Origin of the sequence: Cyanobacterium sp. uoEpiScrs1 (genome assembly GCF_947331815.1) — a bacterium.
In the GTDB taxonomy this organism is placed as follows: Bacteria; Cyanobacteriota; Cyanobacteriia; order Cyanobacteriales; family Microcystaceae; genus Rippkaea.
Map to the genome: position 1 here is coordinate 173,014 of NZ_OX373462.1, position 57,671 is coordinate 230,684.

The window sequence follows — 57,671 nt, forward strand, 5'->3', positions numbered from 1 at the left end:
ATGTAATTACGCCTAATTTTTTCAATAGCATTAGTTAATTTTATTTCAGACAAAGGTTCTTGGGCATTAAACTGAATTAAAGTCTGCACCAATTGTTTTTTACCCTTATATTCTATATAGACATCTCCTAATGAATTAACATTAAATTGTTTAGTTAACCCAAGGTTTGTATCAGGATCAATAAATTTAAACTCAAACTTTTTATTATAACGACGATAATTTTCTAATAATTCTTTATCTTTATGATTGGGAGTTTTTACGAATAACCATACTTTTAGAGAGTCGTCAATGTTTTTGACAACTTCTTGAGTTTGAGAAGAAATAGTAAATATTTTATTTTCTGTTAAATCAATAGAGTCCAAATAACGATCCGCTAATAAATTAATTATTCCTAAAATAATTATCAGCGAAAAGGTAGAGACTAAAGCATTAGTTCTTGTCTGAGTCGATCTTATTTGCCAAAAATTTCGTTTATTAATCAATAAATATAAGATCCAAATAATAAGTAAAATGCTTCCAGTAATGATTAAACTAATATATAGAATTGAGCTACCATCTATCATCAATTCCGCTATTAAACCTGCTATGGTCATAATTAATCCTGGAATAAATGAATATCTCAAAAATTTGCGATAGTTAAACATATTTTTCCACTTTTATTTCATAAAATAGACATTTACTAAAGTAAATTCTAAGTTCGTTGAAATCTGAAAATCTCTATAGACTGAGCCGTCAGAAAGATACCGATAAAAATATAACTTGCAAATAGAACTAAACTGCTTGGTTCTAAAATTCCTCTAACAAGATTATTGTAACTATCAAAAAGAGAAAGATGGGACAGAATACTACTAAAAGGTTCAACTACACTATTGGCTACTAAATCTATAACCCAAAGAAAAAGAATTAAAATGAATGTCAAAATGTAGGCCAATATCGAACTATCTGTTAAAGAAGAAATAAACATTCCCAGTGACAAAATAGCTGTAGAAATAAGGAATAAAGACAAGTGAGTCAGTAAAATAATTTGTAGACTAACTGGAGGATTAGCAGCACTGAATACAATAATCTCCCAGATCCAGATAGGAACCATAAATACAACAAGAAGGCTAATAACTCCGAAAAGTTTACCAAGAGCAATCACCCAATTATTCACTGGGGAAGTTGCCAAAAGTTCTAAAGTTCCTCGCTTACGCTCTTCAGAATATAATCCCATAGATAATGCAGGAAGAAGCACTAAGAACAGAGAAATAATAACTCCTGAAAAAGCCTCCAAAAATTGACTAGCAACATCAATAGACTGAGAAATTTGTCCACTTTGTTCTAGAAAGCTAACATTTTTGGTCAATTGATCAAGAATTGCATTGAAAAAAAATCCTGAAATCAACCAAAAAAATGCTGCAATAATATATGCAAATGGAGTATAAAAATAACTTTGAAATTCCTTACGAACAATGGCAATTAAGTTAGCTAAAATCATAGATTTATTGGTCATTTACTACTTCTGATTCTTCGGTAAGTAAGTTTAAGAACACATCTTCTAATGTAGGACGAGTACGACGCATTTCATACAAGTTTAGTCCCTGATTAACAATTAAAGCAGCAATATCCCGTCCTAATTCTATGTTTAAATTAGCTGTCAAATGAACTAGATAGCGATTTAATTGATCATCTTTCAGGCTTTCTTTATCCTGGATAGTAATTTTAGAAACGCCTTGGATTTTCTCTAACAAAGATTTTATTCTATAAATGTCTCCTGATACTTCTAGTTCATATCCGCTACTTTCCGTCAATTGAGACATTAGATTATCAGGAGTATCAATTGCAACTATTTTGCCCTTATTAATAATGGCTACGCGATCACAAGTCATACTAACTTCAGGTAAAATATGAGTGGACAAAATAATAGTATGCTCTCCAGCTAAACTTTTGATTAGATTGCGAACCTCAATAATCTGTTTCGGATCAAGTCCTACAGTAGGCTCATCTAAAATGATGGCTGGGGGATCATGAACGATTGCTTGAGCAATTCCTACTCGTTGTCTATACCCTTTAGAGAGCTTACGAATTAATACTTTACGCTTATCTTCAAGTTGACAGCGTTCTGTTGCCCATTTAACTCGTGAAAGACGTTCTCCCGAAGGTATTCCTTTAATGCTTGCCACAAACATTAAAAATTCCTCTACTGTTATATCAGAATATAAAGGCGGATTTTCAGGAAGATAGCCAATGCGTCGCCTAACTTCCATTGACTGCTCATGGACATCATAGCCACTGATTTTAGCAGTTCCACTAGTAGCGGGAATATATCCTGATATAATTCTCATGGTTGTGGTTTTCCCCGCGCCATTCGGTCCTAGAAAACCGAGTATTTCTCCCGTCTTCACGGCAAAGTTAACATCTTGAATGGCGGTGGTGGGACCGTAAGTTTTACTTAGGCGTTCAACTTCAATCATAGGGAATGGATGAGAACATTACATCGAATGTCAATTATGCTGTAAATATTATAAAATGGATGATCTTTCCAGATACATCAATGCTTAATAAAGGGAAACTAGATTGCTTTTTCACATCGAGTTGTCCCTGTTTAAGGGTATCATTAATCCGTTAAGTTTCCAGTTAAACAAAGAAAACTATAGAATATAATAATTGTCAAAGTTATAAACAAATTAAATATTTTGATTAAAATGACTACTTTTAGTTGAAGTACACTGATCGTAGAATATATTTTTATTGATAGCAATCTATACTGTCTAAACAGCAATTTAAAATAAAAATATAGATTTAGGTAAATATAAAATAATACAACAATTAATCAATAAAATTCATAAAAAATTACAATCCAATACAAACCTAATTTGACCAAATTAAAAAAGCAAAGACATTAAGATTGGGGTATTGACTGACAACTTTCTTCGTCATTACCTACCTAATAACTAACAATACTACCTTCTAGTATAAAATAAAAGATAATTGAATCTAGTAAATTCAGGAATAACAGTTGGTATTAAAACACTTCTAAGCAATACAAAAAATAAATAAATTGGCAAATAAACCTGGAATATTTAAATATAAATATAATCAAATTAGGATTATAGTCTGTAATCCTAATTTAATAGAAGAATAATTTTATTTAATAAAAGTCACCTGAAAACTATCAGTCACAGCGATAAGAAGTAACTTATGACTACTCATACCTAGAGAATATAGGGGTGCAAAATGAGCCATGTATTTAATTTTATTGAGAGCTATCTACTTAATTTATCGTCCTGGTGAGTTAATTCGTTGTCTTTGATTAATAATCATGATCGACGGTCATTTCCGCTGTGTCATCGAGTTAAGTCTGACGAAAATCAAGTTATATATATAGAAGTAATCTATTTCAAATAAAAAAAATATCTTATTATATACATTAAGAAAAAAGAGGCCCGGATTTCACGCCTATTACAAGCATCCCTTATTGCTGCTACCTTCCGGTCCTGACAAGATTTAGGTGTTGTAATCGCATAGGTCCGAGCCGTTGACTAGTATAGCATATAAATTACAAACTCAGAGCTCCATAAGAATTATTCTTCATTACTGTTTAAAATTTGAGGAACTCGGAAGAATTCTCCTTCCTGTTCCGGGGCTTCTTTTAAAAGTGATTCACAGTTACCGTAAACAGTTGAATTATCCTCGCGAGTAATATTACTCAATTCAATTGCTCTAGTAGTTGGGGGAATATTTTCGGTATCAAGTTCATTCAACTGATCAAAATATTCCAGAATATTGTTTAATTGGGGAGCAAATTCTTTTTCTTCAGTAGGAGTTATATTTAATCTTGCCAAATGAGCAATTTTTTGAACTTGTTGGTTATCAATCATTTATTTTTTCCAAAATGAGTAATACTCACAATGTAAACACTAGAAAAAATGAGGTTATCGCCTCGCTAGGTTCTAAGCGTCATTTTCAGTCCCAGAGAACTAACAATTAAGTATCGTAGTTTAGTTTTACTAAATAGTATTAGTAATTACACTATAGTATACAATAGATTATTGTAAGCTAACATAATAAATAATTTAAACAATATTATCTACGTTAAGTTTAAGTAAATTTGACTTAATTAATAAATTAAATTGAAAGGCGGGAAGTGTTCGTCTTCAACGCTGCCCAATCAACTCAATCTTGAAAGCCAGAAGTCCAGCAAGTTTAAAAAATCAAATTATCTATTTTGCAAGTTGACAGACTATCTTTTTATAAAAAATTACTAAAATAAAAGGGTATATTGTTTTTTATATAATTGCTTAACAACTAATATTTAGCTCAGGTGCTATTTCTTTAATTCAATTTTTATTGAATTAAAGAGTATTAGTGATAAAAAGTAATTGGATCTAATTCACTAAACATTTGTAAATCAAGTTCTTTAATTATTCTCTCTTTTATAAATTATTTATTTTCGTTATTTACTTATGTAAATGTAACTAAGTTTAGTATAAGATTAATGACTAGTAAACATTTTTTATTAGTTATCTTAGTACTCAATAAATAAGCTTTACTTAAATTACTTTTTAAGTAAAGCTTATTTTGGTCTCTGTCTTGTTTAAATGTGAAGTATCTCCATTTAATTTTAACTGCCAGCGTTCATTTTCATAAACAACCTTAACTAAACAGCATAAAGCAGCTCTAACTTTAGGTTCTCCTTCTACTAATCCCCAAGTAGTCCCTAATACCGATATCCCATGACCGACTAATAAAATATCTTCGGAAAATTCAGCAATTAATTGCTTGACAATTTCTCCTGTTCGTTGCATTACTTTAGTTTCAGTTTCAGGATATTGAGGAATAAATTTTGAGGAGTAATGCAAATTTATCCGAGGATATTTTTGCTTTAAATAGTCAGAAGGATGTGTAGTCGGATGTTTACTCATCCATTCAGGGTTATGCCATTCAGCGAGTCCCGCTTCCAGTTTAACCTCAAGATTAAGAATTTCCGCTATCTGATGGGCAGTCTGTATAGTTCTCAAAAAAGGTGAGGAAAAAATATGAATAATATTTTCAGATTTTAGTCGTTTTCCCAGTTGTTGAGCTTGTATAATTCCGTCCTCAGCGAGAGGGGGATCATAAGGATATTGAGCTGTATTAAACCACTCAGGATTAACAAAATCCATACGATTTCCATGTCTAGCAATCCAAACAGTTTGATTAGAATTCATCAATTTTAAGTACCTCTTAATCCTTTTTATCCTTCTGTTCAATTCCTGATTTATTAATTCAAAAATTGTTTACAAGTTTTTATGTGAGAAGTTGCTATCATTAACTTTTATCTTTGGAGGAAGTCAATTGTAAGGTTTTCTTCGTAGATTTTTGGAGTTTTCTTGCAATCAATTCATAGCCAGTTTTTTATTAGCAGTGTATGTTCCTAGAAAGAAAGCAATAATAGACAATAACAGTCCCGTCTAGGTATCCAAAATAGCACGCACAGGCAGTCGGCTCAAGCCTTACTTAAAATAAAAACATAACTAAGTAATAGGGAAATCAAGAATAGTATAGGGCTATCTTAGGATAAGTCATATAATTTTTTCACTATCTTTACTTCTATTGATGAGGGAAAAATTATCAAAAAATTTTAATTTTAATCATAAACCTTAGTATTTGATGATTTAACTTAATTTGTATAATAATTTACTCAAAAAAATCTCTTCTTCCTCTCGGCAGATTCAAGTTAAATATCCTATGTTAGAAAAATTACTTTCAGGCTGGATAAATTTTCAATTATAGAGATAAATTGTAAAGTCAAAGATTGGGAAAACAATTCGATCAAGATACTTCCTGTTTATTTTTTGAGAGTTTATCCCATCATCACTGCTTTAGCTTAAATAATAGCTACTTCTAAAGCAGCAGGTACCTCGAACATTAAATACTATGGGCTGAGCGCAACTACTAATACCTTAGAGTTTTCTAAACTAGAATAACATATTTACTAAACCTATTCTAGGTTAGAATCTCTAGTTAACCTGTTATATTTTCTGTCTTTACTTTTCCGAGAGAAAATCATTTATGATAGAACAAGGATCAAATAAATACCAATTTGCTTCCAGCTTGATTTCGTGCTCACGCATTCATTGAATAATTTCAATTTAGTAAACATTTTTTAATGCTAGACCAGATTGTTAATTCTCCCCTTTTATTTAGTCTTAAAACTGTCCTAATATTTTTAGTTCTTATTATCTTAGAGGCTGTCTTGTCCGCCGATAATGCTATTGCTTTAGCTACTATTGCCCAAGGATTACCGAATAAAAAATCACAAAAACATGCTCTAAATTTAGGATTAATTTTTGCTTATATTCTACGAATTGCCCTGATTTTAACAGCGACTTGGGTGATAAAGTTTTGGCAATTTGAACTATTAGGAGCCCTATATTTACTATGGTTAGTGTTTAATTATTTTGCTTTTCAAAAAGAAGAAGAATATCACCAAAGTTTACAATCTAAATCATTATGGCAAGCTATTCCTGCAATTGCTGTTACAGATTTAGCATTTTCTCTTGATAGTGTGACCACAGCAATCGCTATTGCTGACAATATTTGGTTAATCCTATTAGGAGGAACAGTTGGGGTGATTACCTTAAGGTTTTTAGCAGAATTATTTATTCATTGGTTAAAAGAATATATTCATCTTGAAGATGCAGGTTTTATTACTGTGGGTATAGTTGGAGTTAGACTCCTAATACGAGTGATTAATACTGATCTTGTCCCCCCTGAATGGTTAATGATTAGTAGTATAGCATTGTTGTTTTTATGGGGATTTTCTAAACGATCTTCTGAAGAAATAGACACCCAAGAAGTGCTAATAGAAGACTTAGAACTTAAGGAACACGAGGAGCCTCAAAAGATATCTTCATAATAAATGATATAAACGATTTGTAATGACTAACTATAAGAATATAGAGTACATAATAACGTTTGATTACGAAGAAAAACTTACACTTATAACTAATTATTCACTATTTCAATCATGACTGTTTATCCTAGATCTAAAGTTGGCACTAAAAAATATCCTCATACTGATTATCGTTATCTTAACTTCCAAAAATTAACTCCTATGTATCAACATTATGTTGATGTTAAAGATAAATATCCTAATGCTTTATTAATGTATAGAGTAGGAGATTTTTTTGAATGTTTTTTTCAGGATGCTGTAATAATTTCCCAGGAATTAGAATTAGCGTTAACCAGTAAAGATGGGGGCAAAGAAATTGGTCGAGTAGCAATGACAGGAGTACCTCACCACGCCTTAGAAAGGTATAGCCGTTTATTAGTAGAAAAAGGTTATGCTTTGGCTATTTGTGATCAAGTAGAAGACTCCTCTCAAGCAGTAGCTCAAGGGCGTATGGTGGAAAGAAAAGTTACCAAGTTACTTACGCCTGGAACCCTGACAGATGACGGCATGCTACAAGCAAAGCAGAACAATTTTTTGGCTGCTGTTGTAGTAGAGAAAGAACATTGGGGTCTCTCTTATTCCGATATTTCAACCGGGGAGTTTTTCACTACTCAAGGGCAAGCATTAGCTAATCTAAACTTAGAATTATTCCGTCTACAACCGTCAGAAGTTTTGGTTCCTAGCAATAATCCTACTATTAGTAGTTTATTACGTCCCGGAGAAAAATCAGAATATTTAATTAGTGGATTGCCAGAGTGTTTTTGTTATTCCTTACGATCACAAACTCCTTTTACCTTAAATCAAGCTAAAAAGCGGCTTTTAATAACCTTTAGACTCCGTTCCCTTGAAGGAATGGGATGTGAACATTTACCTTTAGCAATTCGTGCTGCGGGGGGGCTGTTAGAGTATATTGAGGATACTCAGAAAGTCCATCAGCTCTCCCTACAACCCATACGAACTTACAATCAAGCTGATTTTCTCATTTTAGATCATCACACTCGTCGTAACCTTGAAATCACCCAAACTGTAAGGGATGGAACCTTTCATGGCTCTTTATTGTGGGCTTTGGATCGAACTTGTACTGCTATGGGAGGTCGAGCATTACGTCGTTGGTTAATCGAGCCTTTGTTAATTATTAAAAAAATTAATGCTCGACAAAATACAGTTAAAGAGTTAGTAGAAAATACTTCATTGCGCCAAGATTTACGTCATTTATTACGCAGTATTTATGATTTAGAAAGGATTACAGGTAGAGTTGCTTCAGGAACAGCAAATGCGAGAAACTTACTATCATTAGCTGAGTCTTTGGTTAGGTTGACTAAGTTGGTAGAATTAGCTTCTCAAGGAAGTTCTCCTTATTTAAAAAAGTTGCAAGAAATTTCTCCTGAATTAGACAAATTGGGGCAGTATGTCATTAACCATTTAGTTGAATTTCCCCCTCTTAATTTAAAAGATGGAGGCATAATAAAAGACGGTATTAACAGTGACTTAGATCTCATTCGCCATCGTCTTGAAGATGATCATCAATGGTTAGCTAATTTAGAGTTAACAGAAAAGCATAAAATTAAAGTATCTAATCTAAAAGTTGGTTACAATAAAACTTTTGGTTACTATATCAGTCTTCCTCGTAGTAAGGCCGAACTAGCGCCAAATAACTATATTCGTAAACAAACATTAACTAATGAAGAAAGATACATAACTTCTGAATTAAAAGAGCGAGAAACCCGTATTTTAACAGCACAAGATGAGCTTAATAAATTAGAATATAAAATATTTGCAAATTTACGTTTAAAAGTAGCCGAAAAAGCCCAGGAGATTCGCGATGCTTCTAAATTAGTAGCGGCTATTGATGTCTTATTAAGTTTAGCAGAAGTAGCTGTTTTTCAAGGATATTGTTGTCCTGAATTTATCGAAGGAAGAGTAATAGAAATAATTGGCGGAAGACATCCGGTTGTTGAACAATCTTTGGCAGCAGGTGAATTTGTTCCTAATTCAACCTTAATAGGCAATAATCAAGATGACAATACTCCTGATTTAATTATTTTAACTGGTCCTAATGCCAGCGGAAAAAGCTGTTATTTAAGACAAGTAGGACTAATTCAATTAATGGCACAAACCGGAAGTTTTGTACCGGCTACAACTGCAAAATTAGGAGTTAGTGATCGCATTTTTACCCGTGTAGGAGCGGTGGATGATTTGGCTACAGGACAATCAACTTTTATGGTAGAGATGAATGAAACCGCTAATATCTTAAATCATGGAACTGCTAAATCGTTGATTTTATTAGATGAAATAGGACGAGGAACTGCCACTTTTGATGGATTATCCATTGCTTGGGCAGTTGCAGAATATTTAGCAACAAAAATTCAAGGAAGAACAATTTTTGCAACTCACTACCATGAATTAAATGAATTAGCATTTATTCTCTCTAATGTTGCTAATTATCAGGTGACAGTACAAGAATTACCTCATGAAATTATTTTTCTACATCAAGTACGTCCAGGGGGCGCAGACAAGTCTTATGGGATAGAAGTGGGAAGATTAGCTGGATTACCAAATTCAGTCATTGAACGAGCTAAACAAGTAATGAATCGGATTGAAAATCATAGTAAAATCACATTAGGAATTCGCCAAGGGACAAAGGACTTAACGATACAAGATAGTGAAAGAATTTAAACAACTTTGCCAAATAATTATTTCTTAGTAAGAATTAAACGTTAATTTTTAATAGTTATTACTTTGACTTATATTTTTGATATCTATTAGATAGAGATCTACTCTAAGTTTTTTAGACAAAAAATCTAGTTAATACAAGCTCAATAATTAGAATTTAAAATTGATAATACTTTCTGACCTATAAATTTAACTTTTAATTGAACTAAATTTGCTATTGGTATTTTTTACTAAAAATAAGCAACTATCTTACTGGATTTTTCTCTAAAAAGATATAAAATTTAGCAACGCAGCAATGTTTTTTACCTAATTAAAGTTGTTGATGTCTTATGTAATTAATTTTATTTGGTTGCGTATGTTACTAAAATATATATACACAGGTTATATATATTTTAATTTTGTTAGCCTAAATATATTTTCTCATTGATTATTATCATAAAGTTATTTATACTATTGTGTCAAAAATTTTTATTTCAATTGAAAATACTAGAAAATCAGAACATAAATCTATATATTAACTTTTTGAAGTTTACACTAAAAATAGTTAGCTTGTAACAATGGGAACAAGAAATATTTAACAGGGTAGATGTAGATCACGCTCCTTAATTAACATTAAGTCAGCAAGAAAAACTAAGTTGTTGTAGGATGAATCCTGGACCTGTTATTAATGAATGTACTGAAGGAAGAAGGAGTTTGTATGGCTAAAATCTATGTTCTACTGTACAATGCTCGCACCGAAAGTGAAGGAATTCACACCATTCAAATGGGCGATCGTACCAAAGTTTTAATGTTTGAGTCTGAAGACGATGCTACCCGCTATGCTTTACTTCTCGAAGCTCAGGATTTCCCCCATCCGTCCATTGAACCTTTGGAGATAGGAGAAGTTCAAGAGTTTTGTCAAAAAGCCGATTATGATTATGAATTAATTAAAGAAGGAATGTTAGCCATTCCTCCAGAAACAAATATAGAAACTGATTGGAAAAATGAAGAAATTCCTAAAAAAAAGGATTTACCAGAAACGACTCATGATATGTCTTCTGACGAATTAGATCGCATTCGTCGCCAATTAGAAGAGTTGATATAACAAATCTATGGATTATTTAGAAAAACGAGACCATCTACTGACAGAACAGATCAATCCCAATAGTCACAATTTAGACCAGTTAAGTCCCATAGAGTTAGTCGATCTATTCAATCGCGAGGATGCTCAAACTCTTAAAGCCATTGCTCAGGCCAGACTAAAATTGGCTCAGGCTATCGAAATAAGTGCAAAATCTTTGGGACGAGGAGGGCGATTATTCTATGTTGGAGCAGGAACTAGTGGAAGGCTAGGGGTTTTAGACGCGACAGAATGTCCCCCTACATTCTGTACCCATCCTGACCTAGTACAGGGTATTATTGCCGGAGGAGCTTCTGCTTTAATGAGAAGTTCAGAGAATCTCGAGGATTGTAAAGAAGATGGAGCCTCTGCGATTATCCAAAATCAGATTGTGGATAAAGATGTGGTTGTGGGAATTAGTGCAGGGGGAACAACTCCTTTTGTTCATGGTGCATTAGAAGCTGCAAAAGAGCGCGGTGCAACCACTATCGCCATGACTTGTGTTCCTGCTGAACAGGTTTCTATAATTGTCGATGTTGATATTCGCCTGATAACTGGTCCGGAGATTTTGGCTGGTTCCACTCGTTTGAAAGCTGGAACCGTAACCAAGATGGCCTTAAATATCCTATCTACTGGAATTATGGTACGTCTTGGGAAAGTTTATGGTAATCGCATGGTAGATGTTTCAGTAACTAATCGTAAACTCCATGATCGAGCTCTCAAAATATTAGAAGATCTTACAGAGTTAGATCGCGAAGACGCCGAAACTTTACTAGAAAGTAGTGGAAAGCGAGTAAAGTTGGCATTATTGATGCACTGGAAAGCACTGGATGCTCAACAGGGACAACAATTATTAGATAAGTATCAAGGAAACCTCAGAAATGCAATTCAAGTGTACAGTCAAAGCTAGTCAAGATTTTCAAGCTTTTTGAGAAAGAAATAGTAATTTTGAGCCAATTCATGAAATGAAAGGTTAAGTTTTCAAGGAAGTGCAAAATCTCAGTATAATAAAACTGAACAAAGGTCAGAAACCTCTGACTCAAAGACTTGAACACTTCATTTAACCTCTGTGGTACAAGATAACCATTCTCAAGTTCGTCAGGTCTTACTCATCACCCTATTTCTCAATCTATTTGTGGTGGGGTTAAAGGCTACAGTAGGCATTATGACTGGTTCGTTAAGTTTACAGGCGGATGCTATTCATAGCATTACAGATAGTGCCAATAATATTTTAGGGTTAATTGCTAATAGTTTGTCTTCTCCTCAACCTAATCGTCATCACCCTTATGGACGTCAGAAATATGAAGGAGTGGCTACCTTAGGTATTGTGGCCTTTTTAGGCATTGCCTGTTTTGAAATTATTCAAGGGACAATCAAAAGAATTTATTACGGTGGTCAAGAAGTTAGGGTCTCTGGAGCGCAAATATGGATTTTGCTAATTGTTTTAGGTGTTAATATTTTCGTCGCTTTTTATGAACGTCGTGTTGGAAAACGGTTAAAAAGTCCGATTTTAGTAGCAGACGCCTATCATACTATGAGCGATATTTGGGTAACAATTATAGTGCTGGGAGGATTAATCGGAATTTGGCAAGCAAGACAGTTAGATCTACCGCAACTTCAGTGGTTAGATGCTATATTAGCTTTTCCTGTTGCGTTTTTAGTATTTATCAGTGGTTGGCAGGTACTACGGAGTAATGTCCCTTGGTTAGTGGATGTTATGGTAATCGCTCCTGAAGCAATCCATGAGATTGTTATGGGAGTTCCTGGAGTACTCAATTGTCATGACATCGCTTCGCGGGGACTCTTAGGAAGACAAGTATTTATTGAGATGCATTTGGTCGTAAATTCTCCAGATGTGGAGGGGTCTCATTGTATTACGGAAATAGTAGAAGAGAGATTAGAAGAGCGTTTTAGTCCTGTACGGGTGGTGATTCACATAGAACCTCCTAGCTATCAGTCCTCTGAAATTAGTTTCGGGACTAAAATATCTTAGAGGGAATGCGATAAAATAAATGCAATCCCCTGCTGAAAAAGGATATTACTATGGATACTCTCAGCTTTATCTCAGTCCTTTTTTAAATTTTTTGGAGTAACTAACACTTTAGAAAAGATACTTATTATCAAATTCTTTATGATAAGTATGAAATAGACTAGAGGGGATCCTTTAAAGATTTAGATTGCTTTCAGTTATATATTAGTTATATTTTCTTTGAAAATAAACATTTACTTATAATATTTGGATAGAATTTATGAACAATTAAAGATTAATATTATTTAGACAAAGTATCATAGTCTCGGTTGTTTAACTAAAATTACTAGATTATTATTATTGTTGCTTAGTTAATTTCAGTTAAATTTGTTTATAATTGATCAATAAATTTCATATATCAGTTAACTCAATTGCTATCGATATATAGTTAAAATAATTTCATTGATTTGTATATCATTTTGGCGATTTGGCAATTAGTTTCGATAACAAATATTTTATTTGTAAGTTTTTATGATACACAAATCACGAGAATTACAATACATTAAGTTAATATATAAACATTTTAGTAAAGATAGAAAAGACACTTTATTGAGTATTAGATAACTAATAATGCATAACATGTTATACATTATTAGCAAGCTTTAACAATTGAACAATTTTAATTTAAATGTCAAATCAACAAAATAACAAACATATTACTATAGTAATTCTTGAAAATTAATAGTCAATACTCACTTTTTTTTCTAATAAATTTTGATACTGTACAAAGTAATTTCTAAAATGAAAGATAGTAGTTGCTTATGATACAATTCAAATATCATGGCATGGTAGGTAAATAGCTAAAATTAAGCTCAATTAACATCAAACATTTTTACAGTACCGTATTTGTGTCATCGGAATTAAGAGACAGCCTGTCGTCGAACTGTGGGACTAATTGTATCCTTTGACATAACTGGTCGACTTATAGGTTGAAGAGCAACGGAAGAATCACAAAATTTAATGTTCGGTGATTCACTACCATATACTTAATTTACTCGAACTTGTTGTGGTCTTGTGAGAACACAACAAGTTCTAATTGTGGGACTGATGTTGGATATTGGCTGATAACAACCAACATTTGAGTGATCTTTTCAGTAAAAAAGCTTATCCGTAGTTCACAGATTTAAGCTCCACTTTTTGGGGCGTTTCGATCACATGGAAAAGAGGCCAAGTTAACAATTGGCGTTTTGCATTTAGGGGGAACTATGTCCACTCAGCTAGACCGTGTAGTTCTTATTGGGGTCGCAGGGGATTCCGGTTGTGGTAAGTCAACTTTTTTACGTCGCTTAACAGATATATTTGGTGCAGAGTTCATGACGGTCATCTGTCTAGATGACTACCATAGTCTTGACCGCCAAGGAAGAAAACAAGCTGGAATAACGGCCTTAAATCCTAAAGCTAACGACTTTGATTTAATGTATGAGCAGATTAAAGCTCTTAAGTCAGGAAAAGGTATTAATAAACCAATTTACAATCATGAGACTGGAATGATCGAGGCATCAGAACACATAGAGCCAAATAGCGTGGTTGTCATTGAAGGGTTACATCCGCTCTATGATTATAGAGTTCGTGAATTAATTGACTTTAGTGTTTATCTTGACATTGGAAATGAAGTTAAAATCAATTGGAAAATTCAGCGTGATATGGCTGAACGTGGTCATACTTACGAGGATGTACTGGACTCGATTAATGCCAGAACCCCTGATTTTAATGCTTATATTGAATCGCAGAAACAATATGCAGATGTCGTTATCCAAGTCTTACCTACTCAACTAATCAAAGATCATAAAAGTAGGCTCTTAAGAGTACGTTTAATCGAAAAAGAAGGGATTGCTTATTTTGAACCTGCTTATTTATTTGATGAAGGATCTACTATTGTTTGGTGGCCCTGTGGGCGTAAACTTACTTGTGCTTATCCAGGAATTAAGATGTATTATGGTCCAGATAATTTTATGGGAAATGAAGTCTCTATCTTAGAATTAGATGGTCAATTCGATAATATTAAAGAAATGATCTATGTAGAAAGCCATCTTAGTAAGACTGGAACAAAATACTATGGTGAAATGACAGAATTGCTACTTAACCATAAAGATTATCCTGGTGCTAATAATGGAACGGGTTTGTTCCAAATATTGGTGGGACTCAAAATGAGAGAAACTTATGAAAAAATAACCGCTTCTGCAAAGACTCCGTCCAAGTATTTATTTGGTCTCAAAGATGGACTAAGGGGTCCTTTTCAATAGGCTAACATACAGATAGCAATATGAAGATGGCATCTAGTCTTAGAGTTTAAATGGTTTTTAAATACAATTACTATTTTTTTTATAGCTTTTAGGGTTGATTACCAAAAATTTATTTTCTCTGATTTTTAGCTTAAAGTCGTTTGGGTCAGCGTTCATGAAGTGGTTTAATATTACTGAGAAGACTTGGATACGGTACGCATTTGTTCAAGTAATGAGCCAAGTCCCTTTTCATAATTAGAGGTGATGGCTAAAAAAGCGCCAGCTAGAAGATAAAGAGGAAAGGGGAGCATAAACCCTTGAAACCATTCAAATAATCGAACAAGAACAAAAAGAATACAGACCGTTATCATCCAGACTCCCATATAGGGTACCTCAAATCAATCACTACAATACTCTGAATATTACCATGAGTAAACAACATAAGGGTACTCTAGCTAACCGATAATTTCTTTTAGATTTCCCTGGACAAGTATCCACCCATTGAAAGTCGACTAACGAATACTTGATAGTGAACTGAGTCAAAAGTGTTTTTAAAGTATTTAATAGCTCGAATTTACTCGAATTTAGTTGTTGAGTTAGTCTAAATAAGACTTGTCTATAAAATAAAACATATCATAGAAAACGCGGTAGCTATTCTTGATCACAGAATCCTAAAGAATTTTAGGATAGCAACACAGAAAACACCTTGCAAATGTTACCGTCGTAGATATTACACAGTGTCTTGTTCCTAAACTACTACATAGGGGAGACTAAAATATAGTCTCTTGGGCTACGGGGTTTAGTTTGTGACATCCCACAATAGAGTTGACATTTCGCTTAAGTTTATGAGATAATGCTATGCTAGCAGAAAGAATTGCGGGTATAGCTCAGCGGTAGAGCGTCACCTTGCCAAGGTGAATGTCGCGCGTTCGAATCGCGTTACCCGCTTTGGTTAAGTCTAAACAGACATTTAGGATATATCTCAACGACCGCTGGCCTTCTAAGATTGGTGAAAATCATAAACTATAGCCTTAAGGCAGGGGGCGTAAAGGGGTTGATTAAGCGAAGATTTAGTATTGGAGTCCAGGAATTAGAGACTGTGCTTTGTATAAATAGCGTACATTTTGGAACAGCTAATTTTAGAGGGAATAAACTGAAACTTGTGCAATCCCAAGAGTCTACGGAATTTCATTTGAGTAGTGAATATTTCTGTACCTGTTGGCTACGAGTAAATATCTGCCCGATCATTATTGCCGAGTCTTTCGGTTGCAGTGAGTATCGGGAAGTATTCGTTATTAAAGACAATGGATGGATTGTTCGTCTTCCGTCAAGAAGCTGTTCGTTTGGGCAAGCTTGGTGTTGGACAAACTATCGCTGCTGGCTAAGAATGCTACTTAGCAGAGGAAATACTTTTTTACAAATAAAATCAAAAATTGTAGTGGTCCTGACTGGATGGTTCTGGTTAGCATTGCGATTGCTAGCTAGTCTTCAGTATATTAACCTGAATTATTCCCATTGAACTATCTAGTAACGTTATCGGCAATAATTTTTTGATTAGCCTATCGGCGTTGATGCAAACTCTATGGCAATAGAACGCTCCCCTAACATACTTTTGACATCTGTTCAACGGGCTCACAAGGCTTTTCTCGCTCTAGAAACAAGTGATAGTGTTCATCGTAGCCAAGGTATCCGTGCTATGGCGCAAGGAATTAGCCAAGCCTTTGATGATATCTTGGAAGCTAATACACTTGATCTTGAAATGAGTAGGGAAATGGCAGTTCCGGAGCTCCTAATTGACTGGCTCAAATTAACTCCTGAAAGACTTCATCAGGTGGTCTCCATTTTAGATCGTTTAGCTGAAGTTCCCGATCCAATTCGACGAGTCTTTCATGCACCTTATCCTCTAAGTGCATCTCAGACCTATTGTCAACTGATGCCCCTAGGAGTTATTACTCTAATTTACGAGACTTTTCCAGAATTAGGGGCTATAATGGCAGGCTTTTGTCTCAAAACAGGTAACAGTTTGATTCTACGAGGTTGTGGCTCATCAACTCATTCGAATGCTGTTATTGCTGAGATTCTACAAGTTGCTCTTGAGGAAGTCAAATTACCGAGAGGTTGTCTGGAAGTTCTTTCGGCGGATGAAGGGGCTTCCATTCAAGATTTAGTAACTCAGGATCAGTATCTTAGTTTAGTAATGCCCTATGGCCGTCCTAGTTTAGTTGATCAGGTGACTCGTTTAGCGACAGCTCCTGTGCTTAAGCCTGCAATGGGAAATTGTTATCTTTATTGGTCTTCCACCGTAGATTTAGACTTAATACGATGGGTGATTCTTGATAGTCACGCTAGTAAACCAGATCCTGTTAATGCTATTGAAAAAGTTTTAATTAGCCCCTTGCAAAATCCATCTATTCTAATGAGGTTGTTCAATACTCTACGAGAAAAGGGGTTTCAATTACGTGGTGATGAACAGTTATCGGCAGAGTTTTCCGATTATCTCATCCCTGTTAAATCTTCGGAATGGGAAAACCCCTATCTTGATAAGATTATCGCTTTTAAAGTAGTTAATGATTTACCTGAAGGAATTAGCTGGATCAACCAATATAGTAGTGGACACGCTGATTGTTTAGTGACAGATTCTTATCCAGAAAGTCGTCAATTTGCCATGGAAGTTGACAGTGCACTAGTTTATATTAATGCTTCTCCTCGTTTTTCTCGTTATCCCAAGCAAGGAGAATCCCTCTTTTTGGGAGTCTCCAATCAAAAAGGACACCATAGAGGTCTTATTTCTCTAGAAACGTTCACAACCCTTAAACATGTAGTTCAAGGAAATGGGAGATTATAAAAAAGATTATTGATATCTTCTTTTAGCACATGACCCTCACTAATTGAGTCATAAACGGGGTACATTATTAATGTATAAGCAAGCTCGTTTTTGAATAGGCACAAGTCTAATGATGAGGGAGTTCGTATATCTAGTAAATGTTATTAATGTTGAGATCACTATTGTTCATTTTTCCGTTGGTAGAATATAGAAGTTACTAGTTTTAGAGAATTACCGGATGGAAAATAAGTCAAAGTGTACTTATTCTTAATAAAGAAAGTGTATTTTGTTAATATTTTTTAGTCAGAATCGAGATAGAAAATTATGCCACTACCTATTGTTGCCATTATCGGACGGCCTAATGTGGGCAAATCAACTCTAGTTAATAGACTAGCAGGGGATCAGCATGCGATTGTACACGATGAACCAGGAATTACTCGTGATCGTACTTATCGACTGTCTTTTTGGCAAAATCGGGACTTTCAGGTAGTGGATACGGGAGGATTGGTGTTTGAAGATAACACGGAGTTTTTGCCGTTAATTCGAGAACAGGCTATGACCGCTTTAAATGAATCAAGCGTGGCTATTTTCGTTGTAGATGGAAAAACTGGGCCCACAGCTGGTGATCATGAAATTGCAAGTTGGCTACGTCAACAACCTGTTCCTGTGTTGTTAGCTGTTAATAAGTGTGAATCTGTAGAACAGGGAGCTATTCAAGCAGCACAATTTTGGGAATTAGGATTAGGAAATCCTTACCCAATTTCGGGAATCCATGGTAGTGGGACAGGAGAACTTTTAGATGATTTAATTACCCATCTTCCTCATCCTAAAAAATTGACTAGTACCAATGAAATTAATGTAGCAATTATTGGACGTCCTAATGTAGGAAAATCTAGTTTGTTAAATACTTTTTTGGGAAAAAAACGGGCAATTGTCAGTCCTATTTCAGGAACCACAAGAGATGCGATTGATACAGTGGTTGAAAGGAGTGGACAAAACTATCGATTAATTGATACAGCGGGCATCCGTCGTAAAAAGAATGTTGAATATGGAGCAGAATTTTTCAGTATTAATCGTTCCTTTAAAGCTATTCGTCGTTCTGATGTTGTATTATTTGTAATTGATGCGATCGATGGAATAACGGAACAAGACCTAAAATTAGCAAACAGAATTATTGATGAAGGTCGTGCAGCTGTAATTTTGGTTAATAAATGGGATGCTATTGATAAAAATTCTTACACTATTTATGAGTATAAAACCAGGATATTTTCTCGTCTTTATTTTATGGAATGGTCTCCTATTATTTTTGTAAGTGCAATGACTGGTCAACGAGTTGATAAAGTCCTCAGTTTAGTTAAAAGTTCAGCTGAAGAACACTGCCGTCGTGTGAGTACAGCTGTAATTAATGAGGTTTTACAGGAAGCAGTTAGTTGGCATTCCCCTCCTACAAACCGTCAAGGAAAACAAGGGAAAATTTATTATGGAACTCAGGTATCTACTCAACCGCCAACTATTGCTTTATTTGTCAATGATCCAAAACGATTTAATGACAATTATCGCCGTTATATTGAAGGTCAATTTCGTCAGCAATTAGGTTTTCCAGGTACTCCTATTCGTTTGCTATGGAGGGGAAAAAAAGTTCGAGATATTGAACAAACTGTTAATCGAGCAACCAGAGTATAGAAATATGAGACTATAAATAGAAGTAACAGTTAAAAAATGTATATTTTTATCCTTACAAATTTAGATTAATGTTTGACAATCTAAACAAGTTAATTTGGTGAACTAGAAAACTATTAATCAGTGCTTAAAATCTGCTAAACTAAAAAAGTTTATATTAGTAAGTCTAAAAATATTATTTATATTTATTGAGTGAGATATTAATCCTAAATTTGCAATTCTTTATACTTTTAAATTTGTCAATAAAAAATCATTATTTATCATATTTAGTGAATAATATTAGTTTAATTCATTTATCTCAATCTCATTTGAATTTGTTAGATACTTGTCCTCCTCAATTCCAACGTGTTTATCTAGAACAGTTAGGAACTCCTTTAAGTCCAGAAAAACAGGAAAAATTATCTTGGGGAAATCAATTTCATCAACTAATGCAACAGTATGAATTAGGATTATCAGTTGATTTACTTGTAGCTAAGGATAAACAAATGCAGAACTCTTTAAATGCATTAATTAATGCTGTTCCTAGCTTGAGAAATCCTTCGCAAAATAGTTGGAAAGAAGCTGAACATTCTCGTACGCTTAAATTTAAAGGATATTTATTGACTGTTATTTATGATTTATTAATTGCTAAACCGGAAAAAGCTGAGATTTTGGACTGGAAAACCTATCTTAAACCAGAAAATCCTCAAAAATTAGCTAATAATTGGCAAACTAGACTTTATTTATATATTTTAGTAGAAACGTCTGACTATTTACCTGAACAGATTTCTATAACTTATTGGTTTGTAAAACTTCCAAGTCAGCCGCAATCTTTAACGTTTTTTTATGACAAAGACAAACATAAACAAAATCATGAAGATTTAAAAGTACTTTTAAATAAATTTGAGAATTGGTTAAATGAATATATCCAAGAAAATATTAATTTTCCCCATTCTATTAATTGTCAAATAAACTGCCCTTATTCTCAATTATTGGGTCCGGAACAGTCCACGAGTATCACACTAAATAAAGCGGAAAAAAATTGGTTATCTATAATTGAAGAAATTCAGGAGGTTTCTCTACCATAAAAATGACTAGTTTTTAACAACTTAAAAAGAGAGAAATACCTAATATTATAAATCATACACTTATTTTGATAAATACTAATAAGTTTTTTATAAAAGTAAAATAAATAATAAATTCTAAGAATACAAACAATTACTCTTGTTAGGATAGTTCTTGCTCAACTCGTCTGATTAGCTAATTATATCTTTACTAAATTTTACTAATTTAAGGTAGATATTAGAATACTTATTAAGTAATTGAAACCAAATTTTAATAAACTATAAATAACTTAGCTATTATCTAATAAGCTTAGTATTAATAATTGATTAAAAATCGAAATATATATAACCTTATGTTTTAAAGTAAACTTATATTTCTCGGTCCTATTATAAATAGTATAAATTAATAAATATATATTTTGTATAGAATTTTTAGACAAATCTTGTTATATGTCTACTTATTTAACACCTTTATTTAAAGTTTACGTCCTTTATCATAAGTCTTTATTTTTTATTCACATAATTTTGGGAATTATTAATTATTCTAAACCTGAATTTTAAAAAAGTTTCTATCTTGCCAAGTGGAGTAGCTTATCTAAAAACTCTTCAGTTAATTTAATAAAAGCTTTAGAACCGTTAGAATTTGGCATAGCCGTCACTACAGGGCGAAAACTATCAACTGCTTTAGCTACATTAACATCCATAGGAATTGAGGTGTTAAACAACTGAAAAGGATTAAAATCCTGCTTAATCCTTTTTATAACGCGGTTATAATAACGACTAAGTAACCCCCCTCCTGATGAAATAAACACAACGCCTAATAAATTTAGGTTTAATGGATCAGTTTTTTGATGACTTTCTTTGAGTCTAGCGATACGTCGTTCTAAAAGCTGTATTCCGACAACTGATAAGGGTTCAGGACGTGCTGGAAGTAAATAATAATGGCTAGCAGCTAAACCACTTCTCGTTAACAAATTGTAGCCAGGAGCACAATCCATAAAAATTAGATCATAGTGATCAACAACTGATTTGATAATTTGCTCAATTAAAACTCTTTCAAAATGGGTCCAGGCCGTTTTAAAGTCAGAATTACCTACAATAGCTGCCTGTTTATGTAAAGTTTCTGAGATGATATATTCATCGTAAAGTTCTAGGTCTCCTGGCAATAAGTCCAACCCTTCTATATCGCAAATATAGGGTTGGATTATGTCATGAACATCCAGTTTACTATAGGGATTGGGTTGAACCATGTTATCCAGTAGATAGCTCAATGTGCGACGTTTTTTTCGGATTTTGGCGAACTCATGAGGTGACATTAAACTTAAAGTAGCACTGATTTGAGAATCCAAGTCTAACACCAGTACTCGTTTTCCATGATATTTAGCCAAGCAAGTAGCTAAATTAACTGTAAGAGTTGTTTTACCGACCCCTCCTTTCATGTTGACGGTACTAATCACTAATCCCATTTATAAAATTCCTTGTTGAGTAATATAGAAAATAAATACCTTGACTAGGATTAGTCTATCAGAATCACCGAAGATTAATGTCTTTATCAAGAGAAATAAGTTGCAATCGGCGATATTTATTGTTTTTGATTTTGTTTTAAATCATTTAACCATTTTCTTGACTATCCAGTAAACACTTTACATGTTTCTAATCCGGAAGTAAGACTAATCTACATTCCATACTAATAAACAAAAGACTAAATTTATAATGTAATATCTATCGGAAGCTAGTCTCATTTGTTAACTGTTGCTACAGTGATCATAAGGATAATAATAGCAGCCTGATTTGTATAAATAAAAAAATTAACTTGAGAAGTCCCTAAATCGATGATTAAACTAGAATGAGTATAACTCCAAGTACAAAATGAGAATCTTTGCAAACACTTGGATTGAAATCGGTGATGTAAGTACTAAAGACAATTTTAAATATCTTTATCCATAGGATATCAACAGTTATTAAAGTAGCCATTAACATTGCCATTTCTAAGATGGGAATTAGTAAAAATAGAAAATTGACTAAGATTTGTCTACTGACTTTTACTTATGTTATGGCTGATATAGTTGTCGCTTCAGGCATAGAAGAAGTAGGCTTCAACTTAGCTCATTCCAATCATTATAAAATAGTGGTCCTATTAGACTTAATGAGGAGAACTTATCCTCACTCATAAGCAATTGCTAAAAACAGTTTAACCGGAGGTGACTTAAACAATGGATAGATTATTAAGATAAATTATTGAGTTAAATAACCGGTTGTTGGTTAAAAAATAGCGGTAATTTGCAGGGTATCGATAACGATAACAGCTGATAGGGTTCAGATCAAGGTGTAGAGAAGGTAGAGCAAAGTCAGTTCCCACTTAATCTATTCTTGTGGCTGATAAAAAATTTGCAATAACATGCTATACCACTGTAAGTCTCTTTTATAACGGCATTCTAGATTGATTATGCTCAAACTCAATTCCATCCAGCTCAGCGATAATCTCAGCTAACTGCCTAATGGGTGCAGTCTGTTAAAATGTCAGACGGCACTCCTAAAATAGACTTCATTAAGGAGCTCTTGAAAAGAGACTAACATTGCCTACCCTCTATAGAAATACTAAAAATCAGAAGTAAAAATAGAAGAAAGATAAATCAATAAACAATATTGTCAATAGTATTTTATTGAGTTGAGTTGATTATCTTAGACTAAGACTTCTGTAAAAAACTGTAACCGTTCATCAACATCTTAATTAAATTAGAGTCGTGAAGTTGCAATCACTCTAGTTTAAGTAGCTAATATACAAGAAATATCCTAATAATATTCCAGTCCTGAGGAATTTTATTAAAAAGACTGTGTATAAGTTGAGTAATAATTAAAACCTATCTAGACTTTTCTATAATCGTATCAAAATAGTGAAATTATTGATTGCGTTACTTTCCTATCTCTAATTTTGTCCAAATTGGAGATAGGAAGGCAAAATCTTAAGTGAGTATCAAAACTCGAGCTAATTTAACTCATTAAGTTGTCACCCGTACAATAGGTTTTTGAGTGAGACAATACCAATAACAAATAAATAGATCTGGTTGTTGATATCTCAAGGAAGAAATTGCTGGAGCCGCAGGAAACGGCCAAAGTCGGTCAAAAATGATCTCATTGCTCAATAAGCGGAACTGCATTAGATAAACTGAGGGGGGGGCTTCAAGAGAAATTAATAAGTCCCGAGCTAGAGAATGAAGAGAGTTCTCCAATTTACTGTCCAATTCAATTGGCTGTTCATAAGAATTGGGAACTGCTCCTTCACCAATGACTGAACTATACAACATTTGTTTGCCTGTCACGACAATAGGCAACCACAAATCTCCTAACCAAGAATCTCGAATACTGGTTTTGTATCCTAAATTTTGTTCAACCCATTGTCGTAGACCTGGAATATCTTTACAAATTTGATAAAGTTTTTGCACGGGAAATGAAAATTTAGGGGGAATCTCAATAGTTAGGGGACAGTAAATTAGATCGGAGTTGGATTTTGAACAAGTCAAGCTATTAGACCACAAGGAAGCGGCCGAGATAACGTCGACCTCGGTCGAGTCAGAATCAGCCGAGATAGCCCTTTGCAGAGCTTTTACCATAGTTCTTGTCGCAGGGGAACCTAGAGAAATAGCTCCTTGTGCGTTTACCTCAGCATTAACAATAATAATAACCTTGTGCATTTCGAGATTTAAAATACAGCGATATGTTGGCAGGCTTAGGGAATTGAAAACCCAACACCTTCATCAATAAACCTTTACCTTTGGGGTATTCATTAACGGCAGACGGGTAATGTAAATTTAAAACAGCTACCCTGGTTAAGAATACTATTGACCCAGATCTGCCCGTAGTGAGCACGAATAATTTTTCGACATAAGGATAAGCCTAATCCATAACCTTCTTTTTCTTGATCACGCTTGAGGCGGAAGTAACCTTCAAAAATCCTTTCCCGCTCCTCTTCGGGTATCCCTGGCCCTGTATCACAGACACTGACCTGAACTTTCTGAGAGGTGCGGTGGAGAATTGAAACAGTGACCTTCCCTCCTGACGGAGTGTATTTAATTGCATTATCTAATAAATTGACGATCACTTGGCGAATTAATTCTTCATCAGCATAAACTTGGGGGATATCTTGAGGAATATCTCTGACTAAAATCAAGGACTTTTCTTTAAATAAATTCGTATACTGTTTGAGGATTTCTTCACATAATACCTGTAATAAGACATCATTGTAATGAACATCTAACTCCGTTTTCATAGTCTGTGATACTTGTAATATATCCGTAATCAAACGGTTCATGATACGAAATTGTTTTCGAGCTTGCTGGTAAAGTTCTTCCTTTAGTTCTACGCTAAATTGAGGATGCTGATGATTTTGAGCGAGTTCAAGAGTTTCGACTGTTATAGATGCAGCTGTCAGAGGACTTCGCAAATCATGGGCGAGCATTGCTAAAACCTGCTCTTTAAATTTCAGCTGTTGTATAAGTTCCTCTTTTTCTTGATTAAGATGAAAAACTCTATCGGATAACCGCATTAGTTCAGCCGAATGACTTAAAGAGTTAATCAGTTTGGGAGAGTCCTGTTTTTGAATCTTTCCATTGTTGCTAGTCTCAGGACCACTTTCTTTAAGGGCTAATTGCCATCTCGGGCACCATTTTCTAAGTTGGTTAACAATATTGCTTCCCGCCAGGATTTGTCTAGGTGCTGGAGACACTTTTACTAGAGCAGGAGCAGCCACAAGACGAAAATGCTCCACTAAATGGGGGTGTTCAGCTATTTCAATGACTTGCAGTTGATATGAAAAATCAGATTTTAGCTGTTTAAAGTAATGTTGAATATTTTGAATGTATTCACGGGAGCTTGGACGCTTATCGATAAACAACAAAAGCTGAATCGACACCGATGAGGATCTGTCAAATCCAAATGTTGTTTCGAGGTTGGTAGGTTCTAGCACTGGAAGTCAAAACTATAAGCTTACAAGGTAACAAGTTGATCGGTAACAGGACTTGAAGACACCGAATTGGATTGATTCTAATGTCTATTGGCATAGTTAGACAATTAAGTCAGAAAGCCAAATCTCTCCGATTTACACCCATCAGATAAAAATAGTCGAAGAAGGCACGCTAAATGTACAAATAATTTTTTTCATGCCTCTTCTATTTTAGAATCTAAAGAGACTATAAAATCTATGGGACTTATATCTTAAAGTTCAAACAAAAAAACTTAAATTATCAAATCTTCAGAACTATTATGGCTTTTGGCTATGTTGCCTTCGTCCTCCACGCTCATTTACCTTTTGTTCGTCATCCAGAAAGTGACTATGTTTTAGAGGAAGAATGGCTCTACGAAGCCATTACAGAAACTTATATTCCCCTCCTTCGTGTTTTTGAAGGATTAAAACGGGATGGAATTAACTTTAAAATGACTATGAGCATGACACCTTCCTTGGTTTCTATGCTTAGAGATCCCTTGCTCCAAAAACGCTATGATAGGCATCTAGCTCGGTTACAAGAACTTATTGAAAAAGAAATTATCCGTAACGGACAGAATGGACATCTTCGTTACTTAGCCGAATATTATGCTATAGAATTTACCAAAATTAGGGAGATTTGGGAATATTACAATGGTGATTTGGTCTTTGCTTTTAAACAATTTTTTGATAGCAATAACCTAGAGATTATCACTTGTGGTGCGACTCATGGATATTTTCCTTTGATGAAAATGTATCCCGAAGCAGTCTGGGCACAAATTAAAGTGGCTTGCGAACATTATGAAGAGAATTTTGGCCGTTCTCCTAAAGGAATTTGGTTGCCTGAATGTGCCTATTATGAGGGATTAGAACAAATGTTGGCTAATGCTGGCTTACGTTATTTTCTCCTAGATGGCCATGGTATTTTATATGCTCGTCCTCGTCCTCGTTACGGGACATATACCCCTATTTTTACCGAAACTGGAGTAGCAGCCTTTGGTCGAGATCATGAATCATCTCAGCAAGTCTGGTCTTCTAAAGTAGGATATCCAGGAGACCCTGAATATCGAGAATTTTACAAGGATTTAGGCTGGGAAGCTGAATACGAATATATCAAACCTTATATCATGCCTAATGGTCAAAGGAAAAATACAGGTATTAAATACCATAAAATTACTAGTCGTCAGGCAGAACTCTCCGACAAGGCTCTTTATGATCCTTACTGGGCTAAGAAAAAAACCGAGGAACACGCGGAGGACTTCATATACAATAGAAAACAACAGATAAGTAATTTGGCGGCAATTATGCAACGTGCACCTATTGTCGTTTCTCCTTATGACGCGGAGTTATTTGGTCATTGGTGGTATGAAGGCCCTTGGTTTATCGATTGTCTTTTCCGTAAGGCTTGGTACGAACAAAATACTTTCAGTATGATTCATTTAGCAGAATATCTACAGAGTAATCCTACTCAACAGGTCTGTCGTCCTTCTCAGTCAAGTTGGGGTTATAAGGGGTTTCATGAATACTGGTTAAATCATACCAATGCTTGGATTTATCCACATCTTCACAAGGCTATAGAACGGATGATTGAAATTAGTAACCTAGAAGCTTCTGATAGATTACAACAGAAAGCACTAAATCAAGCTGCACGAGAATTACTTCTAGCTCAATCTTCCGACTGGGCATTTATTATGCGGACAGGAACTATGGTTCCCTATGCAGTCCATAGGACGCGATCTCATTTACTTCGCTTTAATAAAATCTATGATGATATTAAAGCACAAAAAATCGACTCTGGTTGGTTAGAGAAAGTCGAGAAGATCGATAATATTTTTCCTCAAATTAACTATCGAGTCTACCGACCCTTATGAGGTTGATTTTGAATATAATTGAAGTACTTAATATTTTATACAAATACTTGAGACTAGATATATGTGTAGAGACAAAGTATAGTTTTTCATCGGCGACAATAATTAAAAACTGGATAAATTCAATAGGGTGGTAATACTACGTAGTTCACCTACGCTAACTTTAGAAGATATCAAATAGAGACTAATAATTATTACCCTCTATTTGATATCTTCCTTATTTCACATGGCAATATAGTCTATTTATTTTTCTTTGTTTTGAATGGTTTAAATTGTTTTATGGCATTAAGTTTTTTAGGAAGACTGCTAAGATGGTAACGAAAATTACAATAGTGGTTATTCTGTCATTATTGATCCCAAAATCACCTAAACTGAATAGCACACTGTTAATGCTAGTTTATTAGACGTATCGGCGACACGATAATTTACTGATGTACTACTATTGAACAAAGTTCTGGTTGATATTTGTTAGTTTACACTAATGAGTTTTACCTCTTATAGAATCAAATTATTTCCGATAATAACTCTCGATGGTATACTACTATGTTCAGATAAATATTCTTTAACACGTTATTTATCTATTTAACAGTAATTTCACTAGTAATAGTATAATCTAATACTAATAAAGGATAAGCTAGGGCTTTATTAAATACTTAAATCTTAACTTGTTTTAAAAGTAACTCGGGAAGAGAGAGTTTGTCAAAGCTAAATATTTTAAAAAGCTGAGTGCAATTACATAAATTTTTATTATTTCATGTATAGTACATAAACAATGTTGCAACGTGTTTACCTAAAATTAAATCTACTATGAATCTGTTCGAGAACCATTATCATGTTTTTATTCTGTCCTATAGACTGTCCATTCTGATTTATAATTAGGTAAAAACTTATTCTCATGGACAACTATGTTCTGGGCTAGAATTATCACTACTGTGATATATGCTAACAAGAAATAAACTCAAAATAATTTAGAAAGATGGAAAGCCTCTAAAAATATTAACTACGATCAAGAGCAGATAAAAATAAAGGTATAGATTAGTAAACATTGATACCTAAAGTAAAATTTATAACAAAGATTCTTTACATTTAATATTTGTTTGTATTAGTATTGAAGATGAATATAATAGCTCAACCAAAAAAATATTAATTAATTATGTAAATAATTTACTAAGCTTAAATAAATTTGCTCTAGAGAGTACTTAAGTTAAAGTTGATATTACCCAAGTTTTTGATAGATAATTTATCTATTATGAAATACTCAAGATCAATCAATTCCCCAAATTTTTAAAAAATAAAAAGCTATGACAAAACTCAGTCTCTGTATGATTGTTAAAGACGAAGAAAAAAACCTAACTACATGTCTAGAAAGTGTTCAAAATATTGTAGATGAAATGGTAGTAATGGATACTGGATCAACCGATAAAACAGTGGAAATTGCTCAAAAATTTGGAGCAATAGTTCCTTGTTTTTCATGGTGTAATGATTTTTCTATTGCCCGCAATGCAGCCCTTAATTATACTACTGGCGATTGGGTATTAATTCTAGATGCTGACGAAGTATTTAATCAAAAAATTGCCTATCAAATCAGAGAAGCAATCGCTGATGAGAACAATTTAGTAATTAATTTAGTTCGTCATGAAATTGGTGCATCTCAGTCTCCTTATTCTTTGGTCTCCAGATTATTTAGGAGGCATCCAGCAGTTAAATTTTCTCGCCCTTACCATGCCATTATTGATGACAGTGTTAGTGAGTTATTAAAACGAGAATCTAACTGGAAAATAGCAGAACTTCCGATGATAGCAGTATTTCATTATGGTTATAATCCTAAAGCTATCACTTCCTTAGATAAATATAAAAAGGCACGACAAGCAATGGAGAATTTTATAAAAGATCATCCTAATGATCCCTATGTTTGTAGTAAATTAGGTGCACTATATTTACAAATAAACAAAGAAAAATCTGGAATAAAATTACTAAAACAGGCATTAAAATCTAATAAAGCCAATACTCATATTTTATTTGAGTTACACTACCATTTAGGTAATGCTTACACAAGACAACAAGATAATTATAAGGCTATTAAGCATTATCAAAAAGCTCTTGATCAAGAAATAATGCCTCCTTTAAAATTAGGAGCCTACAATAATTTAGGCGTTGCTTTACAATCAATGGGTAACTTCAAAAGTGCGTCTAAAGCCTATGAAACAACTATACAAATCGACCCTAGTTTTGTTACAGGATATTATAATTTTGCTATAACTCTCAATGCTATGGGGAAATTAACTGATGCAGAAACAATTTATAAAAAGTTATTATCTTTAAGTCCAAATTATGCGGCTGCGTATCAGAATTTGGGAGTAGTTTTATTTAAGCTTAAAAAGGTACTTGAGAGTGTAGAAAATTTCAGAAAAGCAATTAATCTTTATGAGGAACAAAATTCTTATAAAGAAGCTGAGGAGTTACGAAGTAAGCTAAAAAAATTAGGAATTTGGAAAGAATGAACCTGGGACAATAATTATAGATTTTTTAAACTAACTATAAGTAAAAATTATAAAGTATTGTTTTGTAATTTTATCGCATGTTTAGTTCTATTCTATTTGTTTGATAAAAATAAATTAAACCATTGTGTAAATTATTAAACTCATTTAAAGCTGTGGACTTTATAATTAAGTTTATCTATTTCCGCGACTTAAATAAGACTAATGTTCAATTAATAATGCTTTTGAACTTATTAATTATTTGAGTAGTAAAAAAACTAAAATTGTTCTGTATGAATTTTAATTTTGATACTGAAACACATTACTTTTATATAAAAGATTAAGAAGTTAAGGGACTGACGCAATAAGTGACTAGATAAATAAAGTATCTCTCCATAAAAATATATGTATTCTTCTCAAGAAAATAGGATAGTAAATTTACTTATAAAAAAGTAAGTATTTATTGATTAAGTGTTAATATAAATATTTTTTGGATAATCTTGAATATTGGACTTATTTATATTTATTTAGCTATCCATAATTAACTTCAATTTAGTTTATGTTTGAGCTATCTTATTAATTAAGTTTGGTATTAATTGTTCTTAGTCAGAATCAATATACATAAATAGATTGTCTAACGTATACGTAGACGTATTATTAAACTGTAACTATAAAACTTTCAACTACTTAGTTATTTCAGGTAATCCTATTAAGGATATTAGAAATAGTTTATATATAAACTATTTAAATTTATAAATACAGGATTTTTATATTGTTATTTTGTTAAATGTGTACAATATGATTTGTTGACTTATCGAAGATTAACATTCTATGAATAGTTGACAATTTGATTTCCAAACAGTACTTTTTAATCTAAAACTAATTGAATTTAGTTGTCTAAACTAATTCTTATCTAATAGGTTCTAGAATGAGAATTAAATCTAATATTATTACAATAATAACTTAATTTGCTGGTCTATACAAACAGAATTAAAAGAATTTAAATCTATAATTAATAATTCATATGAAACAGATGATATACAAAGAGGATTATTATTAATTTAAATATTAAAAATAAAAAGCAATATATTAACAATTGACCTCAATACATATTATCCAAAACAAAAAATAATTACTAAATATAAAAAGCAGATGATTGATGTATATAAAAAAATAAATAAAGTAACATAATGATGTAAAATAGTCGCTCTAAACTAACTACTAAAATTATTTGTTGTGCCTTTTAATTAACATCGAAAATATGATTACACTATTTTTGAGTTGTGTTTCTCAATTATCGAATGAGTTTTGCAGTTAATACTAAGACTACCCTCATTTTTAGCTCTGGCGTTTGGCATGATGAGAATTTTATCATTTCAGATTAAGTCAAGTTGACCCTGATTCCTTAGTTTACCGAAGACATGAGCGATAATATTATCAGTCGTTAAGTCATCTCACTTTATATTGAGGTGGTAGCTAATCGCCCTGGAGAATCTCATGACTAATTTTACTACTGTCCAAGCAATTGAAACTCTCGCTACTGAAATTGGTGAAAATGTCTATATCGATATCACAAAATGGCACCTTTATCTTGCAGAAGCTCGTCTTCATACCAAAGTAGCTGAAAAGGTTTATCCTCTTGTAGAAAATAACGAGTTAAGCGAAGCCAAAGTCCTATCTATTCTTCGTGAGATCAAAGTTCCTTTAGGGGGAGGAAAACTCAAAGTTTCTCTAGTTGATTTATTACCGATTCAATGTCAGGTAACCTTAATCGATATTCTCCAAGAGTATCAACGTAATCAATAATTGGGTGTTGAATTATTTGTAAAATCTAAAAACCCTATTTCCTGATTGATAATAGAAACTATCTTATTTATCTTCCCGATAAGACAGCGCCCACTATAAGGTCAGGGGTAAATCCTGGGAATAAACATTAAGAGCTATAATTAAGGCATGGAGAAAAATGTTGGGGCAATAATGTATATTTGGGAATTCTTTCACCTTATAGTGGGCGGAGAGCTAAGATAATTTATTGATTTTCATTAAAAACCGGCATTTTTTATTGTAGTTACTTGTCTATTGAACTGTGAGAACTTAATTGAATTAACTCAATCTTATAACCAGTGGGGTCCTCAACAAAAGCAATAACTGTTGAACCATGTTTCATAGGACCTGGCTTCCGGGTTACATTTCCTCCAAGTTCTTGGATTTGTTCGCAAGTTTTATAGATATCGTTAACCCCTAGAGCAATATGTCCATAAGCATTCCCAAGTTCGTAGGAATCTATGCCCCAATTATAGGTTAATTCAATGACTGTATTTTCAGACTCATCCTCATATCCTATAAAAGCTAAGGTGAATTTACCGCTTGGATAGTCTTTCTGGCGCAATAATCTCATCCCTAAAATATCGCAATAGAACTTGAGGGATTCATCTAAGTTATTAACTCGTAGCATAGCGTGTAATATACGCATAGGCAATTCATGTTCCTCTGGTTTGTATTTCCTTGTCTTCATGTTAACCGTGATATTATCAACTGTTCATTATTTACTGTTAACGCCGTTCTTGATAAGCTTTCTGGAGTTCTGAAATTGAAAAGACGGATTCAAACTCTAGCCCTCGGGATTCATAATGAGAACTTCCTCCTTGTTCACGGTCTACAAGGGCAATAATTTTGTTAACCTGATAACCCACAGCTTGTAACCGTTCTACCGCTAACATAGCAGACCTACCTGTCGTTACCACATCTTCTAAGACCACGATCTCAGCTCCATTTTCAAGAATTGGTCCCTCAATATAAGCCTGTGTTCCATGCCCTTTGGGCTCTTTGCGGACTATTAGCGCAGGAATAGGACGATTTTCATAAACAGAAATCATACTAACACTAGTAACAAGAGGATCAGCTCCCAAGGTTAGTCCGGCTATCCCCTGGGTATCTTCAGGTAACATAGGGAATAACAATCGACCAATTGCTACAGCTCCCTCAGGCCTCAGAGTGACTTGTTTTCCATTAATATAATAGGCACTTTTTTGTTGAGAGGATAAAAGAAAATCACCTTCAGCATAGGCGTAATCAATGAATAATCTTAAAAGATATTGACGTAAGACAGATAAATCAGCTTTTTTAACACACAAAGTATTAATAAAATTAGATTGCATAGTAAAGGGCTAAAAAATTGTTAACAATGAGTCTCTATCTCTAATGTTGAGACTTGAAAGCTAAATACTTTAAGTTTAAAGTTTGAATTTTCATTATAATCGGGCCGTACCTTGGATAATATCCTTAACAACAAAATCCTAGGGTGATGTTTTATTGAACCATATTATTGATTAGATCGACTCCTGTAAGTCAATCTTAAGTTGAATTTGAAGATTTTTAAACATTTTTACTATAGATTTAGAACGTGGGATAATTGCAGGATTTTTATCCTATCAACTAGATCTTATTAGATATTAAAGAATTTGATCTATGATCAATAATTATAAAATCATTGAAACTCTACATTGAGATACCTTTAATTAGAAAACTACAGATTCAGGAGCCATTATCTGATTCACTTAATTTATTTGATATCTCTGTACAGTATAACTTCCCCTATCTATAAATCAACTATCCTTATGTCAAAACTAACACCAAAAAGTTAAAAACTCTGAGTTACTTCTTGCCAGCGAGGAAGTAAAAGTCCAGGGTGCAGGAGTTGAACCTGCCTGGGGCAAATTATGAGTTTGCTGCCTCAACCGCTCGGCCAACCCTGGGTACAACTGACTTGTAAGAAGTTGACGGCTCTAGTTGACTTCTTATAAATCAAGGAGTATGTTTATTGTAGCTCTATTATAACTTGTACATGAGTACCGTGATCAACGTTATCTAATGTTTTTCTTTCGTATTTTTGAATAATTAACTCAGTTATTAATTATGACAATCTCAATTGGTTTTAGTATTAAATGGGCTATACCACTTCTGTTGGTTATGTCTGGAGTCAGTACAGCTAGTGCTTATATTGCTTATAAAGCAGGATATAAAGCATTACAGGGAGTTGATCAGCCAACTGCTAATCCAGCTAAAAAATTAACAAAAGTAAAAAAATTATCCACTCGACCTACTGAATTCGAGCCAGTAGATGAAAAAATAATTTTGACAAAAGTTTATGATTATATTCATGCTCAAGAAAAAAAATCTGGTTCTAAGTTCTTATCAGAAAAAAATAAAAAAAAACAATCTGACAAGAGTTCACAGAACAGCTCAGATTAATCTAAGTCCAACCAGATATTAGCAAACAGTTGATATATAAAAATTCAATATAGTTTAGGAATATAAAAAGTTATCAAATCCAGCAGTAAGAGGAAAAGTTACTGGTAGCAGTTAATTGGAATAATTTAGAAATTTGAGTAGTTGGGTTTTAGTGTATTTTTAATAAAAGAGAGTATTCTCTAAGAGTAATTGTATAAGATTTATCAAAATAAACTATCATGCTCCTAATTGGGCGGCTATGGTAAGTCCAAAAACTATAGAGTTAAACATCTAAAATTGTCAAATACAGCTCGGTGAAGTCTAATAATTTCTATTCCACTGGATAAGAAGCTTTCCCCTTCTATTGTTTTAGTTCTTTACTTTTACAATAATTAGATATCTAAATAGTAGGAATAATTTATTTTTACATCTTAACTTTGTACAAGTAATTATTCAAAGTTTTTATAGATAGAGATATAAAAATATTTTACCAGTAGACTACAGACAGAATGGCCTATCATTTCCTACAGTTGAGAGATTAGAACTTAGCAACTAGATTAGGACTAAATTACGATGGGTCTATTTGCTATCTCTTCAAATGAGAATTTACTGTCGGAATACAATCTAGCAAATGAACTAACCAGGTTAGATTTGAGTTAAATAAAAATAATTAGTTCTTATTTGACTGAAAAAGTATAAAAACTATTGTTCCCTCCGATATAAAGCTCGAACTAATTTAATTTCACTATAGCTATAATCATCTCCTAAATATTCTTTAATAGGCGTCAAGAAACCGTCCCCAATTTTTTGGATGGCTTGAATAATGACATTTTGTCTGACTGGAGTAACCAATTCATCAATATTGACCAGTTGTCTTACTTCAATTAATTCAGATAGATGAGAGTAAATTGTACTTTCTTTCAACCCTCTTGCTTTAGCAATTTCTGCTGGATCTAATCCCTTTTTATACAGCTGTAAAGTAATTCTATTGCTGGGAACCGATAAGGAATTTTTATTATTTTCTTCTTGAAAGAAAGACCTAATTTCTGACAAAACTTCTTCTCCATATTGATTTATTTTAAAATCAGTTATCCCAGAAATTTTTGAAAAATCTTGTATATTCTTAGGTTTTAATTGAGCTATTAATTTTAAACTTGAATCAGAAAAAATAATATATGGGGCTATATTATTATTATCTGCTAATTGCTTACGTAAATTTCTTAAGCGATCAAATAGTAATTCAGTCTCTGTAGCCACATATTTCTTCTTTGTCAAAATATTTGAGACTGCTCTCTTATTAACTATAATCTCTACTTTTCTTTGTTTTCGTAATATTTCCCAGCTACTTTTATTTAGTTTTAAAATAGAAAACCCATCGCTAGTTTCATCTAATAAATTTTGATAAATTAAAGACCTTCCTAGCATTTTCCATTCAGCTGAACTTTTGTCTTTTCCAATACTATAAGTTGATAAAAGATGATGACCATATTTTTCAATTTTACGTTTTTTTGATCCACGTAAGACGTCAATAATATGAGTCATGCCAAATTTTTCATTACAACGAACAACACAAGAAAGAAATTTTTGTGCTTCGATTGTCCAGTCCTCTATTGGTTTTGGGCTAAGACAATTATCACAGTTACCACAATTTCCTAGTAATTTTTCCCCAAAATACCGTAGGATAATAGTATGGCGACAGTCAATACCTTCCGCATAATCTACTATTTGACGTAACTGCTGACGAGATATTTTTCGCTCTTGAGGAGAATTTTTTTGATTAATTATATACTCAATTTTTTTAATGTCAGACAAACTAAAAAATAAAGTACATTCTGCAGATTCTCCATCTCGTCCTGCTCGTCCAGATTCTTGATAATAACCTTCTAAATTACGGGGTAAATCATAATGAATGACGAAACGAACATCGGATTTGTCAATGCCCATCCCAAAAGCAATAGTTGCTACTATCACTTGTATATCATCTCGGATAAAACTGCTTTGATTTAATCTTCTTGTCTTATCATCCATGCCTGCATGATAGGGTAAAGCATCAACCCCGTCCTTCTGTAAATGAAATGCAATTTTATCTACTGAACGACGACTGAGACAATAGACAATTCCTGCACCTTTCTGTCGGCGAATATAAGTTAGTAACTCATTATAACTATCGCGTTCTTTAGCTTTTACATTGTAGTAAAGATTGGGACGATTAAAACTAGCAATATGAATTCTCGGTTGTCTTAATCCTAACTGCTTAACTATATCTTCTTGTACCCGCTTGGTGGCTGTTGCAGTCAAAGCAAGCATAGGGACAGACGGATAGTATTCCCGAAGTTGCTTTAATTGTCGGTATTCAGGACGAAAATCATGCCCCCATTCAGAGACACAATGAGCTTCATCAATTGCAAAAGCAGAAATCCCAATTTTTTTAAAAATAAAGCCTAAAAAAGGTGCAAATTTTTTATTTAATAGTCTTTCCGGAGCCACATACAATAGTTTTATTTTTCCATGAACAACTGCTTGTTCACGGGAGTGTATTTCTTGAGGACTGAGACTACTATTTAGAAAGGTTGCTCCAATACCATTATCTAATAGAGTATCTACTTGGTCTTGCATAAGGGCAATTAAAGGAGAAACTACTACACTTAGACCCGGTTTAAGTAAAGCAGGTAGTTGAAAACAAAGAGACTTTCCCCCTCCTGTAGGCATTATGATTAATAAGTCGTAGTTTTGTAGAGCTTCTTGGACAATTTCTGCTTGTCCAGGACGAAAACTACTATAGCCAAAGAAATATCTTAAGGACTTTTTGAGATAGTTAGATTGAGACATCATAATATAAAAAATCATAAGGAGTGGCTATTGTTTCTCCTAACACTCCAAGTCAACAAGTTAATTTATATAAAATGAGCTTTTCGCTTTACATTTTATTCATTGTATTCGATAGTATCACCTTTAACTATTACATGAAAACTAATAATGTAAGAGTATGCTTTATTAATTTAATTGTCGGATTTGAGCAACAATCTGGTTGTGGTAGAAATGGTATCATCCAAAAGTACAATTAACTTCTAGACTTGATTTCCTAAGTTTTTCTATTTTCTTGATGTCTGTTAGTGTCTGCACTATTCCTCAATTTAAGGCTAAAACATATTTATGAATAGATTTTAACTTATGATTGACTTATTTTTAGCTTGAATATAAATTGTATTCAATAAAGTTAAATGCTTATGTAACTTAAGATATTACCTATTATTTTTTTATGTTCAATCCATAAATAATTTTAAGCTATATAAAAATACTTTTTATAATAAATTATATTAGTCATAAGATATTATCTTTTATATAAGTTCAATAAAAATCTAACAAGAAATTATTACTTATATTATGGAAACTACTACTGTTTAAGTTAAATCGTATAATTACACCATATTTCTTAATTATAAAAACTATTTTTATTGTTCTTGATAAAGAATATACTGTAATTGGTTTTATGTAACTTTAATTTATATAAAACACATTGCCAAAAATGTAAGCAATACATTTTATTAACTGTTGAGTTTATATTATACTGACTAATAATCAAATATGAATATATTTTGTAGTTTACGTATAATTTATTTGATAAAATTATTCATGCCTAAATATTATTTTTAATAGATATTTGTAAGTTATCTTAATAAGAGTTTATACTAATTACTTCTTACTCCCCAAATAACAAGTAAAATTTACTGGGAATCAGTGAAACTGATTAACATAATTCAACTTAATATAATCCATGTTATGTTTAAATATTTTTAACTCAAGAAAGTTTACAATTTTGTTCTACTTTCCAAATTTATCTGATATTTGTATCAGTGTCTAAGAAATTCCAATATTGTTAGCCATTAAAATTTGACTTTAAAGAACTCTTCTCTACTATGATGACAATCTATATTAGTTGCGCTAATATCTAGCATTGAACTTTATTTATAAGCTGTAATTGACTTACACCAAATCTTTATAAGTATTGCAATAACTAGAAACAAACTGGTATAAGCAAGGAGAAAAAAGAGTAAATTTAGGTCAATAAATAAAATCAACCATTGAAAGGGTGTGTGAGGATATCTCTTATGAAACTATCGATCGTTATTCCTGTTTACAATGAAATTCATACTATAGAAACCGCTGTAATCAAGGTAGCTCAAGCACTTCCAGGAATTACCAAAGAAATTATTCTAGTTGATGACGGATCAACTGATGGAAGCAGAGAATGGTTAGTACAAACCTTCAGACAAGCAAATAGCGAAGGAGTAAAAATTGGACTTAATAGCAATCAACAATTGATAGTTCAAGAGAAACCAGAAAGTGAAATTCATCATCCTCGATCAGAGGTGACATCTTCTGATTGTTTTTTTATTGATGTTCAAGTAATTTTCCATAAACGTAACCAAGGGAAAGGGGCTGCTTTACGAACTGGGTTTAAAGCCGCTAGAGGTGAGGTTATCCTGATTCAGGATGCTGATTTAGAATATGATCCCCAAGACTGGGGACGGATGTGGCGATTAATTGAGGCGGGGTGTGCTGATGTAATTTATGGATCCCGTTTTTATGGCGAACCTCATAGAGTTCTATACTTTCACCACCTCTTAGGTAATCAAGTTATTTCTAACTTTATTAATTTACTTTGCAACACAACTTTAACAGATATTGAAGTCTGTACAAAAATGTTCCGAAGAGAAGTATTAGATGATATAGAACTCATTTGTAATGACTTTGGTTTTGAAGTTGAGTTTACCGTCAAGGTAGCTAAGTCTCGTCGTCGTTGGCGTTTATATGAAGCAGGAGTTTCCTACTATGGGCGATCTTATGCTGAAGGGAAGAAGATTAATTGGACAGATGGAGTAAAAGCTCTCTGGTATATTATCAGATTTTGGGCAACAAATTAAAGGAGATATAAATTTAGAGATTAATAAACTGACACGGTTAAAATAGTGCATATGGTGCATAAAAATCTAGGTTTGTAGCAAACTTTGACTTAGGCGTGTTAAGCAGGTTCAAAACCTTGCTACAAACCGATAATTCTAGCAATATAAAATTGGACAAGGAATTAAAAAATATCGATAAAACTAAAAATAATAATAATTAATTTATATATTTAGATAATTTATTAGTTAGCTTTTACGTATAGATATATAGCTCAAATAAATAAATAAATAAATTACTGTCATTTTATTTTGTTAATTAAATTGTTTAGGAACGTAATAGGAGTGATAAAAGTTAAGATTGCTACATTTTTGTCTACTGAAACGTAATTATAATATGTATTTATAGATAATAAAGCTAGCAATTCAAATCAAAGAAGAAAACGGACTTATGAGAAAAAGTTATTAGGTTAAAAGAACTAAAATCTTCTTATAAGTTGTCTAGCCAATAGTTAAAAAACTATTTAATAAAAATTGATATCCCATTAAGTTATCCCTTGATAAGAGTCAAATTCTACTATACTTTGAGGAAAACTTAACAAGATCGGAAATTAGAATTGTGCTTCTTCCCACCGCCTATCATACTACCGATTAAAATAGGATTATTGGGATAAGTTGAAACTATATTTTCATCAACTTTTGCCTTTTGCCTTACCCATAGGGAATTAAGCCAATAATGCAGCCAACTGATTCAAACAAGTTTACAGAACAAGCCTGGGACGCAATCGTTAAATCGCAAGACGTAGCCCGACGTTTTAGAAATCAAACTTTGGAAGTGGAACATGTTGTTCTAGCCCTGTTGGAGCAGGAAAATGGTTTAGCTGTTCGTATTTTAGAAAGAGCAAACCTAAACGTTCTTCGATTACAACAACAATTAGAAGCTTTTGGTGATCGTCAATCTAAATTAATTACTGTCGATCAACTTTATTTAGGACAGGGACTAGATCTGATGTTGGATCGTGCTGAGGCTTCTCGTGGAAGTTGGCAAGATGAATATATTTCCGTTGAACATCTATTAATGGGGTTTGCCGAAGATGAACGTATTGGACGGCGTTGCTTAAAGAGTTTTCAATTCGATCCTCAAGACTTAGAAAAAGAGATAAGAGCACTTCGAGGGTCACAAAAAGTTACTAAGCCTAACCAGGAAGATAACTATGAAGCTCTGGTGAAATATGGACGAGACCTTACTGAACAAGCAAAAAAAGGAAAACTTGACCCTGTAATTGGCCGAGATGAAGAGATTCGTCGTGTAATTCAAGTCCTTTCCCGTAGATCAAAGAATAACCCCGTTCTGATTGGAGAACCAGGAGTCGGAAAAACTGCAATCGCAGAAGGACTAGCCCAACGCATCATTAACGGGGATGTTCCTGAGTCACTCAAAGGTCGTCAATTAATCTCTCTAGATATGGGGAGTCTCATTTCGGGGGCAAAATATCGAGGAGAATTTGAGGAACGTCTACGAACTGTAATGCGAGAAGTAACCCAATCTGGTGGAGAAACTATCCTTTTTATAGATGAACTTCATACAGTTGTGGGGGCAGGCTCTCGTGAAGGAGGAGGAATGAATGCAGGCAACCTCTTAAAACCTATGTTAGCCCGTGGAGAATTGCGCTGTATTGGTGCAACAACCTTAGATGAATATCGGAAGCATATTGAACAAGATCCTGCGCTAGAACGGCGTTTTCAACAAGTATATGTTAAACAACCGAGTGTAGAAGATACTATCTCAATTCTACGTGGACTCAAAGAACGTTACGAAGTACATCACGGGGTCAAAATTACTGACTCAGCATTGGTAGCGGCAGCAACTCTTTCCCATCGTTATATTACTGATCGCTTTTTACCAGACAAGGCCATTGACCTAGTAGATGAAGCTGCAGCTAAGTTAAAAATGGAGATTACCTCTAAACCGGTTGAATTAGAAGATGTTGATCGTCGTTTAATGCAATTACAAATGGAAAAACTTTCCTTAGAAGGAGAAGAACAACGAGGCACACTAATCATTGATCGCGCCTCTAAAGAACGCTTAGAAGGCATTCAACAAGAAATAAAAAGCTTGAGAGCTATACACGAACAACTTGCATCCCAATGGCAGTCAGAAAAGCAAATACTTGATGACATTAATACTCTCAAAGAAGAGGAAGAACAGCTACGTCTACAAGTTGAACAAGCAGAAAGGGCTTACGAACTTAATAAAGCTGCCCAATTAAAATACGGTAAATTAGAGGTGGTTCAACGGCAACGAGAAGCAAAAGAAACCCAACTTCTTGATATTCAGACGCAGGGAAAAACCCTACTCCGAGAACAAGTCTCTGACTCTGATATTGCTGAAATTGTAGCTGGATGGACAGGTATTCCTACCAATCGTTTATTAGCTACTGAACGTCAAAAACTTCTTAAACTTGAAGGACATTTACATGAAAGGGTGATCGGACAGCAAGAAGCTGTAGCAGCCGTTGCTGCTGCTATCCGTCGTGCTAGGGCTGGAATGAAGGATCCTTCTCGTCCTATTGGTTCGTTCTTGTTTATGGGTCCTACAGGGGTAGGGAAAACTGAATTAGCTAGGGCATTAGCTGCTTTTCTCTTCGACTCAGAAGAGGCAATGGTTCGTATTGACATGTCTGAGTATATGGAAAAACAAACTATCTCTCGGTTGGTAGGTGCACCTCCTGGATATGTAGGGTATGAGCAAGGGGGTCAATTATCTGAAGCAGTTCGTCGCCGTCCATATTGTGTAGTGTTGTTAGATGAAATAGAAAAAGCTCATTTAGACGTTTTCAACATTCTCTTGCAAGTCCTCGATGATGGACGTATCACTGACTCTCAAGGACGTGTAGTAGACTTCCGTAATGCTATTATTGTGATGACTAGTAATATAGGAAGTAGCCATATTCTTAACCTTACACAAGGTAGTGCAGATTACGAGGAAATGCGTAAAGGGGTTTTGCAGTCATTACGCAAACATTTTCGCCCAGAATTTCTGAATCGTATAGATGATCTGATTATTTTTCATACACTTAAGAAGGCTGAATTGCGGCAGATTGTTAGTCTGCAAATTGAACGAATTGAAAAATTACTTAAAGAGCAAAAAATCAGGATTAAGCTAACAGATTTAGCCCTAGACTATATTGTTAATTCCGGTTACGATCCGGTATATGGAGCGCGTCCTTTAAAACGAGCTATTCAGCGAGAACTGGAGAACCCCATGGCAACAAAAATACTAGAAAACAGATTTGTCTGTGGTGATCGAGTTATCATTGATTGTCGAAATAATAACTTGGAATTTATTAAAAATAATTAGAAAAAGATATGATTAAAATCAACAATGAAGTAATTTAATATTAGGTTTTTAAACAGTTCTATATGAGTAGTAATCCTAGAATAGAAGATGGCAAAATTTGTTTGATTATTTAGCTGTTTAGCTTGGGCGACTTCAATTTTATATATAAGTCAATCAAATTTATGGATGGTAAGGGTAATCAGTATGTTGATTAATTCAATTTCCCTATTTATAAGTATCTATCTTTTTTGTTAAGTGTATTTGATAAACTAAATCTCCCTTTTATGATATTTTGTTTGTGCCAAAATCTTGAGTCAATTTACTATCTTTTTTGAAGATAGTAAATTGTATAAAACCTTTGATTATTTTAAAATCTCATCACAAAAGCATAGCATTGAAGTCTCAACTATAAGAATATAAAGAACTTAAGTACTAAGGAATTGGCTGCTAAATTTTTCTTCTCTAAGCAATCAATTATCAAACTCAGAGAACAAAGATCAAAACATTACGAGCATTAAAACTTATACTATTTTTCGTGAAAATGAAGTGGTTACTAGATTTGCTTGTTTTTTAATGAAGTGACCGTAATCTATAGAAAAATAGATATATATTGCAGCTTTTCAAAGAGTATTCAACCTCTGGGCAACTATATTATGCGATGACCTCCCATGGGATTAGATTGCTTTGTTAAGTTTTACATCCGTACAAGAAAGACAAGATGTGTCCGTAATTACAATGGCAACTGGTTTTGAAAAACTGGTTTCTATAATAAACTTTTTTGATAATTTTTAAGTAGAAATGTATGTATAGAGTGAAACATTGTTGATGATTGCTTACTCTCACTGTATTGCTCATTATATTAATATAACTACTGCTATAAGTTTATCGATTATCAGAGATATATTATAGGTGATCATTATCATATAGACTTGATGGTAGAAAAGAAGAATTACTTATAGTTAGATATTCAGAGTCCTAAGCTTGCTCTTGAACAAATTCTATATTGGATAAACTATTTTAAACTAATAACTATAAGTAATCTGATGCAGCAAAAGACTGTTTAAAATAGTGTAAGAATATATTAATAATTGTTGATCAATGAAATAACAGTAATAGAGATAAAAAAAGTATTTAGGTTGAGAGATAAGTAAGTGATATTTTGGCTATAAAGTAAAATATTTTTTACCGGTAATTCTATTACTTTAACTCTAAGTATATTAGAACTTTTTATAAATCCATCAATATAAAAAATTTAATATATATGGTTGATAAACTATTTGGGTAGCCTCTTTAAATGAGAAGATTAATGGCTTTAAAAACTATTCATTGCAATTACAGACATATTATGATGGTTACTAAAGTATAAGAACAAAAAATATTTTACTTTATAAAAGTCTATTTAAATTATTAAAAATAGACTAAATTTCGTTCGCAATAGACTTTTATTTTCATATAACAAAGTAAACTATTTACTGACACTACTTAGATTAGGATCTAAAAACAGAATAGTTTTCTTCTAAAATTCAGATTGTCAAATAACATTACATTTTTTTTATTTAAAATACTATAAAGATATGTTTAGTTAAACTAGGAATAATTGGTCTTCCAACGATTTGCAATAGGCATTTTCCAACCTGTCCCAAATGCTCGATCAGTTATCCTTAATCCTGGAGAAGCCTGTTTTCGTTTAAATTCAGCACCGGCAACTAATTTAATTACTTTATTTATAGTAATCAAATCAAATCCTGCTTCATTAATTTGACTCACTGATTGGTGGCGATGAATTAATCTCTCCAAAATCTCATCGAGTATCTCATAAGAAGGTAAAAAATCCTGATCTGTCTGATTAGGTTTTAATTCTGCACTAGGGCATTTAATTAAGATACTATGGGGGATTACTTCTCTCTCTCTATTTAACCAGCGACAAAGAGAAAAAACACGGGTTTTAGGCACGTCTAAAATAACAGCTAACCCTCCATTCATATCACCATACAAGGTACAGTAACCCACCGCCATTTCTGATTTATTTCCAGTGGATAGTACAAGATGACCAAATTTATTAGAAATAGCCATCAACAAACTACCTCGAATGCGAGATTGAATATTTTCTTCAGCAATCCCAAACTCTGTTCCTTTAAATAAAGATTCTAATAAGGTATCATAAGATTTCATAATATCTTTAATAGGTAATTTATAATGATTAATGCCTAAATTTTTAACTAAAACCTCAGCATCAATAATAGAATGCTGAGAACTATAAGGAGACGGCATAAGTAATGCTAATACATTTTCTGGACCTAATGCTTCTGACGCAATCGCAGCAACTAACGCAGAGTCAATTCCTCCGCTTAACCCTAAAACAACCTTAGAAAAACCACATTTTCTCACATAGTCTTTAACTCCTAAAACTAAGGCTAACCATATTTCTTCTTCCTCTATTTTGATTTCATCATTTATTCTTGATAAAGAAAGATCATTATTTTTAACTTTGAGATTAATAAAATCGATAGTTTCCTCAAATGATTTTGATCGTAAGACAATTTCACCTTTTTTGTTTACGGCAAAACTATTCCCATCAAAAATTAAGTCATCATTACCACCGACTTGATTTACGTAAATAATGGGAGTGTTACAGTGTTTGCTGCTATACTTTATCATTTTTTCTCTTATTTTTTGCTTGCCTATATTATATGGAGAAGCAGATAAATTTAAAATCAAATCAACTCCAACTTGAAGCAAATCTTCCAAGGGATCATATTTATAATATTTTCTTTTCCAAAAATTTCTATTATTCCATAAATCTTCACATATTGTGAGCCCAATTTTTACAGAGGTAGATGACTGAGGATCAGGAAATAGTTCAAAATAATTGCTTTGTTGTCCTGGTTCAAAATAGCGATTTTCATCAAAAATATCATACGTAGGCAAAAGCCTTTTATGAAATATTTGTTTTATCTGTCCATTTTCTAACCAAGCAACACTATTAAAAAGAGGTTTCTCTCCTTTGAGATAAGCACAAGGATTTGGTATAACTATTCCTACTAAGATAGCTAATTGAGAAGGTAACTTTCGAGCTAAACTTTGTAATTCTATAGAAATAGATTTAACAAAGCTAGGATCAAGTAGTAGATCACGGGGAGGATAACCACATAAAGACAATTCAGGTGTAAGTAAAAGCCTGGCATTTTGATTAGCGGCAAATTGCGAGGCTTCTATAATTTTTTTAGCATTATTCGCTAAATCTCCAATAGTTGGATTGAGTTGAGCAATAGCAATCTTCATGATTGATTTTTTAAAATTTAAACGAATACGAAAGGTTTATTTTTAAAGGGAGCAAATGCTTCAGCGTCAAAGCGATATAAACTAGCAGGTCTTCCAGATCCTCTAGAAACTTTTCTCTCAGTATCTATTAAAAAACCTAATTTCAATAATCGAGACCTAAAATTAGAATAATCGGCAAAATTCTCTCCTAAAATAATTGTATAAACTTGATACAGATCGTTTAAAGTAAATAAGTCTGGTAAAATCTCAAAAACAATAGGACTATACTCAAGTTTATTGCGTAGTCGTTGATAACCATAATCTAAAATTTGATTATGATCAAAAATTAGTTGAGGAACTTTTTGAATCATATACCAATTAGTTCTATTATAATTGTTAATACCTAATGAATTTGCTTTGTCAAAACGAACTAAAGCAAAATAGCTAACAGAGAGATGACGGATATTAAAACTATCAAGAGATGTTTTCGAATTACAATTAGGTCTTTCAAAAGTATATAATTGTTCGAGGTATAGATTATCGACTCTAATTTCTTCAGACAATATTCTTTGGGAGGCGTCTTCTAAAGATTCCCCATTTCTTACTAGAGTTCCAGGCAACCCCCATTGATTATTAAAGAATTTTTCTTCCCGTTTAACCAATAAAACTAAAAGTTGATGATGGTGAGAATCAACGGAAAAAATTACATTATTTACCCCAACCTTGAAAGCTGCTAAAATAAGTTTATTTTCCTCTGAATTCATTGGTATAATTGCTCTTGACAAATATATTCTTGAATAGGTTGAATTAATACACTTTGATTCTGAGTTTTTCTATAATTAGTCGAAGAAACAGCAGGGGCATCGAGATCAGCTATCTGATAGTTTCCTCCCAATTTTTTTAAGGCTATTAAATCCTTTTGAACAAGTTCGTATCCAGAGCGAGGTATAATTAAGAGATTGACTTGATTTAGCAGATCTTTAATATGATACCAACGATGAATTTGGTTAACTAAGTCAGATCCAATTACCAAGCTATAATCAGAATTGTTTCCCCAAATTTCCTTAGCTTTGACTAAACTCATCAAACTACGCCGATAACTTAGTTTATCACTAAGGTAAATATTGTTTTTGGGGAGGTTAATATCATCAACTAATAACTTTAACATCGTCATACGATGGGACCAAGAAGTTTGATGATTTTTAAAGGGATTGTCCGAAGTCCAAACCCCGACCCAATCATAGTGGGTAGATAACCAACGGAGAATTGATTGATGTCCGGCAGTAGGAGGATCAGCGCTGGTTCCAAACAGAGCAATTTTTGTCATGTGATTAATAATTAACGCTCAACTATTTACTATCAACTAACCTAAAGATTGATGCAATGATTCGAGCTTATTGGAGATTTTAACCTCAGTTAAAGTAGGTTGACTAAAGGTGACCAGTTATAAACAAAAGGCTCTTAACTGATCTCTAGTCCAATCAATGAATAGTCTCTAAAGATTTAGATTAAACCAATGATTTTCTTTTTTTTTCACCAATTATAGAGGGAGACTTTCTTTTCTCTCAGTCAAAACAATGGTGAATCTTAATCTATCGTTTCTGATTATGTCCTTATTGTAGGTCCAAAAAATCTGTTTTTGCCTTGGATGGGTGGCTTTATAGTTGGTGTGTTTCATAGTAGAAGTTTCATCAATTTTCACGTATTTATAGACTATATTGAGAAGTTTTCTTCTGATAAGATTTGTTTTAAGTCTATAATCCTCAATAAAGATATCTGCTTCTACTTCCTTGAGACGAGCGAATTCTTCATTGATCAATATTTCTACCAGTCAAGAGTTTAATATTTGGTAATAGTGATTGTATCTGTTGAGACAACATGATTAAATCTCCTAAATTTAAGTGGATTTATATTATGTGTGGGGTATGTTTACTAACTTTGTATAGCTGACTAGTATTTTCGCCGCAGTAATCGCATTGTAGGTACCAACTTATAAAGTCTCCCCTGGAAAATAGGATTAACGACTAAAAACTATCAAAACTTTATTTTCACTCCCAAATACAGCTTTGATAGCCATAATTAAAGTACGAGTCATGGTTTTACTAGAGTTGTACCCTAATCGCAAAGCTGTTAGCACATTGAGAATAGCATTCAATTCTTCTGCTAAAGCTGCTACAGTCGCCTATCATGAGCTTCGAGAATTGAATGCTCTTGGGGTTTTTCCATAAAAATACGTTCTAACCTATTAGATCGCGTATTCCAGTGGATTTAGTAACAATCAAACTGTGATAGTTGAGGGCATTTAAAAGATAGATTTCTAGATGTCGAGTTTGCCACAAAGAATTATTCATTAGGGATTTACAGGCAAACACTACCGTTATTTTAGGCACTTCTCAAACTTTACTCGTAAAATTTTCTTAAGTTAAAAGTAGTAGAATTCATATTTTTCTTAAAGTTCACAGTAGTTTTTAACTAAAGCTATAGATTTTCTAAACAATTTAAACCTTAGGCAAATACCATAGTAATTAAATAACTGAAATATTTTGGGACGTAATAGATTAGTAATTCAAAGTTTGCCTATCGTTGAGCAAGTTTTTCTCAAATTTAACAAATCATCATAAATCAGCTAGTATAAACTATGAGCAAACTATAATTTTGGGTATATAAAGTAGGTCTTTTATCTTAGGGAAATGTAGGTTGTCAAGTTTTGAACTAGTGCAATAACAGTCTTTATCAAGTTACTTTGTTCAATTAAAGTATTTTTTGTTAAAATTAATTATATTTAAAAGTGTTAGGTCAAATATATAATTTGCGGATAGTAACTAGTAACTTAATAGCCTCTAGAAATATAAATAATTTTTTGACAAACAATTTAGAGCTAGATAATCACAAATCTGCCCCTAATGGTTTAGATATATATTTAACTTTGGTAGATTAAATTTTGTTTTGCGATTCTAACTATTTTTTAGAGCAATTAGAAATGTTTTTTAGTGAGTATCTTAATACTTGAAAAATTTTACCAACAAATTTGTTGATTAATAATCATATTAGTTGACTTCATTAAAATAGTAATTGAGATTGTCTAATTGTTAAGTTTTTACTTTCTAAGATAAATTAAGTAGATGATCTATATTGTTTATAAATTGATGGATAAAATTACCTTGTTTAGCAGAAGTAAATAAATATTTTTCACATAAATAATCACTAGCAATTAGTATATTACTTTATAAAAATCAATAAAACTATAAAGTATTCTCTTATAATTTAAATATTTATTACATATTTATTTAAAGATTTACATTATCTAAGATAATTAAAAATAGAAGAGATAAAAAAACTCTTTGTGACTTGGAAAAACAGAAAAAAAATTAGTCAAGTCAATTTACTAATGAAGTTTATAAAAGTTGAGAGGTAAATACTATGAGTATCAGTAAAATATTACAAGGTTTATGTCAATATATTGCCGAGGGCTTTTCCCTAATTTTTAGTCCAGTTAAAGACGATTGTCCTGCTATTGGAGTCCAACCATTTGGTTCTGCACTCTATCAGAAGATTCCACTTAGAATGTAAAACTTCGAGGTGCAGATTATCTAACAAAATCTGAGTAAATAATAAGCTTAGTGAATTATTTATCTTTAGGTTATCTTTAATAAGATAACCTAAAGATACTCTCCAGAGTACACCCATATTTTGCCGGGATATATTTTCGGTTTATCTTGCACTAAATGGTCCTCATTTAATGCAAGTGTCTTACTACCATTGAACTGAGTTCATTCGATAAGTCAAAATACTTTTTAGGATCCATACTGCCGAAATAGTTTTTTAAGGTTAGATAGTATCTTAATTTGAAAAAACTATACTCATCAAACAAACTAGCATAAATAACTTCTAATATTTACTAGTAGAGTAGTTAAGATTATAGTTCTTATATAAATAAAATAGTAAATTATGTAATAGTAATATCCAATGAATTATTAAAATGTTGTTCACAATTTGTGTCCTTTATTTTGGATTTACATCAGGAAAGCATTGTAGTGAAGTTATTTATTTACTTCATGGTACTGTTTTTGACAAAATAATTACTTTTTAAAATTAGTAATATTTTCACTATACAATATAGCAACACCTAATCTATTTATATACTAAAAATGGGTTAGGTGCTAATAAAATTAATAATTATCTATATTTAGCAAATAAGTATTATTAGATAGAAAGAAGTTAAGGCTATGATATATATATCAATGAAAAAACGTATAAAATTACGATAAAAAATACAAAAAACAATATTCTTAACAAGAAAAAATTAAAATCTAATGTTAATAAACATATATTATGGTTATTAACATGTTCTCTCTTTTTTTCAATTTTATTCTTAATACCCTCTTCCCTCAGCTCCACTTAGGGTATTACACTAGAAGGTTACAAATGATATTGAAATTAGTTTTTAGAGAGAATTGTGAAAAAAATTATTATTGCAGGCAACTGGAAAATGAACAAAACTCAAAAAGAAGCTCTGAAGTTTCTGCAAGAGTTCAAATCGAATCTCGAAGAAGTAAATGGAACGAGAGAAATAGTTTTGTGCGCTCCCTTTACAGCTTTGGGTATTATGTCAAAAAGTCAATATGGGGGGGGGATCCGTTTGGCAGCGCAAAACATCCATTGGGAAGATAAAGGAGCTTATACAGGAGAAATCTCTGGTGCAATGTTAACGGAGCTTAGAGTAAATTACGTAGTAGTTGGCCATAGTGAACGTCGTCAATATTTCGGTGAAACTGATGAAACAGTAAATTTACGAATGATAGCAGCCCAAAACCATGGATTAACACCTATTTTCTGTGTGGGAGAAAGTAAATCACAACGGGATGCAGGGGAAACAGAAACTGTTATTATTAACCAAATCAAGCGAGGTTTAGTTAATTTGGATCAAAGTAATTTGGTCATCGCTTATGAACCCATTTGGGCGATTGGGACTGGATATACTTGTGAAGCGATCGAAGCCAACCACATTATTGGTATAATTCGCTCTCAATTGTTAAATAAAGAAGTTTCTATCCAATATGGAGGATCAGTTAAATCTTCTAATATTAACGAGATTATGGCTCAACCTGAAATTGATGGAGTATTAGTGGGAGGAGCTAGTTTAGATCCAGTAGAATTTGCACGTATTGTTAATTATCAATAAACAATTGAGTCCATTGGAGACCTGGGGGGGTAACAACCGTCCCCTTCTTTTTTAGGTGAAGTAGTAGTAGTGTAGGTGAGACTATTATATGGCTGATTTAACACTAAGAAAATGTTCCTTTTGTTGGGGAAAGAGAACCTACGTTATGGGAATTCTCAATGTAACCCCTGATAGTTTTAGTGATGGAGGGCAGTTTTATACCTTAAAAACTGCTTTAATTCAAGCTAAGACCCTTATTGATTCAGGAGCAGATATCATTGATATTGGAGGACAATCAACACGTCCAGGGTCTCAACAAATCCTTTTTGAAGAGGAATTAAATCGTGTTATTCCTATGATAAAACTCCTACGTCAAGAAACATCTATTCCTATTTCGATTGACACTACTAGAGCATCAGTTGCTGAGGCTGCAATTGATGCAGGTGCAGACTTGGTGAACGATATTTCTGGGGGAACTTTTGATTCCCAGATGTTGACAGTGGTGGCTAAATTAGAAGTCCCTATTATTCTAATGCATATCAGAGGCAATCCTCAAAATATGCAACAATTTACAGATTATACTAATTTAACCGAACAAGTTATCCAATGGTTAGATAATCAACTTAATTTAGCTATAAAAGCTGGAATTAAGAAATCAGACCTTATCATTGATCCTGGTATCGGCTTTGCTAAAACTTACTCACAAAATTTAGAATTATTGCAACGTTTGTCAGAATTTAGAAGTTTAGGATATCCTATCCTTGTAGGGGTTTCTCGTAAGCATTTTATAGGCCATATTTTGCAAAAAAATGACCCTAAACAACGAATCTGGGGAACTGCTGCGGCCTGTTGTGGAGCGATAGCTCAATCGGCAGATATTTTAAGAGTTCATGACGTAGCACAAATGGTAGATGTAGTGCGAGTGGCTGATGCTATTTGGCGAAGTCAATCCTCTTCAGCAACTTAGTGAAGAGGATTTGAGATTAATTTTTATAAAAATATTATAAATTTATTCAGATTGGCTATTTTTAATATTCAAACTATGATTTTCTGTTCACAACAGAAGATATGTTGTGTTCTTTAATAATTGATCAGCTTTTATATTGACTCGCAAATTTGTTTCATCAACATTATCAATGACGATGTGTACTAAACGACCCAAGTTTATATACAATTAATTGGCTAGAATCAATCCAAATACAAACTACTTTGGTTTGGGAGTAGGTTTAGATGTTTATTATAAATACTAGGTAACTAATTGTTACACCTCGTAATATAGTATGTTAGCATGTAAAGCTGTGTTAATAGTATTTTTGCAAAATTTAAATAAGCTTGTAAAGAGACAGGTATTATGATACCTATTCTGATTAGTGTAATTAGTAAAAGTGTAAGCAAAATAATTTGCAATTATTTCATTGTTATTTTTAATGTACTTTATACTGAAAATTAACCCTAAATGGGTCTTTAGTAAAAAGAAGAGAGCAATAAACAACTCCAATACTATTTAAGCTAAAAATAATTATAAATCTTTTTTAAATTTTTTTAGTTTAAAACAAAGCGTAAAATCAAAGTAATTATAATTGATTCCTTGTCAAAATAATAAAGGCACAATTTAGTATTAAAAATATGCATCTAACAATCCTAAATATTTAGATAGAATTATGTTTATAATTCGTAAGATTAGTTTATAATATTTTTACTTTTATCTAGATTCTTTGCCTATTATAATCAACTAATTCACATTTTTATCCCTTTAAATAACAAACTGTCTAATAAAAAACTTCAGACAAATTAACTTGTAATAGTTGATTTATATACATTTAACAAAAAAATAATTTATTTTTCTGAAATTTTCTAATTATAAATCTTCTATAAAATACCTTTGCCATTTTAGATTTTTTGAGGCAGGATAGTATCTAATATATGTAGTTAATTTTTATAGTTTTTGTAATCTAAACTAGGCTAATATTTTTTTTGTTTACTACTAATATATAGCTGGGTATTTTGTTCGAGGAAGTTTAATCGTCTGAACTATATTTAGTTTTATATAGTATATATGAACTTGGCTGACTGTATAAGAGATTTGTAGCACACAAAAAGACTACTTATATCTTATAGCGAAACTATGACAAGACTTTTATTTTGATCTATGTTTCATATCAATTAGATGTTATAAATAGCGTTCATTTTGTGTTTTTTAAAAAAAACACAAAAAAATTTTCCCTAATTGAGAATATCATGTTAGTATAAAGGGCAGTAAGTTAACTAGGCTTTAGCCAAATAAAACTTGCCATGGGGGCGTGGCGGAATGGTAGACGCTACGGACTTAAGAAAATTGAGCCTTGTTAGAGAAATCTATCAAGTGGCCGCTCTCAAATTCAGGGAAACCTAAGTCTAGGATATAGATAAGGCAATCCTGAGCCAAGCCTCGAAACTTTTGGGGAAGGTGCAGAGACTCGACGGGAGCTACCCTAACACGTAAAGCTGAGGGTAAAGAGAGAGTCCAATTCTCAAAGCCAAAATTCGGCAGTAGCGAAAGCTATGGGAGAATGAAAATCCGTTGACCGCAAGGTCGTGAGAGTTCAAGTCTCTCCGCCCCCATTGAATTTAAACAAAAAACCGATTGGTTCGGTATGGTCTAGTAAGTCAGCTCAGACAGCGGATTGCTTCTAATAGCCCCATAGCTTTATTAAGCGTCTCTTCGTATTCCGTTTCAGGGTCAGAGTCTGCTACTAGTCCTGCTCCTGCTTGAACTGAGACGAGGTGATTATTTTCTCTTAAAGGGCGAACAACCATTGTCCGGATAGCGATTGCCGTGTTCAACTGCCCTTCAAAATCATAATAACCATAAACCCCTGAATAAGGGCCTCGTCGTTCAGGCTCCAATTCATGGATGATTTCCATTGCCCTGATTTTTGGTGCACCGCTCACTGTTCCTGCGGGAAAACAAGCTTTAAGCAAGTCCCAAGCAGTTTTATCGGAAGCTAATTCCCCGATTGCATTACTCACAATATGCATTACGTGGGAATAGCGTTCAATCATCATTAATTCATCAATGCTGACACTTCCGTTAACACAAACTCGGCCTAAATCATTACGTCCCAAGTCTACCAACATAACATGTTCAGCAATTTCTTTTGGATCTTCCAATAACTCTTTAGCTAATTTCTGATCCTCAATTAGGGTTTTTCCCCGTCGTCGAGTTCCGGCAATAGGTCGCAAGATAGCTTTGATCTTATTTTCATTACGTTCGGCTTTAACCATTACCTCTGGACTTGAACCAATAATTTGCCAGTCTCCAAAATTGTAATAAGCCATATAAGGAGAAGGATTAATCAACCGAAGGGATCGATAAAGGTTGAAAGGATTGTCGTCATAAGTCGCACTAAGGCGTCGAGAAACTACTACCTGGAAAATATCTCCTGCTCGGATATATTCCTTCGCCTTGAGAACGTTTTCGTAAAAACTTGATCGCTCAATATTACTACTATATGCTAGAGGACTTGGCTTGACAGGTTTAGTGTTTAATTCTAGGGTTTTAGCTTCCGTGGGAAGAGGAAGTTTTAATTTTAGAACTAATCTAGTAACACGATTACAAGCTTGTTGATAACTTTCTTCTAAACTGATATTCTCTTGCCGTAAATCAGCATAAGCAATAGCCCAAATTTTTCGTTTCACCTGATCAAAAATCATTAGATTATCTACTTGCATCCATACCCCATCTGGCAAGTCTCCTTCCATTAAAGGATAAATAGGAACACGAGGCTCAATCCAATTGATCAACTCATAACCCCAAAATCCGAATAGTCCTCCAATACCAGACGGAAGTTGAGGCAAAGTAACTGGACGAATAGACAATAAACATTTGGTCAGTATCTCAAATGGATTTCCCTCAAAAACCTCAACTGAATTATCTCGATAAGTTTGGGTAGTTTTGTTAGCCCTGGCTTCTAAAACCCAAACTGGATCACATCCCAGAAAGCTATAGCGTCCTAGATTTTCTCCTCCTTCTACCGACTCTAATAAAAAGCTGTGAGGCTGACTGGCACAAACTTTATACCAAGCCGATACAGGAGTTTCGAGATCTGCTCCCCGTTCTTGATACACTGGTACAAAATTGCCTTGTTGCGCTAAGGCACAAAATTCTTTAAAATCGGGGAAGATCATGAGCTAGTTAGATGTCAAAAATTATCTACAGAATATTATCTCGTGACTCAGGCGGTAGGAACAACTCTCTATTGGTGGACATGAAACACAAGATTAGGTGTGGTCACTTGTTGCTCATTATAACTTGTGTTCAAACAATGTCGGAATATTGTATATATATGAATTCACTTAGTAAGTAATATCAATCTTCTAGCCTGACACTATCATGAGTTTTTGTTCAAAGAACTGATGATAGTGTCAGATATTAAACTTCGTCAATAGCTTTGCCCGAAAAATTTCAGAGTTATTGGTTCGGTATTATCATCAGTTTTTATATCTTTCTTCTTATCAAGATTCTAAATTCTATTAACTTTTTTTGAGAAAAATATTATCGGCGGAATAGAAACAAAAAGTAATTATAGAATTAAATAGTTACAATTATTTATTAAACATAGTTAATAGCTAATAACTTATTAAGAATAATAACCAGTATATAAATACTATATCAAATATATTCAGGCTAACGAACTATGTTAGATAAACATATTAAAAATTGATCAAAAATAATAAAACTGATACTATTTTAGAAATTTATTACTAAATCAACTATTGCATTTGATATTAATAAAAAATAACAACTTTAGTACACTGTCTGGCTAATAACTACATTAAAGCATGATAAATATAATAAATGCTATACTAATTTGTTAAGTTTTCTAGTATTGCTGAAGATATTATTTGTTATTAATTTATTTTATTGTTTAATAAATATTAAATATCTAATTTAGGAAACAACTTCATAACTTTAAATCAAATATTTTTTAAATTTATATTTACATATTTAGTGAAAAGAATATGAAAATATTTTGGCATAAAAAGAAATATTTTTTTCAAGATAATCCTTTATACAACGGACATTCTTTTTTGCAGGGGAATATGTTATCAGAGTTAATCATATAACTCATCGAAATAATCAAAATAAAATATTAGACAACATAAAATAAAAGAATAAACTTTGCCTCTCAGTGACTTTACTGAAAAAAAGAAAATAAACAACACACAATATAAGAAATAAATTAGTCTTAATTGTAAGTATACATTACAATATAGTTTTTTTGTTTTCCAAAAAGTTAAACATCATAAATACCAAAATATTTAACTTTCTAAGCAAAAAGGTTCTTCTGAAAGATGGGGTATTGAACTAATTAACTTTTGAGTATACTCCGTAGTAGGATTATTAATAATAGAGTCAGCAGATGCTAATTCTTCTATTTTTCCTTGATTCATCACCATGATACGATCACTCATAAATCGCACCACACTTAAATCATGGGAAATAAAAATATAAGTTAATTGCAATTCATGCTGCAGGTCTTTTAATAAATTTAATACTTGTGCTTGTACCGATACATCCAAAGCAGACACGGACTCATCACATATTATAAACTGGGGATTAAGTGCTAATGCTCTGGCAATACATACTCGTTGTCTTTGCCCGCCCGAAAATTCATGAGGATAGCGATTAGACCAGTTAGCCTCTAAACCAACCTTATTTAAAAGATAAGCTACCCTTCCTTTGCGCTGATTAGTATTTCCGCCAATTTTATGAATGACCATCGGTTCACCTATGGCTTGACCAATAGTTAAACGAGGGTTAAGAGAATTATAGGGATTTTGAAAGACAATTTGCATTTCTCGACGTAAATGACGTAATATTCTGCTACCAGAATGATATTGATGAATAGGATGTTTTTTAAAATGGATTTGCCCTTTTGTATTGGGAATCAACCGTAAAATTGTTCTTGCTACAGTTGATTTTCCACAACCAGATTCCCCTACTAATCCTAATGTTTCCCCTGGGTAAACCTCAAAACTAATATCATTTACTGCTTTAAAATTATCTTTTTTTTGTCCAAAAATTTTAGGTTTACTAAATTCAACTGTTAGGTTATTAACTGTTAATAATGGTTCAGTATTTTGTGATAACCTCACTAAACGTTGTTGCTTTTCTTTAGAAGAAACTATTTTATACCCCGTCATATCAGGTTTATCATTATCTTGAGAATTACTCTTGTCAGGTTTTAGAAAATCACTAACTGTCGGCAGTCGCTCTAATTGAGTTCCTAAACGGGGACGACAAGCCAGTAGCCCTTTTGTATATTCGTGTTTAGGGTGATAGAAAATTTGATTTTTATAGCCCTCTTCAACAATTTTTCCTTGGTACATTACTATAATTTTGTCAGCAATTTTATTGATGACACCCAGGTCGTGGGATATAAAAATCATTGACATATCTTGATGTTCTTCACTTTTACATAGATCTCTCAGCAATTTTAAAATTTCTGCTTGAACAGTAACATCAAGAGCTGTGGTTGGTTCATCAGCAATGAGAACAGTTGGGTTACAAGAGATTGCCATTGCGATCATTACCCGTTGTAGTTGTCCACCCGATAGTTCATGAGGATAACGTCTTAAAAAAGCTTCTTTTTCTTGAATAATATAATCATTAATTTGTTTGTTAACCGAATTAGATATATCTTTTTTTTTAGGCAGAATATTATTTAAATATTTACGCTCTAATTGTTCATCACTAGGCAAGACTTTGACTTTTTGAAAAAGGGATATAACCTGATTTTTTGCCTGTTGATTAGTAACATTTTTTTGGTGAAGTTGAATAGTTTCTATCAATTGATAGCCAATAGTATAAACTGGATTAAAAGAACTCATAGGTTCTTGAAAAATCATGGCAATCTTTCCTCCGCGGTAATCTTGCCATTTTTTATCGTCCCGTTTAAGTTTACTGATTTTTTCTGGGATTTCAGC

Annotated in this window: 38 protein-coding genes, 2 tRNA genes and 1 other RNA gene (2 of these 41 only partly in view); 21 read left to right on the forward strand and 20 right to left on the reverse strand. The window is 32.9% G+C overall.

Translation table 11 applies throughout. The features are described from left to right. From OXU93_RS00575 to OXU93_RS00600, 6 genes are all read right to left on the reverse strand, one after another. A protein-coding gene (locus OXU93_RS00575) for a GldG family protein (RefSeq protein ID WP_267383902.1) crosses the window boundary here: on the reverse strand, positions 1-593 show its beginning. It extends 1,141 nt beyond the left edge of the window; the window shows 593 of its 1,734 coding nt (coding positions 1-593); it begins with the start codon at positions 591-593; the stop codon falls past the left edge of the window. A 98-nt stretch (positions 594-691) separates the two neighbouring features. Beyond that, the gene (locus OXU93_RS00580) at positions 692-1,477 is read right to left on the reverse strand and encodes an ABC transporter permease (RefSeq protein WP_267384887.1); all 786 of its coding nucleotides are present in this window, start codon (positions 1,475-1,477) and stop codon (positions 692-694) included. Positions 1,478-1,481: 4 nt separating this feature from the next. After that, positions 1,482-2,453: an ABC transporter ATP-binding protein gene (locus OXU93_RS00585; protein ID WP_267383903.1), complete on the reverse strand. Its 972-nt coding sequence runs from the start codon at positions 2,451-2,453 to the stop codon at positions 1,482-1,484. Between the two features lie 966 nt (positions 2,454-3,419). Beyond that, positions 3,420-3,516, reverse strand: an RNA gene (gene ffs, locus OXU93_RS00590) — signal recognition particle sRNA small type. Between the two features lie 47 nt (positions 3,517-3,563). Next, the gene (gene gatC / locus OXU93_RS00595; protein ID WP_267383904.1) at positions 3,564-3,860 is read right to left on the reverse strand and encodes an Asp-tRNA(Asn)/Glu-tRNA(Gln) amidotransferase subunit GatC; all 297 of its coding nucleotides are present in this window, start codon (positions 3,858-3,860) and stop codon (positions 3,564-3,566) included. Positions 3,861-4,544: 684 nt separating this feature from the next. Continuing rightward, complete coding sequence (locus tag OXU93_RS00600; protein ID WP_267383905.1) at positions 4,545-5,189, reverse strand: histidine phosphatase family protein; 645 nt, start codon at positions 5,187-5,189, stop codon at positions 4,545-4,547. A gap of 941 nt (positions 5,190-6,130) precedes the next feature. Here OXU93_RS00600 and OXU93_RS00605 point away from each other — a divergent pair. From OXU93_RS00605 to OXU93_RS00630, 6 genes are all read left to right on the forward strand, one after another. Continuing rightward, positions 6,131-6,880 (forward strand): TerC family protein, encoded by a 750-nt coding sequence (locus OXU93_RS00605; RefSeq protein WP_267383906.1) that lies wholly within the window; start codon positions 6,131-6,133, stop codon positions 6,878-6,880. 102 nt (positions 6,881-6,982) lie between these two features. Then, the gene (gene mutS, locus OXU93_RS00610; RefSeq protein WP_416378788.1) at positions 6,983-9,592 is read left to right on the forward strand and encodes a DNA mismatch repair protein MutS; all 2,610 of its coding nucleotides are present in this window, start codon (positions 6,983-6,985) and stop codon (positions 9,590-9,592) included. Positions 9,593-10,286: 694 nt separating this feature from the next. After that, positions 10,287-10,673: a DUF3110 domain-containing protein gene (locus OXU93_RS00615; protein WP_267384719.1), complete on the forward strand. Its 387-nt coding sequence runs from the start codon at positions 10,287-10,289 to the stop codon at positions 10,671-10,673. 7 nt (positions 10,674-10,680) lie between these two features. Beyond that, positions 10,681-11,598: an N-acetylmuramic acid 6-phosphate etherase gene (gene murQ / locus OXU93_RS00620; RefSeq protein WP_267383908.1), complete on the forward strand. Its 918-nt coding sequence runs from the start codon at positions 10,681-10,683 to the stop codon at positions 11,596-11,598. 159 nt (positions 11,599-11,757) lie between these two features. Continuing rightward, positions 11,758-12,681: a cation diffusion facilitator family transporter gene (locus OXU93_RS00625; protein WP_267383909.1), complete on the forward strand. Its 924-nt coding sequence runs from the start codon at positions 11,758-11,760 to the stop codon at positions 12,679-12,681. A gap of 1,241 nt (positions 12,682-13,922) precedes the next feature. Next, positions 13,923-14,960 (forward strand): phosphoribulokinase, encoded by a 1,038-nt coding sequence (locus OXU93_RS00630; protein WP_267383910.1) that lies wholly within the window; start codon positions 13,923-13,925, stop codon positions 14,958-14,960. Positions 14,961-15,130: 170 nt separating this feature from the next. Here the strand turns inward: OXU93_RS00630 and OXU93_RS00635 are convergent, their stop codons facing one another. Beyond that, positions 15,131-15,322: a hypothetical protein gene (locus OXU93_RS00635; protein WP_267383911.1), complete on the reverse strand. Its 192-nt coding sequence runs from the start codon at positions 15,320-15,322 to the stop codon at positions 15,131-15,133. Positions 15,323-15,815: 493 nt separating this feature from the next. Between OXU93_RS00635 and OXU93_RS00640 the strand changes: the two genes are divergently transcribed. From OXU93_RS00640 to OXU93_RS00660, 5 genes are all read left to right on the forward strand, one after another. Then, a tRNA-Gly gene (locus OXU93_RS00640) sits at positions 15,816-15,887 on the forward strand. Between the two features lie 61 nt (positions 15,888-15,948). Next, the gene (locus OXU93_RS00645) at positions 15,949-16,458 is read left to right on the forward strand and encodes a hypothetical protein (protein WP_267383912.1); all 510 of its coding nucleotides are present in this window, start codon (positions 15,949-15,951) and stop codon (positions 16,456-16,458) included. Between the two features lie 63 nt (positions 16,459-16,521). Further along, positions 16,522-17,784 carry a glutamate-5-semialdehyde dehydrogenase gene (locus tag OXU93_RS00650; RefSeq protein ID WP_267383913.1) on the forward strand — a complete coding sequence of 421 codons (1,263 nt, stop codon included), beginning with the start codon at positions 16,522-16,524 and terminating at the stop codon, positions 17,782-17,784. Positions 17,785-18,087: 303 nt separating this feature from the next. After that, on the forward strand, positions 18,088-19,446 hold the full coding sequence (der, locus tag OXU93_RS00655; RefSeq protein WP_267383914.1) for a ribosome biogenesis GTPase Der: 1,359 nt from the start codon (positions 18,088-18,090) through the stop codon (positions 19,444-19,446). 266 nt (positions 19,447-19,712) lie between these two features. Further along, positions 19,713-20,510, forward strand: a complete 798-nt coding sequence (locus OXU93_RS00660) for a PD-(D/E)XK nuclease family protein (RefSeq protein WP_267383915.1) — start codon at positions 19,713-19,715, stop codon at positions 20,508-20,510. 545 nt (positions 20,511-21,055) lie between these two features. On the opposite strand, the gene OXU93_RS00665 is transcribed toward OXU93_RS00660, so the two are convergent. From OXU93_RS00665 to OXU93_RS00675, 3 genes are all read right to left on the reverse strand, one after another. Continuing rightward, the gene (locus OXU93_RS00665; protein WP_267383916.1) at positions 21,056-21,952 is read right to left on the reverse strand and encodes a ParA family protein; all 897 of its coding nucleotides are present in this window, start codon (positions 21,950-21,952) and stop codon (positions 21,056-21,058) included. A gap of 1,533 nt (positions 21,953-23,485) precedes the next feature. Beyond that, positions 23,486-24,178, reverse strand: a complete 693-nt coding sequence (locus tag OXU93_RS00670) for a hypothetical protein (RefSeq protein WP_267383917.1) — start codon at positions 24,176-24,178, stop codon at positions 23,486-23,488. Positions 24,179-24,270: 92 nt separating this feature from the next. Beyond that, positions 24,271-25,449, reverse strand: a complete 1,179-nt coding sequence (locus OXU93_RS00675; protein WP_267383918.1) for a histidine kinase — start codon at positions 25,447-25,449, stop codon at positions 24,271-24,273. Between the two features lie 296 nt (positions 25,450-25,745). Here OXU93_RS00675 and OXU93_RS00680 point away from each other — a divergent pair, with 296 nt between their 5' ends. From OXU93_RS00680 to OXU93_RS00690, 3 genes are all read left to right on the forward strand, one after another. Continuing rightward, on the forward strand, positions 25,746-27,335 hold the full coding sequence (locus OXU93_RS00680) for a glycoside hydrolase family 57 protein (protein WP_267383919.1): 1,590 nt from the start codon (positions 25,746-25,748) through the stop codon (positions 27,333-27,335). A gap of 1,298 nt (positions 27,336-28,633) precedes the next feature. Then, positions 28,634-29,833, forward strand: a complete 1,200-nt coding sequence (locus OXU93_RS00685; RefSeq protein ID WP_267383920.1) for a tetratricopeptide repeat protein — start codon at positions 28,634-28,636, stop codon at positions 29,831-29,833. A 1,473-nt stretch (positions 29,834-31,306) separates the two neighbouring features. Further along, entirely contained in the window at positions 31,307-31,615 is a 309-nt protein-coding gene (locus OXU93_RS00690) for a DUF3181 family protein (RefSeq protein ID WP_267383921.1), read from the forward strand. Between the two features lie 262 nt (positions 31,616-31,877). Here the strand turns inward: OXU93_RS00690 and gloA are convergent, their stop codons facing one another. The 3 genes from gloA to OXU93_RS00705 form a co-directional block, all read right to left on the reverse strand. Continuing rightward, on the reverse strand, positions 31,878-32,282 hold the full coding sequence (gene gloA, locus OXU93_RS00695) for a lactoylglutathione lyase (RefSeq protein ID WP_267384720.1): 405 nt from the start codon (positions 32,280-32,282) through the stop codon (positions 31,878-31,880). Positions 32,283-32,361: 79 nt separating this feature from the next. Further along, entirely contained in the window at positions 32,362-32,967 is a 606-nt protein-coding gene (pyrE, locus tag OXU93_RS00700; protein WP_267383922.1) for an orotate phosphoribosyltransferase, read from the reverse strand. 524 nt (positions 32,968-33,491) lie between these two features. After that, positions 33,492-33,564, reverse strand: a tRNA-Ile gene (locus OXU93_RS00705). Between the two features lie 160 nt (positions 33,565-33,724). Here OXU93_RS00705 and OXU93_RS00710 point away from each other — a divergent pair. Continuing rightward, entirely contained in the window at positions 33,725-34,060 is a 336-nt protein-coding gene (locus OXU93_RS00710; RefSeq protein ID WP_267383923.1) for a hypothetical protein, read from the forward strand. Positions 34,061-34,741: 681 nt separating this feature from the next. On the opposite strand, the gene recQ is transcribed toward OXU93_RS00710, so the two are convergent. Beyond that, positions 34,742-36,868, reverse strand: a complete 2,127-nt coding sequence (gene recQ, locus OXU93_RS00715; protein WP_267384721.1) for a DNA helicase RecQ — start codon at positions 36,866-36,868, stop codon at positions 34,742-34,744. A 1,280-nt stretch (positions 36,869-38,148) separates the two neighbouring features. Between recQ and OXU93_RS00720 the strand changes: the two genes are divergently transcribed. Continuing rightward, positions 38,149-38,964: a glycosyltransferase family 2 protein gene (locus OXU93_RS00720; RefSeq protein WP_267383924.1), complete on the forward strand. Its 816-nt coding sequence runs from the start codon at positions 38,149-38,151 to the stop codon at positions 38,962-38,964. Between the two features lie 712 nt (positions 38,965-39,676). Then, positions 39,677-42,301, forward strand: a complete 2,625-nt coding sequence (gene clpB, locus OXU93_RS00725; RefSeq protein ID WP_267383925.1) for an ATP-dependent chaperone ClpB — start codon at positions 39,677-39,679, stop codon at positions 42,299-42,301. A 1,566-nt stretch (positions 42,302-43,867) separates the two neighbouring features. On the opposite strand, the gene OXU93_RS00730 is transcribed toward clpB, so the two are convergent. The 3 genes from OXU93_RS00730 to OXU93_RS00740 are packed head-to-tail and all read right to left on the reverse strand — an operon-like array spanning position 43,868 to position 46,868. Continuing rightward, complete coding sequence (locus tag OXU93_RS00730; protein ID WP_267383926.1) at positions 43,868-45,562, reverse strand: NAD+ synthase; 1,695 nt, start codon at positions 45,560-45,562, stop codon at positions 43,868-43,870. 17 nt (positions 45,563-45,579) lie between these two features. Further along, positions 45,580-46,305 carry an NUDIX hydrolase gene (locus OXU93_RS00735; RefSeq protein ID WP_267383927.1) on the reverse strand — a complete coding sequence of 242 codons (726 nt, stop codon included), beginning with the start codon at positions 46,303-46,305 and terminating at the stop codon, positions 45,580-45,582. Next, on the reverse strand, positions 46,302-46,868 hold the full coding sequence (locus OXU93_RS00740) for a nicotinate-nucleotide adenylyltransferase (protein WP_267383928.1): 567 nt from the start codon (positions 46,866-46,868) through the stop codon (positions 46,302-46,304). The genes OXU93_RS00735 and OXU93_RS00740 overlap by 4 nt, the downstream gene beginning before the upstream one ends. A 766-nt stretch (positions 46,869-47,634) precedes the next feature. Here OXU93_RS00740 and OXU93_RS00745 point away from each other — a divergent pair. Beyond that, complete coding sequence (locus OXU93_RS00745) at positions 47,635-47,769, forward strand: hypothetical protein (protein ID WP_267383929.1); 135 nt, start codon at positions 47,635-47,637, stop codon at positions 47,767-47,769. A gap of 9 nt (positions 47,770-47,778) precedes the next feature. Here OXU93_RS00745 and OXU93_RS00750 read toward each other — a convergent pair whose 3' ends face one another. After that, complete coding sequence (locus OXU93_RS00750; RefSeq protein ID WP_267383930.1) at positions 47,779-47,931, reverse strand: hypothetical protein; 153 nt, start codon at positions 47,929-47,931, stop codon at positions 47,779-47,781. Positions 47,932-48,961: 1,030 nt separating this feature from the next. Between OXU93_RS00750 and OXU93_RS00755 the strand changes: the two genes are divergently transcribed. The 3 genes from OXU93_RS00755 to folP all read left to right on the forward strand — a co-directional run bounded on the left by OXU93_RS00755 (position 48,962) and on the right by folP (position 51,669). Beyond that, a complete protein-coding gene (locus OXU93_RS00755; protein WP_267383931.1) occupies positions 48,962-49,111 on the forward strand; it encodes an isochorismate synthase in 150 nt (49 codons plus the stop codon). 886 nt (positions 49,112-49,997) lie between these two features. Next, positions 49,998-50,723, forward strand: coding sequence for a triose-phosphate isomerase (gene tpiA / locus OXU93_RS00760; RefSeq protein ID WP_267383932.1), 726 nt, complete (start codon positions 49,998-50,000; stop codon positions 50,721-50,723). Between the two features lie 88 nt (positions 50,724-50,811). Further along, positions 50,812-51,669 (forward strand): dihydropteroate synthase, encoded by an 858-nt coding sequence (gene folP / locus OXU93_RS00765; RefSeq protein WP_267383933.1) that lies wholly within the window; start codon positions 50,812-50,814, stop codon positions 51,667-51,669. Between the two features lie 1,679 nt (positions 51,670-53,348). Here folP and trpE read toward each other — a convergent pair. After that, positions 53,349-54,869 carry an anthranilate synthase component I gene (trpE, locus tag OXU93_RS00770; protein ID WP_267383934.1) on the reverse strand — a complete coding sequence of 507 codons (1,521 nt, stop codon included), beginning with the start codon at positions 54,867-54,869 and terminating at the stop codon, positions 53,349-53,351. Between the two features lie 1,134 nt (positions 54,870-56,003). Continuing rightward, a protein-coding gene (locus OXU93_RS00775; protein WP_267384722.1) for an ABC transporter ATP-binding protein crosses the window boundary here: on the reverse strand, positions 56,004-57,671 show its 3' portion. Its footprint extends 228 nt past the window's final position; 1,668 of the gene's 1,896 nt are visible here — the last part of the coding sequence; the start codon falls outside the window, past its right edge; the stop codon is at positions 56,004-56,006.

Bases quoted from the DNA above. Each gene is read 5' to 3' on its own strand.
- folP (WP_267383933.1), top strand. From the start codon at position 50,812: ATGGCTGATTTAACACTAAGAAAATGTTCCTTTTGTTGGGGAAAGAGA.
- der (WP_267383914.1), top strand. From the start codon at position 18,088: ATGCCACTACCTATTGTTGCCATTATCGGACGGCCTAATGTGGGCAAA.
- OXU93_RS00615 (WP_267384719.1), top strand. From the start codon at position 10,287: ATGGCTAAAATCTATGTTCTACTGTACAATGCTCGCACCGAAAGTGAA.
- OXU93_RS00605 (WP_267383906.1), top strand. From the start codon at position 6,131: ATGCTAGACCAGATTGTTAATTCTCCCCTTTTATTTAGTCTTAAAACT.
- OXU93_RS00585 (WP_267383903.1), bottom strand. From the start codon at position 2,453: ATGATTGAAGTTGAACGCCTAAGTAAAACTTACGGTCCCACCACCGCC.
- gatC (WP_267383904.1), bottom strand. From the start codon at position 3,860: ATGATTGATAACCAACAAGTTCAAAAAATTGCTCATTTGGCAAGATTA.
- OXU93_RS00740 (WP_267383928.1), bottom strand. From the start codon at position 46,868: ATGACAAAAATTGCTCTGTTTGGAACCAGCGCTGATCCTCCTACTGCC.
- OXU93_RS00685 (WP_267383920.1), top strand. From the start codon at position 28,634: ATGACAAAACTCAGTCTCTGTATGATTGTTAAAGACGAAGAAAAAAAC.
- OXU93_RS00735 (WP_267383927.1), bottom strand. From the start codon at position 46,305: ATGAATTCAGAGGAAAATAAACTTATTTTAGCAGCTTTCAAGGTTGGG.
- OXU93_RS00665 (WP_267383916.1), bottom strand. From the start codon at position 21,952: ATGGGATTAGTGATTAGTACCGTCAACATGAAAGGAGGGGTCGGTAAA.
- OXU93_RS00720 (WP_267383924.1), top strand. From the start codon at position 38,149: ATGAAACTATCGATCGTTATTCCTGTTTACAATGAAATTCATACTATA.
- clpB (WP_267383925.1), top strand. From the start codon at position 39,677: ATGCAGCCAACTGATTCAAACAAGTTTACAGAACAAGCCTGGGACGCA.
- OXU93_RS00600 (WP_267383905.1), bottom strand. From the start codon at position 5,189: ATGAATTCTAATCAAACTGTTTGGATTGCTAGACATGGAAATCGTATG.
- OXU93_RS00635 (WP_267383911.1), bottom strand. From the start codon at position 15,322: ATGGGAGTCTGGATGATAACGGTCTGTATTCTTTTTGTTCTTGTTCGA.
- OXU93_RS00710 (WP_267383923.1), top strand. From the start codon at position 33,725: ATGACAATCTCAATTGGTTTTAGTATTAAATGGGCTATACCACTTCTG.
- gloA (WP_267384720.1), bottom strand. From the start codon at position 32,282: ATGCGTATATTACACGCTATGCTACGAGTTAATAACTTAGATGAATCC.
- OXU93_RS00745 (WP_267383929.1), top strand. From the start codon at position 47,635: ATGGTTTTACTAGAGTTGTACCCTAATCGCAAAGCTGTTAGCACATTG.
- OXU93_RS00580 (WP_267384887.1), bottom strand. From the start codon at position 1,477: ATGATTTTAGCTAACTTAATTGCCATTGTTCGTAAGGAATTTCAAAGT.
- murQ (WP_267383908.1), top strand. From the start codon at position 10,681: ATGGATTATTTAGAAAAACGAGACCATCTACTGACAGAACAGATCAAT.
- OXU93_RS00630 (WP_267383910.1), top strand. From the start codon at position 13,923: ATGTCCACTCAGCTAGACCGTGTAGTTCTTATTGGGGTCGCAGGGGAT.
- OXU93_RS00650 (WP_267383913.1), top strand. From the start codon at position 16,522: ATGGCAATAGAACGCTCCCCTAACATACTTTTGACATCTGTTCAACGG.
- OXU93_RS00730 (WP_267383926.1), bottom strand. From the start codon at position 45,562: ATGAAGATTGCTATTGCTCAACTCAATCCAACTATTGGAGATTTAGCG.
- pyrE (WP_267383922.1), bottom strand. From the start codon at position 32,967: ATGCAATCTAATTTTATTAATACTTTGTGTGTTAAAAAAGCTGATTTA.
- OXU93_RS00755 (WP_267383931.1), top strand. From the start codon at position 48,962: ATGAGTATCAGTAAAATATTACAAGGTTTATGTCAATATATTGCCGAG.
- trpE (WP_267383934.1), bottom strand. From the start codon at position 54,869: ATGATCTTCCCCGATTTTAAAGAATTTTGTGCCTTAGCGCAACAAGGC.
- OXU93_RS00670 (WP_267383917.1), bottom strand. From the start codon at position 24,178: ATGCACAAGGTTATTATTATTGTTAATGCTGAGGTAAACGCACAAGGA.
- OXU93_RS00690 (WP_267383921.1), top strand. From the start codon at position 31,307: ATGACTAATTTTACTACTGTCCAAGCAATTGAAACTCTCGCTACTGAA.
- OXU93_RS00680 (WP_267383919.1), top strand. From the start codon at position 25,746: ATGGCTTTTGGCTATGTTGCCTTCGTCCTCCACGCTCATTTACCTTTT.
- recQ (WP_267384721.1), bottom strand. From the start codon at position 36,868: ATGTCTCAATCTAACTATCTCAAAAAGTCCTTAAGATATTTCTTTGGC.